This is a genomic window from Labedella endophytica (assembly GCF_003990045.1).
GTDB classification, from domain to species: domain Bacteria; phylum Actinomycetota; class Actinomycetes; order Actinomycetales; family Microbacteriaceae; genus Labedella; species Labedella endophytica.
In genome coordinates, this window is record NZ_RZGZ01000002.1 from 171675 (window position 1) to 229345 (window position 57671).

General features: G+C 68.8%; 52 protein-coding genes and 1 tRNA gene (2 of these 53 cut by a window edge). 22 read left to right on the top strand and 31 right to left on the bottom strand.

The genetic code is table 11. From position 1 onward, the window contains the following. The 5 genes from ELQ94_RS04330 to ELQ94_RS04350 all read left to right on the top strand — a co-directional run. Positions 1-258: the 3' portion of a dihydrofolate reductase gene (locus tag ELQ94_RS04330; protein WP_424976775.1), read on the top strand. The gene continues 240 nt to the left of window position 1, outside the view; 258 of the gene's 498 nt are visible here — the last part of the coding sequence; its start codon lies beyond the left edge, outside the window; it ends in the stop codon at positions 256-258. A gap of 91 nt (positions 259-349) precedes the next feature. Continuing rightward, a complete protein-coding gene (locus ELQ94_RS04335) occupies positions 350-1087 on the top strand; it encodes an MBL fold metallo-hydrolase (RefSeq protein WP_127047599.1) in 738 nt (245 codons plus the stop codon). A 50-nt stretch (positions 1088-1137) separates the two neighbouring features. Next, complete coding sequence (locus ELQ94_RS04340; RefSeq protein WP_208007539.1) at positions 1138-2466, top strand: MFS transporter; 1329 nt, start codon at positions 1138-1140, stop codon at positions 2464-2466. A gap of 336 nt (positions 2467-2802) precedes the next feature. Next, positions 2803-3183: a GIY-YIG nuclease family protein gene (locus ELQ94_RS04345; protein WP_341807721.1), complete on the top strand. Its 381-nt coding sequence runs from the start codon at positions 2803-2805 to the stop codon at positions 3181-3183. Positions 3184-3259: 76 nt separating this feature from the next. Then, entirely contained in the window at positions 3260-3460 is a 201-nt protein-coding gene (locus tag ELQ94_RS04350; protein ID WP_127047603.1) for a hypothetical protein, read from the top strand. A gap of 82 nt (positions 3461-3542) precedes the next feature. Here the strand turns inward: ELQ94_RS04350 and ELQ94_RS04355 are convergent, their stop codons facing one another. Beyond that, positions 3543-4448 (bottom strand): LysR family transcriptional regulator, encoded by a 906-nt coding sequence (locus ELQ94_RS04355; protein WP_127047605.1) that lies wholly within the window; start codon positions 4446-4448, stop codon positions 3543-3545. A 72-nt stretch (positions 4449-4520) separates the two neighbouring features. On the opposite strand from ELQ94_RS04355, the gene ELQ94_RS04360 reads away from it, so the two are divergent. Then, positions 4521-5471: an EamA family transporter gene (locus ELQ94_RS04360; protein ID WP_127047607.1), complete on the top strand. Its 951-nt coding sequence runs from the start codon at positions 4521-4523 to the stop codon at positions 5469-5471. Between the two features lie 76 nt (positions 5472-5547). Here the strand turns inward: ELQ94_RS04360 and ELQ94_RS04365 are convergent. Further along, positions 5548-5620 (bottom strand) — tRNA-Val (locus tag ELQ94_RS04365). Positions 5621-5779: 159 nt separating this feature from the next. Beyond that, positions 5780-6253, bottom strand: coding sequence for a peroxiredoxin (locus ELQ94_RS04370; protein WP_127047609.1), 474 nt, complete (start codon positions 6251-6253; stop codon positions 5780-5782). Positions 6254-6469: 216 nt separating this feature from the next. Between ELQ94_RS04370 and aceE the strand changes: the two genes are divergently transcribed. The 6 genes from aceE to ELQ94_RS04400 all read left to right on the top strand — a co-directional run bounded on the left by aceE (position 6470) and on the right by ELQ94_RS04400 (position 14170). Further along, positions 6470-9196, top strand: a complete 2727-nt coding sequence (gene aceE / locus ELQ94_RS04375) for a pyruvate dehydrogenase (acetyl-transferring), homodimeric type (RefSeq protein WP_127047611.1) — start codon at positions 6470-6472, stop codon at positions 9194-9196. Positions 9197-9213: 17 nt separating this feature from the next. After that, the gene (locus tag ELQ94_RS04380) at positions 9214-10413 is read left to right on the top strand and encodes a PucR family transcriptional regulator (protein WP_208007540.1); all 1200 of its coding nucleotides are present in this window, start codon (positions 9214-9216) and stop codon (positions 10411-10413) included. Between the two features lie 94 nt (positions 10414-10507). Then, positions 10508-11422, top strand: coding sequence for an ACP S-malonyltransferase (locus ELQ94_RS04385; protein ID WP_127047614.1), 915 nt, complete (start codon positions 10508-10510; stop codon positions 11420-11422). A gap of 11 nt (positions 11423-11433) precedes the next feature. Further along, complete coding sequence (locus tag ELQ94_RS04390) at positions 11434-12438, top strand: beta-ketoacyl-ACP synthase III (protein ID WP_127047616.1); 1005 nt, start codon at positions 11434-11436, stop codon at positions 12436-12438. A gap of 82 nt (positions 12439-12520) precedes the next feature. Continuing rightward, positions 12521-12769, top strand: a complete 249-nt coding sequence (locus ELQ94_RS04395) for an acyl carrier protein (protein ID WP_106564265.1) — start codon at positions 12521-12523, stop codon at positions 12767-12769. A 156-nt stretch (positions 12770-12925) separates the two neighbouring features. Beyond that, positions 12926-14170, top strand: a complete 1245-nt coding sequence (locus ELQ94_RS04400) for a beta-ketoacyl-[acyl-carrier-protein] synthase family protein (RefSeq protein WP_127047618.1) — start codon at positions 12926-12928, stop codon at positions 14168-14170. 148 nt (positions 14171-14318) lie between these two features. On the opposite strand, the gene ELQ94_RS04405 is transcribed toward ELQ94_RS04400, so the two are convergent. Then, complete coding sequence (locus ELQ94_RS04405; protein WP_166404653.1) at positions 14319-14822, bottom strand: DUF3145 domain-containing protein; 504 nt, start codon at positions 14820-14822, stop codon at positions 14319-14321. Between the two features lie 284 nt (positions 14823-15106). Here ELQ94_RS04405 and ELQ94_RS04410 point away from each other — a divergent pair, with 284 nt between their 5' ends. The 6 genes from ELQ94_RS04410 (at position 15107) to ELQ94_RS04435 (ending at position 19558) form a co-directional block, all read left to right on the top strand. Then, on the top strand, positions 15107-15949 hold the full coding sequence (locus tag ELQ94_RS04410) for an amino acid ABC transporter substrate-binding protein (protein ID WP_127047620.1): 843 nt from the start codon (positions 15107-15109) through the stop codon (positions 15947-15949). A 55-nt stretch (positions 15950-16004) separates the two neighbouring features. Further along, positions 16005-16661 (top strand): amino acid ABC transporter permease, encoded by a 657-nt coding sequence (locus ELQ94_RS04415; RefSeq protein ID WP_127047622.1) that lies wholly within the window; start codon positions 16005-16007, stop codon positions 16659-16661. Continuing rightward, a complete protein-coding gene (locus ELQ94_RS04420) occupies positions 16651-17454 on the top strand; it encodes an amino acid ABC transporter ATP-binding protein (RefSeq protein ID WP_127047624.1) in 804 nt (267 codons plus the stop codon). Before ELQ94_RS04415 ends, ELQ94_RS04420 begins: the two co-directional genes overlap by 11 nt. 258 nt (positions 17455-17712) lie before the next feature. Beyond that, positions 17713-18510, top strand: coding sequence for an ATP synthase subunit B family protein (locus ELQ94_RS04425; RefSeq protein ID WP_127047626.1), 798 nt, complete (start codon positions 17713-17715; stop codon positions 18508-18510). A gap of 2 nt (positions 18511-18512) precedes the next feature. After that, positions 18513-18932: a phage holin family protein gene (locus ELQ94_RS04430; RefSeq protein ID WP_127047628.1), complete on the top strand. Its 420-nt coding sequence runs from the start codon at positions 18513-18515 to the stop codon at positions 18930-18932. Beyond that, positions 18929-19558 (top strand): DUF3618 domain-containing protein, encoded by a 630-nt coding sequence (locus ELQ94_RS04435; RefSeq protein WP_127047630.1) that lies wholly within the window; start codon positions 18929-18931, stop codon positions 19556-19558. Before ELQ94_RS04430 ends, ELQ94_RS04435 begins: the two co-directional genes overlap by 4 nt. A 115-nt stretch (positions 19559-19673) precedes the next feature. On the opposite strand, the gene dnaE is transcribed toward ELQ94_RS04435, so the two are convergent. The 20 genes from dnaE to ELQ94_RS04535 form a co-directional block, all read right to left on the bottom strand. Next, positions 19674-23195 carry a DNA polymerase III subunit alpha gene (dnaE, locus tag ELQ94_RS04440; RefSeq protein WP_127047632.1) on the bottom strand — a complete coding sequence of 1174 codons (3522 nt, stop codon included), beginning with the start codon at positions 23193-23195 and terminating at the stop codon, positions 19674-19676. Positions 23196-23313: 118 nt separating this feature from the next. Further along, entirely contained in the window at positions 23314-24237 is a 924-nt protein-coding gene (locus ELQ94_RS04445; RefSeq protein WP_127047634.1) for an RluA family pseudouridine synthase, read from the bottom strand. 1 nt (position 24238) lies between these two features. Further along, positions 24239-24928, bottom strand: a complete 690-nt coding sequence (gene lspA, locus ELQ94_RS04450; RefSeq protein WP_243696858.1) for a signal peptidase II — start codon at positions 24926-24928, stop codon at positions 24239-24241. A 10-nt stretch (positions 24929-24938) separates the two neighbouring features. Further along, positions 24939-25550, bottom strand: a complete 612-nt coding sequence (locus tag ELQ94_RS04455) for a DivIVA domain-containing protein (protein ID WP_127047636.1) — start codon at positions 25548-25550, stop codon at positions 24939-24941. Positions 25551-25675: 125 nt separating this feature from the next. Next, a complete protein-coding gene (locus ELQ94_RS04460; protein ID WP_243696859.1) occupies positions 25676-25975 on the bottom strand; it encodes a YggT family protein in 300 nt (99 codons plus the stop codon). A gap of 5 nt (positions 25976-25980) precedes the next feature. Then, complete coding sequence (locus tag ELQ94_RS04465; RefSeq protein WP_127047638.1) at positions 25981-26463, bottom strand: cell division protein SepF; 483 nt, start codon at positions 26461-26463, stop codon at positions 25981-25983. Positions 26464-26499: 36 nt separating this feature from the next. Then, positions 26500-27174 carry a YggS family pyridoxal phosphate-dependent enzyme gene (locus ELQ94_RS04470; protein ID WP_127047640.1) on the bottom strand — a complete coding sequence of 225 codons (675 nt, stop codon included), beginning with the start codon at positions 27172-27174 and terminating at the stop codon, positions 26500-26502. A gap of 3 nt (positions 27175-27177) precedes the next feature. Beyond that, positions 27178-28362 carry a cell division protein FtsZ gene (ftsZ, locus tag ELQ94_RS04475; protein WP_127047642.1) on the bottom strand — a complete coding sequence of 395 codons (1185 nt, stop codon included), beginning with the start codon at positions 28360-28362 and terminating at the stop codon, positions 27178-27180. 165 nt (positions 28363-28527) lie between these two features. After that, positions 28528-29547, bottom strand: coding sequence for an FtsQ-type POTRA domain-containing protein (locus ELQ94_RS04480; protein WP_166404654.1), 1020 nt, complete (start codon positions 29545-29547; stop codon positions 28528-28530). Continuing rightward, positions 29544-30953 carry a UDP-N-acetylmuramate--L-alanine ligase gene (gene murC / locus ELQ94_RS04485; RefSeq protein ID WP_127047647.1) on the bottom strand — a complete coding sequence of 470 codons (1410 nt, stop codon included), beginning with the start codon at positions 30951-30953 and terminating at the stop codon, positions 29544-29546. The genes ELQ94_RS04480 and murC overlap by 4 nt, the downstream gene beginning before the upstream one ends. A gap of 31 nt (positions 30954-30984) precedes the next feature. Continuing rightward, positions 30985-32076, bottom strand: coding sequence for a UDP-N-acetylglucosamine--N-acetylmuramyl-(pentapeptide) pyrophosphoryl-undecaprenol N-acetylglucosamine transferase (locus ELQ94_RS04490; RefSeq protein ID WP_127047650.1), 1092 nt, complete (start codon positions 32074-32076; stop codon positions 30985-30987). Beyond that, the gene (gene ftsW / locus ELQ94_RS04495; RefSeq protein WP_127047652.1) at positions 32073-33293 is read right to left on the bottom strand and encodes a putative lipid II flippase FtsW; all 1221 of its coding nucleotides are present in this window, start codon (positions 33291-33293) and stop codon (positions 32073-32075) included. Before ftsW ends, ELQ94_RS04490 begins: the two co-directional genes overlap by 4 nt. Continuing rightward, a complete protein-coding gene (gene murD, locus ELQ94_RS04500) occupies positions 33256-34773 on the bottom strand; it encodes a UDP-N-acetylmuramoyl-L-alanine--D-glutamate ligase (protein WP_424976787.1) in 1518 nt (505 codons plus the stop codon). Before murD ends, ftsW begins: the two co-directional genes overlap by 38 nt. A gap of 17 nt (positions 34774-34790) precedes the next feature. Beyond that, complete coding sequence (gene mraY, locus ELQ94_RS04505) at positions 34791-35882, bottom strand: phospho-N-acetylmuramoyl-pentapeptide-transferase (RefSeq protein WP_127047656.1); 1092 nt, start codon at positions 35880-35882, stop codon at positions 34791-34793. Next, a complete protein-coding gene (locus ELQ94_RS04510; RefSeq protein WP_243696860.1) occupies positions 35876-37288 on the bottom strand; it encodes a UDP-N-acetylmuramoyl-tripeptide--D-alanyl-D-alanine ligase in 1413 nt (470 codons plus the stop codon). The genes mraY and ELQ94_RS04510 overlap by 7 nt, the downstream gene beginning before the upstream one ends. A gap of 46 nt (positions 37289-37334) precedes the next feature. After that, positions 37335-39113: a peptidoglycan D,D-transpeptidase FtsI family protein gene (locus ELQ94_RS04515; protein WP_127047658.1), complete on the bottom strand. Its 1779-nt coding sequence runs from the start codon at positions 39111-39113 to the stop codon at positions 37335-37337. A 29-nt stretch (positions 39114-39142) separates the two neighbouring features. Then, complete coding sequence (gene ftsL / locus ELQ94_RS04520; protein WP_127047660.1) at positions 39143-39715, bottom strand: cell division protein FtsL; 573 nt, start codon at positions 39713-39715, stop codon at positions 39143-39145. Next, entirely contained in the window at positions 39712-40668 is a 957-nt protein-coding gene (rsmH, locus tag ELQ94_RS04525; RefSeq protein WP_127047662.1) for a 16S rRNA (cytosine(1402)-N(4))-methyltransferase RsmH, read from the bottom strand. The genes ftsL and rsmH overlap by 4 nt, the downstream gene beginning before the upstream one ends. Positions 40669-40769: 101 nt before the next feature. Next, positions 40770-41201, bottom strand: a complete 432-nt coding sequence (gene mraZ / locus ELQ94_RS04530; RefSeq protein ID WP_127047664.1) for a division/cell wall cluster transcriptional repressor MraZ — start codon at positions 41199-41201, stop codon at positions 40770-40772. Positions 41202-41463: 262 nt separating this feature from the next. Further along, positions 41464-41880 (bottom strand): DUF3040 domain-containing protein, encoded by a 417-nt coding sequence (locus ELQ94_RS04535; RefSeq protein ID WP_127047666.1) that lies wholly within the window; start codon positions 41878-41880, stop codon positions 41464-41466. 78 nt (positions 41881-41958) lie between these two features. On the opposite strand from ELQ94_RS04535, the gene ELQ94_RS04540 reads away from it, so the two are divergent. Beyond that, positions 41959-43056 (top strand): polyprenyl synthetase family protein, encoded by a 1098-nt coding sequence (locus tag ELQ94_RS04540; RefSeq protein ID WP_127047668.1) that lies wholly within the window; start codon positions 41959-41961, stop codon positions 43054-43056. 106 nt (positions 43057-43162) lie between these two features. On the opposite strand, the gene ELQ94_RS04545 is transcribed toward ELQ94_RS04540, so the two are convergent. Further along, positions 43163-43504 carry an Rv2175c family DNA-binding protein gene (locus tag ELQ94_RS04545; RefSeq protein ID WP_127047670.1) on the bottom strand — a complete coding sequence of 114 codons (342 nt, stop codon included), beginning with the start codon at positions 43502-43504 and terminating at the stop codon, positions 43163-43165. 183 nt (positions 43505-43687) lie between these two features. On the opposite strand from ELQ94_RS04545, the gene ELQ94_RS04550 reads away from it, so the two are divergent. Next, positions 43688-44689, top strand: coding sequence for a LysM peptidoglycan-binding domain-containing protein (locus ELQ94_RS04550; RefSeq protein WP_127047672.1), 1002 nt, complete (start codon positions 43688-43690; stop codon positions 44687-44689). A 76-nt stretch (positions 44690-44765) separates the two neighbouring features. After that, positions 44766-46691 carry a Stk1 family PASTA domain-containing Ser/Thr kinase gene (pknB, locus tag ELQ94_RS04555; protein WP_243696861.1) on the top strand — a complete coding sequence of 642 codons (1926 nt, stop codon included), beginning with the start codon at positions 44766-44768 and terminating at the stop codon, positions 46689-46691. A 165-nt stretch (positions 46692-46856) separates the two neighbouring features. On the opposite strand, the gene ELQ94_RS04560 is transcribed toward pknB, so the two are convergent. The 3 genes from ELQ94_RS04560 to ELQ94_RS04570 form a co-directional block, all read right to left on the bottom strand. Continuing rightward, positions 46857-48185, bottom strand: a complete 1329-nt coding sequence (locus ELQ94_RS04560; protein ID WP_127050041.1) for a class II 3-deoxy-7-phosphoheptulonate synthase — start codon at positions 48183-48185, stop codon at positions 46857-46859. 167 nt (positions 48186-48352) lie between these two features. Next, a complete protein-coding gene (locus ELQ94_RS04565; RefSeq protein WP_127047674.1) occupies positions 48353-49039 on the bottom strand; it encodes a lysophospholipid acyltransferase family protein in 687 nt (228 codons plus the stop codon). 14 nt (positions 49040-49053) lie between these two features. Further along, the gene (locus tag ELQ94_RS04570) at positions 49054-50016 is read right to left on the bottom strand and encodes an ROK family glucokinase (protein WP_127047676.1); all 963 of its coding nucleotides are present in this window, start codon (positions 50014-50016) and stop codon (positions 49054-49056) included. A gap of 173 nt (positions 50017-50189) precedes the next feature. Here ELQ94_RS04570 and ELQ94_RS04575 point away from each other — a divergent pair, with 173 nt between their 5' ends. Beyond that, positions 50190-52016: an AMP-dependent synthetase/ligase gene (locus ELQ94_RS04575; RefSeq protein WP_127047678.1), complete on the top strand. Its 1827-nt coding sequence runs from the start codon at positions 50190-50192 to the stop codon at positions 52014-52016. Positions 52017-52104: 88 nt separating this feature from the next. Here ELQ94_RS04575 and def read toward each other — a convergent pair whose 3' ends face one another. The 3 genes from def to ELQ94_RS04590 form a co-directional block, all read right to left on the bottom strand. Beyond that, a complete protein-coding gene (gene def, locus ELQ94_RS04580) occupies positions 52105-52596 on the bottom strand; it encodes a peptide deformylase (RefSeq protein ID WP_127047680.1) in 492 nt (163 codons plus the stop codon). Further along, positions 52589-53938: a MinD/ParA family ATP-binding protein gene (locus tag ELQ94_RS04585; protein WP_127047682.1), complete on the bottom strand. Its 1350-nt coding sequence runs from the start codon at positions 53936-53938 to the stop codon at positions 52589-52591. The genes def and ELQ94_RS04585 overlap by 8 nt, the downstream gene beginning before the upstream one ends. A gap of 936 nt (positions 53939-54874) precedes the next feature. After that, positions 54875-57671, bottom strand: the 3' portion of a protein-coding gene (locus tag ELQ94_RS04590; protein ID WP_127047684.1) for a pyruvate carboxylase. It continues 611 nt past the right edge of the window; 2797 of the gene's 3408 nt are visible here — the last part of the coding sequence; its start codon lies beyond the right edge, outside the window; the stop codon is at positions 54875-54877.

The window sequence follows — 57671 nt, forward strand, 5'->3', positions numbered from 1 at the left end:
TCCCTGGACGACGCGCTCGCCCTCGTCGGAGATGCCGACGCGTGGGTGATCGGCGGCGGTTCCCTCTACGCGGAGGCGATCAGCCGGGCGGACGTCATCGAGCTGACGGATCTGGATCTCGCCGTCGATGGAGACACGATCGCTCCGCCGATCGGTGCCGACTGGAGCGAGACGCATCGCGAACCGGCCGATGGCTGGATCCTGTCCCGAACGGACGTTCCCTACCGCTTCCGCCGGTTCGAGCGACGCCCCCGCTGACCGTTTGCACGCGGATGAGCGGCTGACAAGCCCTTCTCGGCCCACGGTGCATCTCGCCTACCGTCGCGATGACGACCGATGAGGAGGCACCATGCTGGAACGCGACGTCGCTCCCGGGATACACCGACTGTGCATCGCGCACACGAACGTCTACCTGGTCGAGCACGAGGGGCGCGTCCTCGTCGTCGACGCGGGGTTGCCGTCCTTCTGGAAGCCGCTCCTCCGAGCGCTCGACGAACTCGGCCACGGGCCCGAGCAGGTGGACGCCGTCGTCCTGACCCACGCGCACTTCGATCATGTCGGAGTCGCCAGACGGGCCCGCACCGCGTGGCGCGTGCCCGTCTGGGTGCACGCCGACGATGCCCACCTCGCGGCCCATCCCTACTCCTATCGGCCGGAGCGTGCACGGTTGCTCTACCCGCTCGCACACCCCGGAGGCCTCAAGCCGCTCGCGGACATGGCCGTCGCGGGAGCCCTCGTCGTCCGAGGCGTCTCTGACACGTCGGTCCTCACCCCGTCGACGCTCATCACGGGCGAACCGATCGTCATTCCCACCCCTGGCCATACGGCAGGTCACATCGCTCTTCATTTCCCGGAGAGGGACGCGCTCATCGTCGGAGACGCGATCGTCACCCTCGACCCGTACACCGGAGGCACCGGCCCACAGATCGTCGCACGCGCCGCGACCGCCGACAGTCCGGAGGCGCTCCGGTCGCTCGAGGCCCTCGCAGCGACGAACGCGACGACCGTCCTGACCGGACACGGGGATCCGTGGCGGAAGGGCATCCGATCCGCCGTGGCTGCCGCACGCTCCCGAGGAGCCCATTGAGCGGCTCCGCGAGCGGCCGCGAGCGCCCGGCGGCGACGTAGACTCCTCTGGTGCCATCAGCTCCTCCGTCCTCGTCCCCGGCGAGGCGCGGGCACCTGATCGACATCAGCCCCCTCCGGCAGAGCCCCGCGTTCGCCCGACTCTGGGCGGGCAGCGCGATCGCCGGGATCGGCGGTCAGATGACGATCGTCGCCGTGGGACTCCACGTGTACGAGTTGACCGGTTCCACGTTCGCCGTGGCGATGGTCGGCACTCTCGCTCTCATCCCGATGATCGCGGCCGGCCTCTACGGCGGGATGCTCGCGGACGCCTTCGATCGCCGCCGCGTCGCCCTCGCCTCCTCGAGCGTCGCGTGGCTCGCGACGATCGGTCTCGCCCTCGTGGCGTGGGGCGGATCGGAGGTGCTGTGGCCGTTCTACGTGCTCACGACCCTGACGTCCGTGGCCGCGACCATCACGGGCACCGCCAGGCAGGCGATCGTGCCCCGACTGGTCTCCCGCGAACTCCTCCCGGCCGCATCGGCCCTCGGGGGCGTCAGCATGGGTGTGATGGTGACGGTCGGCCCGGCGCTCGCCGGCGTACTCGTCGCCTCGGTGGGCTTCGGGTGGACCTACACGATCGATGTGATCCTCTTCTCCGCGGCGTTCCTCGGCATCGTGACCCTGCCCTCGATCCGCCCAGAGGGCGAACGGCACCGGCCGGGACTCGAGTCCGTGCGCACCGGTCTGCGCTTCCTGAAGGGCGCTCCGAACATCCGGATGTCCTTCATCGTCGACATCATCGCGATGACCTTCGGGCGTCCGCACGCGCTGTTCCCCGCCGTCGGGGCGCTCGTCATCGGCGGCGGTGCCGTCACGGTCGGCATCCTCACGGCGGCGAGCGCCGTCGGCACCCTCGTGTGCAGCCTGTTCTCCGGACGCATCGGACTGGTTCGGAAGCACGGCATCGCTATCGGCTGGTCCATCGCCGTCTACGGGGCCTTCGTAGCGGGGTTCGGCGCCGTGCTCGCGTTCCTGGCTCTGACCGGCGGGACGCGGCCGACGACCGACATCGAGGGCGCGAGTATCGTCGCTCTCACCATCGCTGCGGTGATGATGGCCGGCACGGGTGCCGCCGACAACGTGAGCTCGATCTTCCGGAACACGATGCTGCAGTCCGCCGTGCCCGACAACATGCGGGGCCGCCTGCAGGGAATCTTCACCGTCGTCGTCACGGGCGGACCACGTGTGGGCGACTTCTACGTCGGCGTGCTCGCGCTCGTGGTGGCCGTGTGGGTCCCCCCGCTGCTCGGTGGAATCCTCATCATGGCGCTCATCGCCCTGTGCCTGCGCCTCACGCCGAGCTTCCGTCACTACAACGCGGACTCCCCCACCCCGTAGTCGGTTCTCCGGGGTCTCTCGCGCTCAGGAGAGCGCCCTCGACGTCGTGCCGCCGTCGGGTGCTGAGGCGTCCCCGCGGCCGCTCGGCCGTGCGGGCCACGGTGTGGACGCTTGCGCGGACGGCGTCCGGAGACGATGATCGAACGTATGTTCGAATCCGGCAGCGCAGCGTGTATCGCCTCGACGCGCTCGGGGCCATGCCCGCGACCGGCCGACCATGCTCCCGTCCCGCTCTGCACAGCACACCTCGGGGCGGTCGGCGACTGGATCGACGCCGAAGCGGGACACACCGACGCCCTTCCGACCCCGTGCCGCGCCTGCGGGTCGCGTCTCGGCGTGCGCTATCCGTCCGGGTGGCTCTGCGCCGCGTGCGAGTGGCGCGTCGGCGAGGTCCTCGACGGCGAACTCCCACCCCCGCGCGTCGACGTGGTCTACTACATCCGGTTCGACGACCGCATCAAGATCGGCACGACCGCGAACCCCCGTCAGCGGCTCCAACGGCTCTGGCACGACGACGTGCTGGCGTTCGAGCGCGGCGACCGCCTCGTGGAGCGTCGACGCCACACGCAGTTCGCGAATCTTCGCCAGGGCACCTCCGAGTGGTTCTCCCCCGGCCCCGCGCTCGACCGCCACATCACCGAACTCGCTGCCGGCATCGACGACCCCTGGGCCCGCCACGCGCGCTGGGTCGCGGATGCGGTCGCCCTCCGCGGGTGAATCGATCCGCTCTACGCGGTCGGACGCGTTACCGCCATCCCTCGACCACGGCCGCCGACGCCGGAAGAGTGGAGCCATGTCGAACATCCGATTGATCCTGCCCGATGAGAACGACGTCGAATTCGTCGGCGTCACCCCGCCCGAGACGTACACGACCAACAACGGGGAGTACGTCCTCGACCGCGTCGGCGAGGACGTCGATGCCGTCGACGACGCGACCGGACACCACGAAGACGACGTCCTCGTGGCCTGGTATACGAGGAAACCCTCGATCTGACGCGTGCGGCGCGCTCCGTGCACGCCAGCCGTGATGACGGTACCCCTCGTGATCGGTGCGGATGACCAGATCGACGGGAACGTCAGCCGCGGTCGGTGATGAGGGAGTCGAGCTCGCGGCGGACGAAGGCGAGGGCCGGGTTCTCGGCCGTCGAGCGGCGCCAGACGGCCGAGACCTCGCGGAACGGTATCTCGGCCTCGACGGGGACGGGCACAACGCCCGCCGGCAGCGCCGGTCGCCCGAGGCGCGGCAGGAGGGCTACAGCGATCCCCGCGTCGACCATGGCGATGTGGGAGCTGTAGTCGGCGTCGTAGTAGGCGATGTCGGCGTGGTGGCCGGCACCGGCGAGCAGCTGGCACAGACCCTGATGGCAGATCGTGCCGACGAGCGTACTCACCCAGGTCTCCTCGCCCAGTTCGGCCGGCGTCACGGACGTCCGACCCGCGAACGCGTGATCGACCGGCACGAGCACGTCGACACGATCGTCGAACAGACGCTCGGTCGCGAGCAGCGGGGGAACGTCGAGCGTGACGGTGTTCCAGTTGTGCACGAGCCCCATGTCGGCGCGGCCGCGCTCGAGCACCTCGAGTACGTCCCACGGGTCCATCTCGGTCGTCGTGACGCGCAGGCCCGGGGCGGAGGCGCGCAGCCGCGCGATGAGCGGTGCGACGAGACCCCGGTGGGCGGTCGAGAACGATGCGATGCGGAACGTGCCCGTGAGAGGCGCGTCCGGGGCGTGCGCGATGCTCTCGAGCGCCTCGAGATCCCCGAGGAGGGCGACCCCGCGATCGGCGACGAGGCGGCCGTGCTCGGTGAGCAGCACGCGGCGCCCCACTCGCTCGAGGAGCGCCGAGCCGGTCTGACGCTCCAGGCGCTTGATCTGCTGAGACACCGCGGAGGGCGTGAAGTCGAGGCTGGCGGCGGCCGACGCGACCGTACCGAGGTCGCGCACGGCGATGAGGGACCGGAGGGACGTCAGATCAATCATGTACGAACGCTACCGGTTTAAGGGTGTGGGTAGTCGCTGGTTTTGCATGATCACCACTGGCAGGCTGAACCCATGACCCCCCGCCACACCCTGCTCGCCCTGCTCGTCGTCGTCCTGTGGGGGTTCAACTTCGTGATCATCGACGAGGGGCTCGACGGCGTGCCTCCCCTGCTGTTCCTCGCCCTGCGGTTCGTCATCGTCGCCATCCCGGCGATCTTCCTCGTGCCCCGACCGAAGGCGCCGTGGCACATCGTGGTCCTCATCGGACTCTTCCTGAGCCTCGGACAGTTCTCCCTGCTGTACCTCTCGCTCGCTGCGGGCATGCCGCCAGGGCTCGCGTCGCTCCTCCTGCAGGTGCAGGTGGTCTTCACGCTCATCCTCGCGAGCGTCACCCTGCGCGAGAAGCCGAGACGCATGCAGATCGTCGGCACGATCGTCGGAATGATCGGCCTCGGCATCGTGATCTCGGGACAGGCCGCCATCGTGCCGTTGCTCGCGCTCCTCCTCATCTTCGCCGCCGCGCTCTCCTGGGCCACGGGCAACGTCATCACCCGCCACGCGAAGATCAGCTCGGGGCTGTCGCTCGTGGTGTGGTCGGCCCTCGTCGTTCCGATCCCGAGCTTCGCGCTCTCGCTCCTCGTCGACGGACCGACGGTCGTGGGCGACGCCCTCGCTCACTTGTCGCTCGCCGCGATCCTGAGCACCGTGTACACGGCGGTCGCCGCCTCTCTCGTGGGCTACGGCATCTGGAACTCCCTGATGGCCCGCTACCCGGCCGCGCGGGTGGCTCCGTTCACGCTCCTCGTCCCCGTCATCGGGATCGCCGCGGCCTGGGTCGTGCAGCACGAGCAGCCGAGCGTCACCGACATCATCGGTGGCGCCGTCATGCTCGCCGGGCTCGCAGCGGCCGTGATCGTGTTCGACGGCCGCCGGCGCGGGCCGGCTGCGGCCGATGGCCTCGCCGCCCCGCTCGATCTGCCCGCGCCGACGGCGCACGAGGTGGGGGCGACCACCGCGCGCTGACTCGGAAGAGCGCGCCAACACCGGAGGGCGGAACCCCGTGAGCGAATTCGGGACCACCGCGAGGATCAGGGAGGGGTGGGCCCTACCGGGCTCGAACCGATGACATCCACGGTGTAAACGTGGCGCTCTACCAACTGAGCTAAAGGCCCCTCACGCCTCTCGGCGCGCATCGATCCTAGCGGAGCACTCGCCCCTCGCGCATTCCGAGAGGCGGGAGACAGCGTCCGCTCCGATGGAGCCCGTTCGCGCGATTCCATTCCATCCGGGCGCATGAAAGCGCGCAGCTGGACGACTCTGTGGCAGCGGCCTCAGACGGGGATGCGTCGCAGCTCGTCGAGGGCCGTGCGGTAGGCGGCGATATCGCGCGCCTCGCCCGGAGCGGTGATGAAGCTCGCGCGGATGATGCCGTCGACGTCGATGAGGAAGGTGGCACGGTTGGCCTGGCCGCGCTCCGGCAGGAACACGCCGTACTCCTTGGCCACCTGGCCGTGGGGCCAGAAGTCGGCGAGGAGGCGGAACGGGAACTCCTCCTTCTCGCCCCACGCCCGGAGGGAGAAGGTCGAGTCGACGGAGATCGCGAGGAGCTCGACGCCCGCATCCGCGAACATCGAGAGATTGTCGCTCAATGCACACATCTCGTTCGTGCAGATGCCCGAGAAGGCGAGGGGCACGAAGACCACGGCGACGGGCCTCTTCCCGCGGAACGACGACAGACGCACCGCCTCGCCGTACTGATCCAGGAGTTCGAAGTCGGGAGCCCTCGTGTCGTTCTCGAGTGCCATGGACCTCTTCTTCCTCGTCACGCCGGTCGACGGGCGGGCGCACGTGGACTCGGTCAGCAATCCTAACCCCGCAACCCCCGGGCGGTGCGTGACGCGCGAGCATGCACTGATGGGTAGGCTGGTTGGGATGGGCGCGCCCCCACGATAAGGGCGGCGCCGTACGGCGGGGTCCCCCGCTCAACCCGGCACGATCTGCCCCACACAGAAAGGTCGACGGTGACTGTTCACGATCAGGACCCGTATTCGGTAGGCCACAGCGATTCCGATCCGGAAGAGACGGCCGAATGGCAGGAGTCGCTCGCAGCGCTCGTCGAGGCCCGCGGAAGCGGTCGCGCTCGCGAGATCATGCTGAGCCTCCTGAAGCAGTCGAAGGAGCTCCACCTCGGAGTTCCGATGGTGCCCACCACCGACTACATCAACACCATCGCCCCGGAGAACGAGGCACCCTTCCCGGGCGACGAGGAGCTCGAGCGCAAGTACCGCGCCTGGATCCGGTGGAACGCCGCGATCACGGTGCACCGTGCGCAGCGGCCCGGAATCGGCGTCGGCGGCCACATCTCCACCTACGCATCCTCCGCCGCGCTCTACGAGGTGGGCTTCAACCACTTCTTCCGCGGCCAGGACCACGCGGGCGGTGGAGACCAGATCTTCATCCAGGGCCACGCCTCCCCCGGCACCTACGCCCGGGCCTACCTCGAGGGTCGGCTCTCGACGGACCAGCTCGACGGGTTCCGCCAGGAGAAGTCGCACCAGGCCGGCGGACTCTCGTCCTACCCGCACCCGCGCCTCATGCCGTCGTTCTGGCAGTTCCCCACCGTGTCGATGGGCCTCGGCCCGATCAACGCGATCTACCAGGCTCACGCCAACAAGTACCTCACCAACCGCGGCATCAAGGACGCGTCCGACCAGCAGGTCTGGGCATTCCTCGGCGACGGCGAGATGGACGAGGTCGAGAGCCGCGGTCAACTCCAGGTGGCGGCGAACGAGGGACTCGACAACCTCAACTTCGTCATCAACTGCAACCTGCAGCGCCTCGACGGACCCGTCCGCGGAAACGGCAAGATCATCCAGGAGCTCGAGAGCTTCTTCCGCGGCGCCGGCTGGAACGTCATCAAGGTCGTCTGGGGCCGCGAATGGGACGACCTGCTCTCTCGCGACACCGAGGGCGCCCTGCTCAACGTCATGAACCAGACGCCCGACGGCGACTACCAGACCTACAAGGCGGAGAGCGGCGCGTTCATCCGCGAGCACTTCTTCGGGAAGGACGAGCGCGCGCTTAAGCTCGTCGAGGACTACTCCGACGACCAGATCTGGGGCCTGAAGCGCGGTGGCCACGACTACCGGAAGGTCTACGCGGCCTTCAAGGCGGCGGCCGAGCACAAGGGCCAGCCCACGGTCATCCTGGCGAAGACGGTCAAGGGCTATGGCCTCGGACCGAGCTTCGAGGGGCGTAATGCGACCCACCAGATGAAGAAGATGACGCTCGACAACCTCAAGACCTTCCGCGACGCGATGCACATCCCCATCACGGACGAGAAGCTCGAGGAGAACCCGTACCTCCCGCCGTACTTCCACCCGGGAGAGGGCGACGAGGCACTCGAGTACATGCACGAGCGTCGCCGCGAACTCGGCGGTTACCTGCCCGAGCGTCGCAGCAAGTACACGCAGCTGAGCCTGCCGGACGACTCGGCGTACGCCATCAGCAAGAAGGGCTCCGGAACGCAGGAGATCGCCACGACCATGGCGTTCGTCCGGCTCCTGAAGGACCTGTTGCGCTCGAAGGACTTCGGGCACCGCATCGTCCCGATCATCCCGGACGAGGCGCGCACCTTCGGTATGGACGCGTTCTTCCCGTCGGCGAAGATCTACAACCCGAACGGCCAGCACTACACCTCGGTCGACCGCGAGCTCCTCCTCGCGTACAAGGAGAGCCCGCAGGGCCAGATCGTGCACGTCGGCATCAACGAGGCCGGCGCCCTCGCGGCGTTCACGAACATCGGCACGACATACTCGACGCAGGGCGAGGCCCTCATCCCCGTGTACGTCTTCTACTCGATGTTCGGGTTCCAGCGCACGGGCGACGCCCTCTGGGCAGCGGGCGATCAGATGGCACGCGGTTTCGTCATCGGCGCCACCGCCGGCCGCACGACGCTCACAGGTGAGGGCCTTCAGCACGCTGACGGCCACTCGCCGCTCCTCGCGTCGACGAACCCGGCCGTGGTGAGCTACGACCCGGCGTACGGCTACGAGATCGGGCACATCGTGCGCGCCGGCCTCGAGCGCATGTACGGCGGGGAGCACTCCGACCCCAACGTCATGTACTACCTCACGGTGTACAACGAGCCGATCGTGCAGCCGGCCGAGCCGGAGAACGTGGACGTCGACGGCATCGTCCGCGGTATCCACCGGGTCAAGACCGCAGAGAACGATGGGCCGAAGGCCCAGATCTTCGCGGCGGGCGTCTCCGTGCCGTGGGCGATCGAGGCCCAGCACCTCCTCGCCGAGGACTGGGGCGTATCCGCCGATGTGTGGTCGGTGACCTCGTGGAACGAGCTGCGCCGCGACGGCCTCGCCGCCGACGAGCACAACTTCCTCTACCCCGATGCGGAGAAGCGGGTCCCCTACCTGCAGTCGAAGCTCGAGGGTGCCGAGGGCCCCGTCGTCGCCGTCACGGACTACATGCACGCGGTCGCCGACCAGGTGCGTCAGTTCGTGCCGAACGACTTCGCGACGCTCGGAGCCGACGGGTTCGGATTCTCCGACACCCGCGCGGCCGCTCGCCGGTTCTTCAAGATCGACGGCCCGTCCGTCGTCGTGAAGGTGCTCGAGCGCCTCGCCGCACAGGGAGTGGTCGACGCATCGCTGCCGACGCAGGCGATCGACAAGTACAACCTGCACGACGTCACGGCGGGAACCACCGGCAACGCCGGTGGCGACGCCTGACGAAGCGACACCCCTCCGTGGCCAGGACGAAGCCGGAGACTCTCGCGTGGTTGCGCAGGATCTCGGGTGAGCTCGCGACGGTGACCCTCGGTCGCCTCGAGGACACTCTGCCCTGGTACGCGGACATGCCCCCTGGGCGACGATCGGCCGTCGGCCTCGTCGCCCAGGCGGGCATCAGCTCCTTCATCGCGTGGTACGACGACCCGCGGGCCACCCCGTGGATCGCGGCGGACGTCTTCGGCGCCGCTCCGCGCGAGCTGTTGCGCTCGGTGAGCCTGCAGCAGACCCTGCAGCTCATCCGTGTGACCGTCGAGGTCGTGGAGGAACGGGTCGCCGGGGCCGGCGAAGACCTCCGCGAGGCGATCCTGCTGTACTCGCGCGAGATCGCGTTCGCCGCGGCGGACGTCTACGCCCGCGCCGCCGAGGCCCGCGGTCTCTGGGACGCGCGACTCGAGGCCCTCGTGGTCGACTCCATCCTCACGGGTGAGACCGACGACGAGCTCCCGAGCCGGATCGCGGCGCTGGGCTGGCACGGCCACGGCGAAGTCGCGGTGCTCGTCGGCACGACTCCGCCGTCGCTCGACGTCGACCAGTTGCGCCGCACCGCCCGGCACATGCTCGCCGACGTGCTCATCGGGGTGCAGGGCAAGCGGCTCGTCCTCGTCATCGGTCGCGCCGAACCGCGCTCAGAGGAGGCGGAGGACGGCTCCCAGCCCGAGGCTCTGTCGTTCCTCGAGATCGCCGCGGGACTCGAACCCGGGTTCGGCGCGGGCCACCTCGTCCTCGGCCACGAGGTCGCGAGCCTCGTGGACGCCTCGCGCAGCGCGCGGGCGGCCCTCGCGGGTTTCGCCGTCGCCCGGTCGTGGCGTCACGCCCCCCGCCCCGTCTCGGCCGACGATCTCCTCCCCGAACGCGCGCTCGCCGGTGATCCGCTCGCCCGCACGACACTCGTCGAACGCATCTACCGTCCACTCATGGCCCACTCCCCCGAACTCGCGACGACGCTGTGGAGCTACCTCGACAGCGGCCGGTCGCTCGAGGCGACGGCGCGTGAGCTGTTCGTGCACCCGAACACCGTTCGTTACCGCCTCAAGAGAGTGTCCGACGTGATCGGTTGGGACGCGACCGGTGCCCGCGAATCCCTCATCCTGCAATCCGCCCTGATCCTCGGATCGATCTCCGAGCAGGAGACCAGGCCGCACCGGAGGGGGCTGTGATGGGCCCCGGGTTGTGCGCCATCGCCAATGCTCGGCTCGAATGTTCGTGGCATGTCGACAGCGCGAGGCTCGATTCCCTTGGCAGACTGTCAAGGTGATCATCCTCGCGTGCCCGGGTCAGGGCTCTCAGACTCCCGGTTTCCTCACCCCCTGGCTCGACGTGGACGGAGTCCGCGAGCTCCTCGCCGGGTTCTCGGACGCCGCCGGGATCGACATCGTGGCCCACGGCACGACCTCGGACGCCGACACCATCCGTGATACGGCGATCGCGCAGCCCCTCATCGTGGCGGCCGGCCTCGTCACCGCGCACGCACTCGCCGCTCGCGGCGCCCTCGCGGGCGTCGGCGGTATCGCGGGGCACTCCGTCGGCGAGTTCACCGCGGCCGCCGTCGCGGGCGTCGTGGACGACGTCACCGCCCTTCGCCTCGTGCGCACGCGCGCCGACGCCATGGCCGGTGCCGCCTCCACCGAGAAGACCGGCATGAGCGCCGTGCTCGGCGGCGAGCCCGCAGCGGTCGTCGCGGCCGCGGAGGCCGCCGGCCTCTCCGCCGCGAACTACAACGGTGGCGGCCAGATCGTCGTCGCCGGCCGTGCCGAGGACCTCGCCTCCTTCTCCGCCGCACCGCCCGCCGGCACCCGCGTGATCGCCCTGCAGGTCGCCGGGGCCTTCCACACCCGCTTCATGGAGGACGCCCGCGCCGAGCTCGCCTCCGCGGTCTCCGGCGTCACCGCCAACTCCCCCACGCTCCCCCTCTGGACGAACAACGACGGTTCCCGGGTGGAGGACGGCTCCCGTTTCCTCGACCTCCTGGTCACCCAGGTCGCCGCCCCCGTGCGTTGGGACGCCTGCATGACGGCGTTCGCCGACGCCGGCGCGACGGGCCTCATCGAGGTCGCCCCGGCCGGTGCACTCACGGGCCTCGCCCGGCGCGGGCTCAAGGGCCTTCCCACCGTCGCCATCAAGACCCCCGACGACCTCCAGGCCGCCGTGGACCTCATCGCAGCCTGACAAGGACATCCATGACACGCCCAGAACTCCGTCAGTCGACGGGGCCCCGTTTCACCCGCATCCTCGCGCTCGGCGCCGCCCGCGGTGACCGCATCGTCCCGAACGACGATCTCATCGGGCCGATCAACTCCTCCGACGAGTGGATCAGGCAGCGCACCGGCATCATCACCCGCACCCGCGCCTCCGCCGACGTGTCCGCCGTCGACCTCGCGACAGCTGCGGCGACCGAGGCCATCGAACGCTCGGGCGTCGACCCGGCCGAGATCGACGTCGTGCTCGTCGCGACGATCAGCAACATCATGCAGTCCCCCTCGATCTCCGCGGTCGTCGCCGATCGGGTCGGAGCCAACCCGGCCGCCGCCTACGACGTGAACGCGGCGTGCGCGGGCTACACCTACGCCGTCGCCCAGGCGGACGCCCTCATCCGCGCCGGAAGCGCCCGCAACGCGCTCGTGATCGGGGCGGAGAAGCTCTCCGACATCGTCGATCCCGCGGACCGGAGCATCTCGTTCCTCCTCGGCGACGGTGCAGGAGCGGCCGTCATCGGGCCGAGCGAGACTCCCGGCATCTCCAGCACCGTCTGGGGATCCGACGGGTCCAAGGCCGACGCCGTGAGCATGAGCGGCACGCTCGTCGACTTCCGCGACGGCAAGGCCGTGTGGCCCACCCTCCGCCAGGAGGGCCAGACCGTCTTCCGTTGGGCCGTGTGGGAGATGGCGAAGGTCGCCCAGCAGGCGATCGACGAGGCCGGCATCACCGTCGACGACCTCGCCGCCTTCATCCCCCACCAGGCCAACATGCGCATCATCGACGAGTTCGCGAAGCAGCTGAAGCTGCCGGAGCACGTCGCGATCGCCCGCGACATCGCGACGACCGGCAACACCTCGGCCGCCTCGATCCCGCTCGCGACCCACCGCCTGCTCGAGGAGAATCCCGCTCTGAGCGGCGGATTGGCTCTCCAGATCGGCTTCGGCGCCGGGCTCGTGTTCGGCGCCCAGGTCGTCGTCCTCCCCTAGATCCCCGGCCCGGTCGGACGACGACCGGGCCACCTCCCCCATAGACTGTTCCGCGGTCATACGACACTCAAGGAGAAACACCATGGCACTGTCCACCGAAGAAGTCCTCGCCGGCCTGGCCGAGCTCGTCAACGACGAGACCGGAATCGCCACCGACACCGTCGAGCTGGACAAGTCGTTCACCGACGACCTGGACATCGACTCCATCTCGATGATGACGATCGTCGTCAACGCCGAGGAGAAGTTCGACGTGAAGATCCCGGACGAGGAAGTCAAGAACCTCAAGACGGTCGGAGATGCCGTCGACTTCATCGTCAAGGCGCAGGGCTGACCGGGACTCACCCTCCCGCATCACCCCGTGACGAGCGCGCGGTAGTCCGGGGCGCCGGTCGGTTCGTCCGACCGGCGCCCCGTCCTCCTCGCGGCGGAGCGGAGCGCACCCCGTCGCCGGCCGGCCGCGGGCAGTGATCCAGAAAGAGTTCTCGACATGACCACCAAGAGAATCGTCATCACCGGAATCGGTGCCACCTCGCCCCTCGGAGGGACCGCCACGGAGTCGTGGACGAACCTCCTGGCAGGCGCATCGGGCGCTCGCCCGCTCGAACAGCCCTGGGTCGAGGAACTGGCCCTCCCCATCACCTTCGCGGCCCAGGCGGCCGTCCCCGCCGCCGACATCCTGCTGCGTCAGGAGACCAAGCGCCTCGACCCTTCGAGCCAGTTCGCCCTCATCGCCGCACGCGAGGCCTGGGCGGACGCGGGAGACGTCGGCGTCGACCCCGAGCGGCTGCTCGTCGACTGGGCGACCGGGATCGGCGGCGTGTGGACCCTCCTCGACGCGTGGGACACGCTGCGCGAGCGCGGTCCCCGACGCGTCCTGCCCATGACCGTCCCCATGCTCATGCCCAATGGCCCGGCCGCGGCTATCGGCATGGATCTCGGAGCCCGCGGAGGCGAGCGGACCGTCGTGTCGGCGTGCGCCTCGAGCACCGAATCCATCGCGAACGCCTACGACCACCTGCAGGCCGGTCTCGCGGACGTCGTCGTCGCCGGCGGCTCCGAGGCGGCCATCCACCCGCTGCCCATCGCCTCGTTCGCGGCGATGCAGGCGCTGTCGAAGCGCAACGACGAGCCGGCGACGGCCTCGCGACCCTACGACGTGACGCGGGACGGCTTCGTCCTCGGCGAGGGCGCCGCAGCACTCGTCGTCGAGACGCTCGAGCACGCGCAGGCGCGCGGCGCACGCATCTACGCCGAACTGCTCGGCGGCGCGGTGACGAGCGACGCGTACCACATCACCGCACCGGACCCGGAGGGTTCGGCGGCCGCTCGAGCCATGCGCACGGCCGTCGAGAACAGCGGATACACGCTCGACGACGTCGCCCACATCAACGCCCACGCCACGTCGACCCCCGTCGGTGACATCGCGGAGTACAACGCCCTCAAGCGCGTCTTCGGCGATCGCCTCGGCGAGATCCCGGTCACGGCCACGAAGGCATCCACAGGCCACCTGCTCGGCGGAGCCGGGGCCATCGAGGCCCTCTTCGTCGTCAAGACCCTCCACGAGGCGCTCATCCCGCCGACGATCAATCTCACCGAGCCCGATCCCGAGATCCCGCTCGACGTCGTCACCGAGCCGCGGTCGCTCGGCGAGGGCGATCACATCGCCATCAGCAACTCGTTCGGCTTCGGCGGTCACAACGCCGTCGCCGCATTCCGGACGTTCTCCGGCTGACCCGCTCACGCGGAGAACCCCCGGCGGGAAGCCTTCCGCCGGGGGTTCTCTCGTTTCTCGGTCGTCGCCGTTTCGCCACTCGTGTCGCCGGGAAGCCCTCCGGCTGACACGGTCCGCGCCAGGGCGACGACCGGGTCTCTGGGGTGGGTCAGCCGACCTTGTGGAGCCAGATGACCGAGGAGTCATCGCTCGCGTGGCGGAACGCCTCGAGCTCGTCGTCCCACGCCTGACCGAGTGCCACGCGCAGTTCGCGCTGGAGCTCGGTCGCATCGGAGCCGGCGACCTCCATCGCGTAGCGGATACGGTCCTCCGGCACGACGACGTTCCCCGCGCTGTCGGTCTGCGCGTAGAAGATCCCGAGATCGGGCGTGTGCAACCAGCGGCCGCCATCCGCTCCGGGTCCGGCGTCCTCCGTGACCTCGAAGCGCAAGTGCTCCCACCCGCGCAGGGACGAGGCGATCGCGGCCCCCATGCCCTGCTGGCCGTCCCAGTAGAACTCGGCCCGCTGGCTGCCCGCGAGCACGGGCTGCTCGGTCCACGAGAAGTTCACGGCACGCCCGAGGGCGCGACCGGCAGCCCACTCGACGTGTGGGCAGAGCGCGCGCGGTGACGAGTGGATGAAGATCATCCCTCGTGCAGCTGGTGCCACCATTTCATCCTCCATCATCCTGGTACGTCTTCCCCTACGACCAAGACGGATGAGTGGTGCTATTCGATTTCGACGGACGTCTACACGAGACCACCGACATCGTTGATTATGCCGCAGGTTCCTGGGGAATACCAGCGGTGTCATCCGCTGTTCACACTGGGGTGTGCTGGTCGCTCCACGACCGCACGTCCACGCGGTCATCCGCCGTCACACGACGACGCGATCGGACCGATCGTCGCCTACGATTTCCAGGCCGCTCACCACGCTCGACACCCAGCAAGGAAACCATGTCCCCCTTCACCTCCTCTCCCGTCCGCCGCCGTCTCCTGGCCGGCATCGCCCTCGTCGGTGCCCTCGGTCTCACGGCGTGCTCCTCCTCCGCGAGCACACCCGGCGCGTCGGAGTCGGCGGAGGCGGCCGGACGCACCCTCGCACAGGTCCAGGACGCCGGTGTCCTCGTCGTCGGCACGGAGGGCACCTATCGCCCGTTCTCGTTCCACGAGGACGGGACGGGACCGCTCACCGGATACGACGTGGAGGTCGTGACGGCCGTCGCGGAGCAGCTCGGCGTCGAGGTCGAGTTCCAGGAGACCCAGTGGGACGGCATCTTCGGCGGACTCGACGCCGGTCGCTTCGATGTCATCGCGAACCAGGTGTCGATCAATCCCGAGCGGCTCGAGGACTACTCCTTCAGCACGCCGTACACGATCTCTCCCGGTGTGCTCGTCGTGGCCGAGGACAACACCGACATCACCTCGCTCGAGGATCTCTCCGGCAAGACCTCCGCGCAGTCGCTCACGAGCAACTGGTACGAGGTCGCGACCGGGTACGGCGCGAACGTCGAATCGGTCGAGGGCTGGGCGCAGGCCGTCGAGCTGCTCCGCCAGGGCCGCGTCGACGCGACCGTGAACGACGAGCTCACCTACCTCGACTACGAGCAGACCGAGGGTGGGGACACCGGCCTCAAGATCGTCGACGAGACCGATGACGCGTCCGAGAACGCCCTCGCCTTCCGACAGGGCAGCGACGACCTCGTGGCCGCGGTCGACGAGGCGCTCGAGGGGCTGCGCTCGAACGGTACGCTGGCCGAGATCTCCGAGAAGTACTTCGGGGAGGACGTCAGCCAGTAGGCGCGACCTCCGCCGCTCGGGCGGGCTGACGACGAGACGACGGAAGGGATGACGAGTGGACTGGGATCTCGTGCTCTCGTCGCTCGGACCCCTCGCGGTCGGTGCCATCACCGGCACGATCCCGCTTGCTCTCGCATCGTTCGCGATCGGGATCGTGATCGCCCTGCTCGCCGCCCTCGCCCGGCTGTCGCCCCGGTGGTGGCTCTCGGGTATCGCCCGGTTCTACATCTCCGTGATCCGGGGAACCCCGCTGATCGTCCAGTTGTACGTGATCTTCTTCGGACTCCCGTCGATCGACGTCATCATCGACCCGTGGCCGAGCGCGATCATCGCGCTCTCGCTCAACGTGGGAGGGTATGCAGCCGAGGTGATCCGCGCGGCGATCCTATCGATCCCGCGCGGCCAGTGGGAGGCCGCCTACATGATCGGGATGCCCCGCTGGCTCGCCCTCCGGCGAATCATCCTGCCGCAAGCGGCGCGTGTCTCCGTCCCGCCGCTGTCGAACACCTTCATCAGCCTCGTGAAGGACACGGCGCTCTGCTCTCTCATCCTGGTCACCGAGATGTTCCGGATCGCTCAGCAGATCGCAGCGTTCTCGAACGAGTTCCTCCTGCTGTACGTCGAGGCGGCCGTGCTGTACTGGGTCATCTGCCTCGTGCTCTCCGCCGGGCAGGACCGGCTCGAACGGAGGCTCGAACGCCATGTCGCCTGATCCCGACGAGCTCGTCGAGGCCACGGAGCCGCCGCCCGAACCGATGCTCGAGGTGCGGGGACTCGCGAAGTCGTTCGGCGACACAGCCGTCCTCCGGTCGGTCGACCTCGATCTGCTCCCCGGACGTGTCGTGTGCCTCATCGGGCCGTCCGGTTCCGGCAAGACCACGGTGCTGCGCTCGCTCAACGGGCTGGAGACACCCGACGGCGGCACCCTCCGCGCTCCCCTGACGGGCCTCGAGGTCGACTTCTCGGAGCCGCTCACGAACGCGACACGCAACCGTGTGCGCGACCTCTCCGCGATGGTGTTCCAGCAGCACAACCTCTTCCCCCACCTGACCGTGCTCGAGAACGTCACGGAGGGGCCGCTGCGGGTTCAGGGACGTCCCCGAGCGGAGGTCGAGGAGGAGGCGCACGCCCTGCTCGACCGGGTCGGACTCCACGGGAAGAGCGGCGCGTTCCCCGCCGAGCTCTCCGGCGGTCAGCAACAGCGCGTGGGGATCGTCCGAGCGCTCGCCCTCCGCCCGCAGCTGCTGCTCTTCGACGAGCCTACGTCGTCGCTCGACCCGGAGCTCGTGGGTGAAGTCCTGTCCGTCATGAAGGGTCTCGCCGACGACGGCTGGACGATGGTCGTCGTGACCCACGAACTCGCCTTCGCCCGCGACGTCGCGGACGACGTGCTCTTCCTGGACGGCGGGGTCGTCCTCGAGCGCGGTGCTCCGGCTGACATCTTCACCGCGCCGCGCGAGGAGCGCACGCGCCGGTTCCTCGATCGGCTCATGCGACCGTTCTGAGGGTCAGGCGACTCCGACGGCCACCTCGCCCGTCCCACGGCCCCGAGTGGACGGGCCGCTTCCGTGTGCCCGCGTCCGTCCGCTGCCTGCTGTAGCTGCAGCGAGCGTGCGCACGTCGTCGTCGCGCGCGCTTATAACCCGAGGAGAGGTGAAAAGGCGAGGACTTTCTCCAGATCGGTGGACCGCGAACACTCGAGGGAGGTCGTGAGGCGAACGCACACGACCCACACCAATCGGAGAATCGAGAGGGACCTGAGAATGACTGACACCTATCCGTCCGAGCCCCACCCCACGAGCGGCACGGGTTCGACGAGCGTCCCGCCCGTCCCGGCGGCACCGTCGGTCCACGGCGCGACCGCGACCCCGGCGACCCCCGCCACCCCGCCGACCGGCGGATCCACCCCGTCCGGCACGGCCGACACGGCGAAGGAGCAGGCGGCCAACGTCGCTTCCACGGCCAAGGAACAGGCGGCGAACGTCGGAGGAACTGCGGCCGACTCCGCGAAGGATGTCGCCTCCACGGCCAAGGACGAGGCCGGGAGGGTCGTGACGACCGCGAAGCGCGAGGCATCGGAGCTCTACGAGGAGACCCGCGCCCAGCTCACCGAACAGGCCGGTACGCAGCAGAAGAAGGTTGCGGCGGGACTGCACACCCTGAGCGACGAATTGCGCGACATGTCGGACGCCTCGTCCTCCTCGGGCGTGGCCACCGATCTCGTATCGCAGGCGGCGAGCCGCGCGGGTTCGGTCGCGACCTGGCTCGAGGACCGCGACCCGGGTTCGCTCCTCACCGAGGTGAAGGACTTCGCCCGGAAGAAGCCGGGTACCTTCATCGCCGTCGCCGCGATAGCCGGCGTCGTCGCCGGTCGGCTCACGCGGAGCCTCGTGAGCGAGGCCAAGGACTCCGCCGCCGATGAGGCGACGGACGCCGCCGCGACGGGCACCTCGTCGTCGACTCACGACGGAGCCGCCGAGACCGTTGTCGCACCGCCGGTGACGACCGTTCCCGTCTCGAGCGCACCGGGCTACCAGGCGCCCGCGACGGGAGCGTACTGATCATGACGGACCCGTCCGCCACCCCGTCGGAACAGAAGGCCGCGACGACCTCGCTCGGCGACCTCCTGTCCGAGGTATCGCGCGACCTCTCGACCCTGTTCCGGCAGGAGGTCGAACTCGCCAAGGCCGAGGCGAAGCAGTCCGCCACTCGCGCAGGGAAGGGAGCCGGTCTCCTCGGCGGGGCGGGCTACGCAGCCGGCATGGCCGTACTGTTCCTCTCCATCGCCCTCTGGTGGGGTCTCGGCCACCTGATCGGCAACGGCTGGTCGGCCGTCGTCGTCGCCGTGCTCTGGGCGATCATCGCCGCGATCCTGTTCGCGGCCGGCCGCTCGTCGATGAAGAAGGTGCAGGGAGTCCCCCGCACCGTCGACTCCCTGAAGAAGATCCCCGACACATTGAAGAAGAACGAGGAGAACCGATGACTGACACCTCCGCTCAGAACCCCGACGCCATCCGCGCCGACATCGAGCACACCCGCCAGGCGCTCGGCAGCGACGTCGACGCGTTGGCCGACAAGGTCACCCCGTCGAAGATCGTCGACCGCGAGAAGGCGAAGGCCAAGGACGCGATCGGATCGGTCAAGGACAAGATCTTCGGGGTCGCCTCCGATGTGAAGGGCTCCGTGGGCGACGCCGCATCGTCCGCCGGCGGAACCGCCTCCGACCTCCCCCACCGCGCATCCTCGGCGGCCCAGGGCAATGCCATGGCCGTCGGCCTGATCGCCTTCGGCGTCGGCCTGCTCGTGTCCTCCCTCGTACCGGCGAGCTCGAAGGAGAAGGAGCTGGCGGCGGACGTCAAGGAAGCGGCACAGCCGCTCCTCGACGGCGCTCAGTCCCTCGGCAAGGAGATGGCCGGCAATCTCAAGGAGCCCGCGACCGATGCCGCCAACGCGGTGAAGGACGAGGCGACGGGCGCCGCCGCCTCGGTGAAGGAGGAGGCCACGGGAGCTGCCCAGTCCGTCAAGGACGAAGCAGCCGGGGCTCGCCAGAGCGTCGCGGACGAGACGTCGAACGCCAAGCACGCCGTCCAGGACCAGTCCACGAACTGACCTCGACGACGGCCATAAAGAGGTGCCCCGGCGGAATTCCGCCGGGGCACCTCTGTCGTTCCCCGACCGAGAGCGCGGGGTCCGTCGCCTCCCGCAGGATGCGACGGAGCCCGCCTCAGTTGAGGCAGTTCGGACCGAGGAGGGACTTGAGCTCACCATAGAGATCCGCTGTGACCGAGACGGGGTACGGGATCTCGAAGAGCCGGGCGACGTCACCCTTGATGAGCTTGAGGCGCACCTCGGTGTCGCCACGATGCCGTGCGAGGATCGTGCCGAGCTCTGTGATGGTCTCCGTCGTGGCACGGAAGTCGGGGACGCTGAGTCCCAGGGGGCCCGACGCGTCCGCCTGCCCGAGGTCGGGCACCATGAGGCTGTAGGCGTGCAGGTTCATCCCGTCGTCACGCATGCTCACGCGGCCGCGCACGACGACGATGGAGTCGCCGACGAGCGATGGTGAGAACTCCTGGTATGCCTTGCCCATGAACATGACCGAGATCTCGCCGCTGAAGTCCTCGACGGTGATGATGCCGTACTGGTTGCCCGAGGCCTTCGCGACGCGGTGCTGCACGCTCGTGACGAGACCCGCGACGGTGACCTGCTCGCCGTCCTCGGTGTTGTCCGACGAGGTGAGGTCGGTGATCGTCGTGGAGTAGTGCTTGGCGAGCTGCGCCTCGAGCCCGGCGAGGGGGTGGTCGGACACGTACAGGCCGAGCATCTCGCGTTCGAAGGCGAGCTTGTCCCGCTTCGACCACTCGGGGCGCTCCGGCACGTGGGACTCGGGCGCGACCCCCGCCTCCTCGAAGAGCGAGTCGAAGTCGAAGCCGATGTTGCCGTTCTCCTCGTCCCGTTTGATCTTCACCGCGGACTCGACGGCGGATTCGTGCACCTCCACGAGGGCACGCCGTGTCGCGCCGAGAGTGTCGAACGCCCCAGCCTTGACGAGCGACTCGATCGTGCGCTTGTTCGCGACCTGGAGGGGCACCTTGCGGAGGAAGTCGTGGAACGACTCGAACCGGCCCTTGGCCTCGCGCGCCTGGCGGATGCCGTCGACCACGTTGCTGCCCACGTTCCTCACGGCGCCGAGCCCGAAGCGGATGTCCTCGCCGACGGCCGCGAAGAAGCCGATCGACTCGTTGACGTCGGGCGGGAGCACCTTGATGCCCATCCGGCGGCACTCGTTGAGGTACATCGCCATCTTGTCCTTCGAGTCGCCGACGGACGTGAGCAGGGCCGCCATGTACTCGGCCCGGTAGTGCGCCTTGAGATAGGCCGTCCAGTAGCTGAGGATGCCGTAGGCGGCCGAGTGCGCCTTGTTGAAGGCGTAGTCCGAAAACGGCAGCAGGATGTCCCAGAGCATCTTGACGGCCTCGTCGCCGTAACCGTTGGCGTGCATGCCCTCGGAGAAGCCGGCGAACTGCTTGTCCAGCTCCGACTTCTTCTTCTTGCCCATGGCCCGCCGGAGGATGTCCGCCTGGCCGAGGGAGAAGCCGGCGACCTTCTGCGCGATCGCCATCACCTGCTCCTGGTAGATGATGAGGCCGTACGACGTGGAGAGGATCTCCTCGAGGGGCTCCGCGAGCTGCGGGTGGATCGGCGTGATGGGCTGCTGGCCGTTCTTCCGCAGCGCGTAGTTGATGTGGGAGTTCGCGCCCATGGGCCCCGGACGATAGAGGGCGATGACGGCGGAGATGTCCTCGAAGTTGTCCGGCTTCATGAGGCGGAGGAGCGATCGCATCGGCCCGCCGTCGAGCTGGAAGACCCCGAGAGTATCGCCGCGCGAGAGCAGCGCGTACGCCTCGGGGTCGTCGAGCTCGAGATCCTCGAGGACCGGCCGGAAGCCCCGGTTGGTTTCGATGTTGTCGAGGGCGTCGTCGATGATCGTGAGGTTGCGGAGCCCCAGGAAGTCCATCTTGATGAGGCCGAGGGACTCGCACGCCGGGTAGTCGAACTGCGTGACGATCTGGCCGTCCTGCTCCCGCTTCATGATCGGGATGATGTCGATGAGCGGGTCGGAGGACATGATGACGCCCGCCGCGTGCACGCCCCACTGACGCTTGAGGTTCTCGAGTCCGAGGGCGGTGTCGAAGACCGTCTTCGCCTCCGCGTCCGTCTCCACGACGGCGCGGATGTCCGCGGCCTCCTTGTAACGCGGGTGGTCACGATCGAAGATGCCGGTGAGCGGGATGTCCTTGCCCATGACGGCCGGGGGCATCGCCTTGGTGAGCTTCTCGCCCATACCGAAGGGGAAGCCGAGGACGCGGGAAGAGTCCTTGAGCGCCTGCTTGGCCTTGATCGTGCCGTACGTGACGATCTGGGCCACGCGTTCGTCACCGTACTTGTCCGTGACGTACCGGATCACCTCGCCGCGACGGCGCTCGTCGAAGTCGACGTCGAAGTCGGGCATGGAGACGCGGTCGGGGTTGAGGAATCGCTCGAAGATGAGTCCGTGGCGCAGCGGGTCGAGGTCCGTGATCCGCATCGCGTACGCGGCCATCGAGCCGGCTCCGGAACCGCGGCCGGGCCCCACCCGGATGCCGTTGTTCTTCGACCAGTTGATGAAGTCGGCGACGACGAGGAAGTAGCCGGGGAAGCCCATCTGCGTGATGACTCCGACCTCGTAGTCGGCCTGCGCCCGCACCTCGCTCGGAACGCCGCTCGGGTAGCGCACGTCGAGGCCGCGGTCGACCTCCTTCACGAACCAGGACTCCTCCGTCTCCCCCTCCGGGACGGGGAAGCGGGGCATGTAGTTCGCGCTCGTGTTGAACTTCACGTCGCAGCGCTCGGCGATCGCGAGCGTGTTGTCGCACGCATCCGGGTGGTCGCGGAAGATCTGCCGCATCTCGGCGGCCGACTTCAGGTAGAACTCGTCCGCGTCGAACTTGAACCGGTTGGGGTCGTCGAGCGTCGAGCCCGACTGCACGCAGAGGAGGGCGGCGTGGGACGTGGCGTCGTGCGCATGGGTGTAGTGGAGGTCGTTGGTGGCGACGAGCGGGAGCGACAGGTCCTTCGCGAGGCGGAGCAGGTCCGTCATGATTCGTCGCTCGATACCGAGGCCGTGGTCCATGATCTCGCAGAAGAAGTTCTCCGCACCGAAGATGTCGCGGAAGTCCGCTGCCGCCTGGACGGCCGCGTCGTACTGGCCGAGGCGGAGTCTCGTCTGCACCTCGCCGCTCGGGCAGCCGGTCGTGGCGATGAGCCCGGACGAGTAGGTCGAGAGCAGTTCGCGGTCCATGCGCGGCTTGAAGTAGTAGCCCTCGATCGACGCCTTCGACGACAGCCGGAAGAGGTTGTGCATGCCCTCCGTCGACTGGGCGAGCAACGTCATGTGGGTGTAGGAGCCGGCGCCCGAGACGTCGTCTCCGCCCCCGTCGCCCCACCGAACGCGCGTGCGGTCCGAGCGGTGGGTACCGGGGGTGAGGTAGGCCTCGGTGCCGATGATGGGCTTGATCCCGGCATCGGTCGCGGTCTTCCAGAAATCGAACGCACCGAAGACGTTGCCGTGGTCCGTGATGGCGACGGCCGGCATGCCCTCGGTGACGGCCGCCTCGATGAGCGGTTTCACCCGAGCGGCACCGTCGAGCATCGAGTACTCGCTATGCACGTGGAGGTGCACGAAGGAATCAGAAGTCCGAGTCATGAGGTCTCCGAACGTGTCGCGGGTGGATCGAGAACGAGGTGTCGAGAACGAGGGTGTCGAGAACGAGGTGTCGCGGGAGGTCGACGCAGTTGAAGCGGGACGACGACGTGGGGTCAGGCTAGTCGGAACCCACGACATCGAGGGCGTGACGGAGATCCGCCGGGTACGCCGAGGCGAACTCGACCGGTTCGCGGGTTCCCGGGTGCACGAACCCCAGACGGACGGCATGCAGCCACTGGCGCGTGAGACCGAGGCGCTGAGAGATCATCGGGTCGGCGCCGTAGAGCGGGTCGCCGACGCACGGGTGCCGTTGGGCCGCCATGTGCACGCGGATCTGATGGGTCCGCCCCGTCTCGAGATGGATCTCGAGCAGCGTCGCAGCGCGCCAGGCCTCGATCGTCTCGTAGTGCGTCACCGACGGCTTCCCACCGGCGGTCACCGCGAACTTCCAGTCGGACTTCGGGTGTCGTCCGATCGGCGCGTCGATCGTGCCGGCGAAGGGATCCGGGTGGCCCTGGACGAGGGCGTGGTAGACCTTCTCGACCTCGCGGTCGTGGAAGGCCCTCTTGAGTTTGGTGTAGGCGTGCTCCGACTTCGCGACGACCATGAGGCCGCTCGTTCCCACGTCGAGTCGGTGCACGACCCCGGCACGCTCGGCGGCCCCCGACGTGGAGATGCGGAAACCGGCCGCGGCGAGGGCACCGAGAACGGTCGGTCCGTTCCACCCGACGGACGGGTGCGCGGCCACGCCGGCCGGCTTGTCGACCACGACGATGTCGTCGTCGTCGTGCACGATTCCGAGGTCGTCGACCGCGATCGGCACGATGACCGCTTCTGCCCGCGGCTGCCATTCGACCTCGATCCAGGCACCGCCGGACAGACGATCGGACTTCGAGGCGGGGCGGCCGTCGACCGTCACTCCCCCGGCCTCGAGGATCTCGGCGGCGAAACTGCGCGAGAATCCGAGCATCTTCGCGAGGGCGGCATCGACCCGGGAGCCTTCGAGGCCGTCGGGGACGAAGAGAGAGCGTGACTCGGCCACGTCAGTCCGCCACGGTTCGATCGGCACGACTGTCGGGATCTGCGTGACGCGGGGATGTGCCGGAGGCGGTTCCCGTGTGCGGAGCGGGATCCGCCACCGCGTCCGGATCGGCCGCACCGGTGGTGTCGTCGCCGGCTCGCTCGGAAACGACCGACGAGTCGTCGACGCCCTCGTCGCCCCGGCCTCGTGTGCCGTCGATTCCGACGCCGAGGATCGTGAGGAGGATGAAGATCCCCATGCTCACGACGATGCAGATGTCCGCGATGTTGTAGATCGCCGGCATCATCCACGGTGTCGAGATGAAGTCGATGACGTGGCCGAGCCCGAAGGACGGTTCGCGGAAGAGACGATCGGTGAGGTTACCCAGCACCCCGCCGAGGAGCAGCCCGAACACGAGCGCCCACAACCGGGAGCGGATGCGTCGCGCCAGGACGATGATCGTCACGCTGACGGCGGCGGCGAGGATCGAGAAGATCCAGGTCGCTCCTTCGGCGAAGGAGAAAGCGGCCCCGGGGTTACGGACGAAGTACAGGACGAAGAAGTCGCCGAGGACGCGGATCCGTTCGCCCTCCGACATCGACGAGACGACGAGGAATTTCGTGACCTGATCGACCACGAGAGCCGACACAGCCACGGCGATCAGGACGAGGAGCGTCCTGGCCGTGGCTGTGTCGGTCGATCGAGTGGTCAAGCGCTGAGCGTCAGTGGTTGTCGCCCACGGAGGCGGCGATGCCACCGGTGGACGCTGCGGTCCCGGTGTCGAGATCACGCAGGTGGCTCTCGATGTAGCTGCGGAGCTGCTGACGGTACTCGCGCTCGAAGACGCGGAGCTCGTCGATCTCCTTCTCGAGGACCGTGCGCTGCTCGTCGAGCTTCGCGAGCTCCTCGCGCTGCTTGGCCTCGGCCTCGGCGACGACACGGGCGGCGGTCGCGTTGCCCTCGGCGATGAGCTGATCGCGCTTCTCGGCGCCCTCGCGGACGTGCTCGTCGTGCAGACGACGGGCGAGGACGAGCAGGCTGTTGGAGCTCTCCGACTCGTCCTGGACGGGAGCGGCCTGGACCGGCACCGCCGGAACGGGCTCGGGCGTGGCGACGGGCTCGGGAGCAGGCGTCTCCTCCGCGGGAGCCGACGGGGCGGAACCTGCGTCGGAGGACGACAGGCGCTCCTGCAGGTCCTGGTTCTCCTGGATCAGGCGGCGCAACTCGACGACGACCTCATCGAGGAAGTCGTCGACCTCGTCCTGGTCGTAGCCCTCGCGGAACTTGGTCTGCTGGAACTGCTTGTTGACGACGTCTTCGGGCGTGAGCGCCATGGCGTACCACCTTCACTTATTTCGATCGGAATGACCTTGCAACGGTAGCAAACCCTGAGGGCCGGCGACGCCGCGTCGGAGTCGCGGTGGCGCGACCCGGTCAAGAATACAGCGGGAGGAGTGGGTCAGCGGATGAAACCGACGAGAATCATGGCCACGAGGACGCACAGCATCGTCAGGGTCCAACCGAAGTCCAGGGCGGCACGACCCACCCGGACCGGCGGAAGCACGCGCCGGAAGAACTTGATGGGCGGGTCGGTCACCGAGTAGACGAACTCGGCTGCGACCAGTCCGATGCCGGACGGCCGCCACGCTCGGTTGAACGTCTGCACGAGATCGAGGATGAACCGAGCCCACATGGCGAGCAGATAGATCAGCAACGCCGCGTAGAGGAGGTTCCCGATGACGGAGAAGATCGAGCCCACCCCGCCTAGCGCTGAGCGAAGAAGGTGGCCTCGGTCTCGACGACCTGAGCGTCCTGCTCTCCGGAGATGGAGACGTGCGACGGCGACAGCAGGAAGACCTTGTTGGTCACGCGCTCGATCTTGCCGTAGAGGCCCTGCGACAGACCGCTTGCGAAGTCGATGAGACGGCGCGCGTCGGCATCGCTCATCTGCGAGAGGTTGATGATGACGGGAACACCGTCACGGAACGACTCGGCGATGACCTGGGCGTCCTTGTACTGCTTGGGGTGGACCGTGAGGATCTCGTTGAGCTCCGTGGGCGCCGGCTGCCGCACAGGCGCCGGGGCCTTGCGCAGCGGGGTCACGGGCGCGGGCTTCGCCTCGGGCGCCTGGTGCTGCTGGCGGGGGGTCTCGTTCGCGGGCTTCTGCTCGGCGGCGGGCTCGTCGTAGTCGAGCTCCTCGTCGGCGAGTCCGAGATAGACCATGGTCTTCTTCAGCGGGTTGGACATCAGTACCTCCGTCGTGCGGTTGCTTCCTCTTCGAGGTTAGGGTGTCGCCGGACGTTTGCCCGTGATTGCGGTTCCGATTCGCAGGTGTGTCGCGCCCTCGAGGATCGCGTCCTCGAAGTCGTCGCTCATACCGGCCGAGATCGCGGTGGCGAGCGGGTCGATGGCGCGGATGCGATCCGAGACGGACCGGAGGCGGGCGAACGCCGGACGCGGCTCCGCCCCGAGGGGCGCGACCGCCATGACCCCGGCGAGAGACAGCCCATCGCTCGCGACGATGCGTTCGGCCAGTCGCTCGACGTCGGCGATGGGGGCACCACCCCGATGGTCGTCGTCGCTCAGCGCCACCTGCACGAAGCAGCTCACGGGGCGGTCGGCCCCCGCGAGAGCGTCGATCACGGAGTCGCGATCGACCGAGTGGATGACGCCGGCGAACCGGGCGACGCGACGCGCTTTCTTCGACTGGAGCTGACCGACGAAATGCCACGTGAGGTCGTCGAGCCCGACGAGTTCGGCGGCCTTCGCCTCTGCCTCCTGCTGGCGGTTCTCCCCCACGTCTCGGATCCCCGCCTCGTAGAGCTGCGACACGAGCGCGGCCGGATGGAACTTGGTCACGGCGATCGTCGTGATCCCGAGCGGATCCCGCCCCGCGCGAACGGCCGCCCGGGAGATGGACTCCCGGACGGCCGCGACGCGTTCTTCGAGCTCCGACATCTCCTACTTCAGGAAATCGGGGATGTCGAGCTCGTCCTCGTCGGAGAAGCCGGCGTCGTGCGCGGGCGTCGTCGCATGGACGCGAGCGTCCGAGCTCTTCCATGCGGGCTCGGCCGGCTTCTCGGGCGCCTGCGCGACGGGGACCGGCGGCGCCGGGGGCACCTCCGGCTCGGCCGCGGTCATGACGCCACCGGTCGTGACGATACCCGCCGCAGCGCCGTCGAGCGCCCGCGTCGGGGGCTCGCCGCCGTCGAACCCGGCAGCGATGACGGTGACCCGCACCTCGTCGCCGAGGGTGTCGTCGATGACGGCACCGAAGATGATGTTCGCCTCGGGGTGGACGGCCTCCTGCACGAGGCGAGCGGCGTCGTTGATCTCGAAGATACCGAGGTTCGAGCCGCCCTGGATGGACAGCAGGACACCGTGAGCACCCTCGATGCTGGCCTCGAGGAGGGGGGAGGCCACGGCGAGCTCCGCGGCCTTGATGGCGCGGTCGGCTCCCCGAGAGGAACCGATCCCCATGAGGGCCGATCCGGCACCCTGCATGACGGACTTGACGTCCGCGAAGTCGAGGTTGATGAGACCGGGGGTCGTGATGAGGTCCGTGATTCCCTGCACACCTGCGAGGAGCACCTGGTCGGCCGTGGCGAATGCCTCGAGCATGCTGATACCGCGGTCGCTGATCTCGAGGAGGCGATCGTTCGGTACCACGATGAGGGTGTCGACCTCTTCCTTCAGCTTGGCGACGCCGGCCTCGGCCTGGCCCTGACGACGGCGGCCCTCGAAGCCGAACGGCTTCGTGACGACACCGATGGTGAGGGCGCCGATCGACTTGGCGATCCGCGCGACCACGGGGGCTCCACCCGTTCCGGTGCCACCGCCCTCGCCGGCTGTGACGAAGACCATGTCGGCGCCCGCGAGCGCCTCCTCGATCTCCTCGGCATGGTCCTCGGCTGCGCGACGGCCCACCTCCGGATCGGCACCCGCTCCGAGACCTCTCGTGAGGTCTCGGCCGACGTCGAGCTTGACGTCGGCATCGCTCATGAGCAACGCCTGGGCGTCGGTATTGATCGCGATGAATTCGACTCCGCGGAGTCCGATCTCGATCATGCGGTTGACGGCGTTGACGCCGCCGCCGCCGATACCGACGACCTTGATCACTGCAAGGTAGTTCTGGTTTGTCGTCACGTCAGCCTCCGGTGAGAACTTTCAACCTCAGGTTTAGGTTTAAAGTTATGCTCAGTATGCATTTCCTGATTCAGACGTTAGGGCCGCACGGCACGCGAACACGCCGTCTGGACAGCGTGTCGCGAGATGCGCCCTCGGATTGGCCTCCGTCGAGACCCGACGGAGTCAGCGTGGGTCGATGACGGCCGATTCGGGACTCGACACGTCGTATCGCTGCACCGAGTCGGGCGGGTAGTTCGCCATCAGTCCTTCGAGCACGACCGCCTTCCTCGCGGAGTCCTCGCCGCTCCCCCACGTCACGACCGCACCGTTGCCCGCGAGGGTGAGCGTGACGTCGTCGACGGTCGTGGCGCTCACCTCGTCGACGGTCGACAACAGATCATCGGGGAGGGACCGCAGGACGGACGCGGCCGCCGTGAACCCCGAGGAGGCCGAGTCACCCTCGAAGACCATGAGCGGATAGCCGGTCGGTCTCTCCGGCGTCGTGGACAGCACCACGCCGGCGACGTCCACGAGGTCGAAGGCATCGCCCGACGCGATCACCCCGACCGGCCGTCGCTCGACGATCCGGATGACGAGGGTGTCGGGCGGGCGTGACTCCACCGAGTAGCTCTGCACGAGCGGATACTTCACGAGCGCCGCCTTGATCGCGCTCTGATCGACGAGCGGGAGCGGGGTGCCGCGCTGACTGTCGAGGTCGCGCACGATGAGGTCGGAACTCACCAGTCGGGCACCCTCCACCTGGATGTCGCGAACGGCCATGAGCGGCGTGTAGGCCAGGCCGACGCACGTGGCCGCGAGGAGCAGCACTCCCCCGATGGCGGACGCCCAGATGATCCGACGACGACGCGTGGTGGCCGTGAAACGACGGACCTCCTCGCGCTCGCGTCGACGGCGCGCGCGTGCCGCCTTCCACGGGCTCGACGTCGCTCCCGTGGTCCGGGCCGTGTCGTCACCGGATTCGCCATCGCGGGTGTCTGTCGCCGAGTTCCCGCCCTGCTGCAGCGGGATCGGAGCCGTGAACGTCTCCTCGGCATCGCCCCCTCCGGATCGGAACCGGCCGAGCAGGCGTCGCGCGCCGTGGCGCTCGTCCGAGTCGGACGTGCCTCTCGCGTCCTCCGGCTCGTCCCGAACCGGAGGACGCGTCGCGGCCGTCGGTCTCGGGATGCCGGAGGGCCGCTTCACCGGGAGGTCTCCGGGCGGACCCTCTCGAGGGACTCGAGCAGCTGCGGGACGATGCGGTAGACGTCGCCGCATCCGAGCGTCACGACGTAGTCGCCCGGTCGGGCGATCTCCGCCACGCGATCCGCAGCGGCCTGCCAGTCGGCGATGAAGTCGACGTGGCTCTCGTCACCGAACTTCTCCGAGACGAGCGCTCCGGTGACCCCCGGCTCCGGGTCTTCGCGTGCGCCGTACACGTCGAGCACGATCGTGTGGTCGGCGCGCGATTCGAGCACGTCCGCGAACTCACGGGCGAACAGTCGCGTGCGGCTGTAGAGATGCGGCTGGTGTACGGCGATGATGCGCCCGTCCCCCACGACCGTCCGAGCGGCGGACAGCGCCGCGTCGACCTCGGTGGGGTGGTGCGCATAGTCGTCGAAGACGCTCACGCCGTCGACGGTGCCGTGCAGCTCGAACCGTCGCTTCGTGCCGCCGAAGCCGGCGATGGCGTCGAGGACCGCCTGCGGTTCGAATCCGAGACCGGTCAGGACGGCGAAGGCGCCGGCTGCATTGATGGCGTTGTGGCGTCCGGGCACGGCGAGGGTTCCGCTGTAGCTCGAACCTCCGGCGTCGATCGTGAACCGGACGGGACCGTCGGTGACGATGTCGCGCACACGCACCTCCGCGTCCTCCGCGACACCGAAGGTCACCACGCGCGCGTGCGTCAGGCGCTCGGTCACCGCGACGGCACCCGGGTCGTCCGACGAGATGGCGACGAATTCGGTCGACGCGTCGGCGAAGTCGACGAAGGCCTGCTGGAAGGCCTCGAGCGATCCGTAGTGGTCGAGGTGGTCGGGGTCGACGTTCGTCACGAGGGCCACGGCCGTGTCGTAGAGAAGGAAGGACCCGTCCGATTCGTCGGCCTCGACCACGAAGAGCTCACCCGAGCCCCACGCCGAGCTCGTTCCGAGAGTCTCGATCACTCCGCCGTTGACGAAACTCGGGTCGGCGTCGAGGGCGAGCAGCGCCGTGACGATCATGCCCGTGGAGGTCGTCTTGCCGTGGGCGCCGGCGACCGAGACGAGCCGACGCGAGCGCGTCAGCCAGGCGAGCGCCTGAGACCGGTGCAGCACGGGGATCCCGCGCTCGCGGGCGAGCAGGTACTCGGGATTGTCCGGCCACAGCGCACCGGTGACGACGAGGGTGTCCGCGTCGCCCACATTGGCGGCGGCGTGACCGATCGTCACGATCGCTCCCATCGCCCGGAGGGCCTCCGTCGCCGCCGACTCGCGCGAGTCGGAGCCCGACACGGTCGCGCCGGACTCGATGAAGAGCTTCGCGATGCCGCTCATCCCGGACCCGCCGATCCCCACGAAGTGCACGGATCCGAGGTCCTCGGGGATCTCGAGCGAGAAGTCTGGCTTGATCACGACGTTCTTCTTTCTGGTTCGGGAGACGGTGTCAGCGACGACGGCCGCGGACGGCCCTCGACGCCTCGTCGATGAGCTCGAGCATGCGGACGTTCCCGTCGAGGGTGCCCGCGTGGCGGGACTGCACGGCCATGTCGTGGACGCGGACCTCGTCGCCGAGCAGCGGGAGCAGCACAGAGCTTACCCACGCCGGCTGGAAGTCGGCGTCGGCGACGAGCACCGCTCCGCCCGCGTGCACCGAGTCGCTCGCGTTGTACCGCTGCTCCCCGTTGCCGACGGGGTAGGGGACGTAGACGGCGGGAATGCCGAGCGCGCTCAGCTCGCTCACCGTCGCGGCCCCGGCGCGCGACACCGCGAAGTCGGCGACCGCGAGGGCCAGATCCATCCGGTCGCAGTAGTCGACGACGTGGTAGTGGTCGTGCCCCGGGTCCGTGAACTCGCTCGAACGTCCGACGATGTGCACGATCTGCCATCCGGCTTCCACCACGGACGGCGCGGACTCGGCGATCGTCGTGTTGAGCCGGCGCGCGCCGAGCGATCCCCCTGTGACGAGCAGGGTCTTGCGCTCCGGATCGAGGCCGAAGAACTCCCTGCCCTCGCGCCGGGCGGCATCGCGGTCGATCGTCTCGATCTCACGGCGCAGCGGCATCCCGACGAACCGCGAGTGCCGCAGGCGCGTTCCGTGGAAGGCGACCCCGACGTACCGGGTGTAGAGCACGCCCAGGCGGTTCGCGAGCCCCGGACGGGCGTTCGCCTCGTGGATGATGAGCGGCACGCGTGCCCGGCGGGCGGCGACGTACGCCGGGGCCGATGCGTAGCCGCCGAAGCCGACCACGACATCGACCCCCCGGCGGGTCATGATCTCGGTCGTCGTCGCGACGGCCTTGCGGAAACGGCCGCCGAAGCCGAAGCTCGCTCCGTTGAGCCGGCGAGGGAACGGCAGCTTCGGGATCGTCTCGAGCTCGTAGCCCCGCGCCGGGACGAGTCGTGCCTCGAGTCCCTCGGCGGTGCCGAGCACGATGACGGTCGCGTCGGGGTCGCGGGCGGTGAGCGCGTCGGCGACCGCGAGCAGCGGATTGACGTGGCCGGCGGTACCGCCACCGGCGAAGAGATAGGTGGTCATCGGAGTGTTCCTCTTCCTTGCAGGACGAGCGACGCCTGCCGAGCCTCGTGGCGGGCGAACGACAGGACGATACCCACCGCCATGAGGGATGTGATGAGCGCCGTGCCACCGGCGGAGATGAAGGGCAGGGGGACGCCGAGCACCGGGAAGACCCGGAGGACGACGCCGATGTTGACGAACGCCTGTCCGATGAGCCACATGAGTACGGCCCCCGTGGCCGTGCGGATGAACGGGTCGGACGACGAACGGATGACGCGCAGGAGGGCGACGGCGAGGAGGACGAACATCAGCAGGAGCACGACGGCCCCGACGAGACCGAGCTCCTCCCCCACGATCGCGAAGATGTAGTCGTTCGACGCAGCGGGCAGCCAATCCCACTTCTCGACCGAGTTGCCCAGACCGACCCCGAAGAAGCCGCCGTTCGCGAGAGCCCAGGTGCCGTGGAGCGGCTGCCAACAGACTCCCTCGTAGTCGGCGCACGTGGCGTCCGTGAAACTCATGAGCCGACGCATCCGGTTGGGGCTCGTTGCAACCGCGGCGGCGGCCCCGACACCGGAGACGAGCATGAGCGGTATCAGGATCCGCCAACGAACGCCGGCGAAGTAGAGCGCCGCGAAGACGATCGACGCCAGGATCAAGACCGTTCCGAGGTCCCTTCCGAGGAACACGAGACCGATTGCAAGCCCGCCGATCGGGACGACCGGGATGAGGGCATGCTTCCAGCTCGTGAGGAGTTCCCTCTTCCGGGCGAGGACGAACGCAAGCCAGACGACGAGGGCGAGCTTGACGAATTCGGATGGTTGTCCGTTGATCGGACCGATCCGGATCCAGTTCCGGTTTCCGTAGACATCGTCGCCGAGCGGTGTGAAGACGAGCGCCTGAAGCGCGATGGCGAGGAAGATCGCCGGCCAGGCCATCCTCTTCCAGAACGTGAGCGGCATGCGCGACATCACGAGCATGAGCGGGACACCGAGGACGGCGTACGTCGCTTGCTTCCAGAAGCCGCCGAAGAAGCCGTTGTTGTCGATCCACGACTCGATCGTCGACGACGACAACACCATGACGAGGCCGAAGGCGACCAGGAAGAGCGTCGTACCGAGCAGCAGCAGGTAGTTCGACGAGTCGGCGAGAGCGAGCTTGCCGAGCGAGATCCGAGCCGACGCCGGCCGGTCGTCGGACTCAGTCCGAGCCCGGCCGGGATGGGGTGGGGCGCTCATCCGCGTCTCCTCCCACGAGATCGGCGACGGCGGAGGCGAAGAGGCGTCCGCGCTGCGCGTAGTCGGTGAATTGGTCCATCGAGGCCGCCGCCGGAGCGAGGAGGACGGTGTCCCCCGCGGCCGCGATACCGCTCGCCGCCTCGACGGCCTGCGGCATCACCTCTCCAGTGTCGGCTGGCGACACCTCGATCACGGGGACGCCCGGCGCGTGTCGCTCGAACGCGGCCGTCACCGCCTCACGGTCCCGCCCGATCACGACGGCGGCACGCACCCGGTCGGCGTGCTTCGCCACGAGCGCGGCGATGTCGATACCTTTCAGAAGTCCTCCCACGATCCAGACGACCGAGGGGTAGGCGGAGAGCGAGGCGTCGGCGGCGTGGGCGTTGGTCGCCTTCGAGTCGTCGACCCACGTGATGCCGTCCGCGACGGCGATCGTCTCGATCCGGTGGTGATCGAGCGAGAAGGCGGCGAGGGTGTCCCGGATCTGTTCCGGCGTGACCCCGACGGCCCGCACGAGCGCACTCGCCGCGAGGATATTGGCGACGACATGGGGGGCCGCGAGACCCTGTTCGGCGAGGGCGTCGATCGTCGTGATCTCGAGCGCGCTCGAGAAGCGGTCGTCGAGGAAGGCCCGGTCGCACAGGATGCCGTCCACGATGCCGAGGTCGCTCGGACCCGGGACGTCGAGGCCGAAGCCGATGGCTCTGGCGCCGGCCACGACCTCGGCCTCCTCCACCATCCGTCGCGTGGCGGGGTCTGCCCGGTTGTAGACGCACGCGACCCGGGTGTTCGCGTAGACGCCGGCCTTCGCGTCGCGATAGGCCTCGGCCGAACCGTGCCACTCGAGGTGGTCGTCGGACAGGTTGAGGCAGACGCTCGCGAGCGGGGAGACCGGCTCCGGGGTGCTCTGGCGGGCGAGGTAGTGCAGCTGGTGGCTCGAGAGCTCGACGACGAAGACGTCGAACCCGCCCGGATCACGCACGGCGTCGAGCACCGGCACGCCGATGTTCCCGCAGGGCGCTGCGCGCAGGCCGGCGGTCACGAGCATCGACGCCGTCATCTGCACGGTCGTCGTCTTCCCGTTCGTGCCCGTCACGAGCAGCCACTCCGCGGGAGTACCCGCCTTGTCGCGGACGCGCCAGGCGAGTTCGATGTCGCCCCACAGCGGAAGTCCCGCCTCCGATGCCCAGGTGACGAGCGCGTGGTGCGGCGGGTATCCGGGTGAGACGACGACGAGGTCGGCTGAGAACGCGAGGAGCTCCTCCGGCGGGCCGCCTGCTCCGCCGAGGACGAAGCGCGCACCGATGACATCGAGCAACCGGCCCCGGTCGGGGTCGGCCGTCTCCGCGACCACCAGGACCTCCGCGCCGAGCTCGACGAGCGTGTCGGCGACCGAGAATCCCGTGGCACCGAGGCCGAACACCGCGACACGCAGCCCCCGCCAGTCGGCGTGCCAGCTCGTGAGACCCGCGAGTCGCACGTTTCTCTCCTCGGAGGTCACGCCAGGGCCCACTCGAGGTAGAAGGTCCCGACGCCGGCGGCGACGAGCAGACCGCCGATGATCCAGAAGCGCGCGACGACCGTCACCTCCGCCCAGCCCTTCAACTCGAAGTGGTGGTGGATCGGGGACATCAGGAAGATGCGCTTGCCGTGGGTGATCTTGAAGTAGGCGCGCTGAACGATGACCGAACCGGTCTCCATCACGAACAGACCGCCGATGAAGACGAGGAGGAGCTCGGTGTGGGTGAGGATCGCGAACGCTCCGATGGCTCCACCGAGTGCGAGCGAACCCGTGTCACCGAGGAAGATCTGCGCGGGCGTCGTGTTCCACCACAGGAAGCCCACGAGGGCGCCGACGATCGCCGCGGCGACGATCGCGAGACCGAGCGGGTCCACCACGTCGTAGCACTTGTACGCGACCTCGTCCCCGACCGCACCGAAGCAGGACTGGTTGTACTGCCAGAACCCGATGATGACGTAGGAGCCGATCGCGAAGATCGACGCGCCGGTCGCGAGGCCGTCGAGACCGTCCGTCACATTCACGGCGTTGGACGTCGCCGTCACGATGAGCGCCGTCCAGAGGAGGTAGAGCGCGATCCCGATCACGCTGCCGAAGATCAGGAAGTCGATCGGGAGGTCGCGCACGAAGGAGATGGACGTGGACCCCGGGGTGACGCCCTCGGGATTCGGGAAGCTGATCGCGAGCACCGCGAATGCGACCGCGACGATGAGCTGTCCCACGACCTTCGCCCAGCCGCGCAGGCCGAGGGAACGCTGCTTACGGGTCTTGAGGAAGTCGTCGACGAACCCCACGAGGCCGAGCCCCACCATCATGAACAGCACGAGGAGCGCGGCCGTGCTGATGCGGTCCCCGGTGATCAGCATCGCCGTGAAGTAGCCGAACAGCACCCCGATGATGATGATGATCCCGCCCATGGTGGCGGTGCCCTTCTTCGCGTGATGCGATTGGGGGCCGTCGTCGCGGATGAACTGCCCCCAGCCCAGCCGCTTGAACAAGCGGATGAACAGCGGGGTGAGGAAGAGCGAGAAGGCGAGCGAGAGTGCGCCGGCCGTGAGGAGTGCTACCACGAGAACAATTCTCCCAGTCGATCGCCGAGATGACGGAGACCCGCCGAGTTGGAGGACTTCACGAGCACGGTGTCGCCGGCCCGCAGTTCGTCCGAGAGGTACGCGTAGGCCTCGTCCGCCGTCTCCACGAAGACGGATTCACCGTCCCACGACCCCTCGTTGATGGCGGAGATGTGCAGCCGACGGGCGTCGGTGCCGACCACCACGAGTCGGTCGACGCGCAAGCGCACGGCGAGGAGGCCGATGCGGTCGTGCTCGTCTCCGGCGAACTCGCCGAGCTCGGCCATGGTGCCGAGTACCGCGACGCGGCGACCCTCTGGCGGGGTGATGACCGCGAGGGTCTTGAGGGCCGCGGCCATCGAATCGGGGCTCGCGTTGTAGGCGTCGTTGATGATCGTGACGTCGTCCCGGCCGCCGAGCACCTCCATCCGCCAGCGCTCCGCGCGCGTCACGGTCTCGAGACCGGCGACGATGTCGTCGAGGGGCACACCGAGCTCGGTGGCCACGGCGGCAGCAGCGAGGGCGTTCGAGATGTGGTGCTCCCCGAGGACGCGGAATCGGACCGGTCGCGCCTCGCCCGACGGCAGGACGAGCGTGAAGCGCGTGCCGGTGCGGTCGGAGTCGACGTCGGTCGCTCGCACGTGGGCGGCGTCGGCCAGACCGAAGAAGACGACACGGGCCGCCGTGAGGTCGGCCATGGCCGCGACGCGGTCGTCGTCCAGGTTGAGCACGGCGACGGCCGTGTCGGGCAGGGAGGTCACCATGGCCGACTTCTCGGCGAACGTCTCCTCGAGGCCGCCGAATCCGCCGGCGTGAGCGAGGCCCACCTTGAGGACGACGCCGATGTCCGGAGTGACCATGCGGACCAGTCGGGCGATCTGACCCGGACCGGATGCGCCCATCTCGGAGACGAGGAACTCGGAGTCCCCCGTCACCCGCAGCATCGTGGTGGGGGCGCCGACGGCGTTGTTGAACGAGTTCTTGGGCGCCACCGTCGCAGCGCGCGGCGACAGGACAGCGTCGAGCAGGTTCTTGGTGGTCGTCTTCCCATTCGATCCCGTGATCCCGACGACCCGCAGCCTCCCCGAGGAACGCACCGCCGCCACGACGTGGGACGCGAGAGCCCCGAGTGCCTCGACGGCGTCGGGGACGACGATCTGGGTGATGTCGTCGTCGACGGGGTGCTCGACGATCGCGAGGCGCGCGCCCCGCTCCCGGGCGACGCCGACGAAGGCGTGGCCGTCGGTCGTCTCCCCTGGCTTGGCGACGAAGATCCCCCCGGGGACGATCTCACGCGAGTCGGTCTCGACGAATCCGTCGACCGTGTCGTCGGTCGTCTCCCCGTCCCGCAGGACGAGTAGCCCCGAGAGGACGGTGGCGACATCGCCGAAGGTCATGGTGATCACCGGTCGGTCCTCCTCGATCGGATCCGGGCGGGCGTCGCGCGGAGCATCAGTAGGTCGTCGGCAGGTCGGGCGACGGTTCGGTGGACGGCTCGACCCGGTAGGTCTTGAGGACCTGGGTCATGATCTGTTGGAACGTCGGCGCCGCGGCTGCCGAAGATCTGATCTTAGTCGGGTTCGAGATGTGTACCGAGACGACGTACTGCGGGTCCTCCGCCGGAGCCATGCCCGTCATCGAGACGACGTACGTGTCCTTCAGGCCGCCCGCGCCGTCGCCCTGTTCCGCCGTGCCCGACTTGGCCGCGACACGGTAGCCGGGGATCTGGAGGGAATCACCGAAGTGCCCGTCCGTCACGACGCTCTCGAGCATCTGTACGACCTGATCCGCGGCGCTCTCGGACACGACCCGCTCGCTCTCCGGCGCGGCGGCCTCCGTGACCGTCCCGTCGGCGTTCTGGCACCCTTCGATGAGAGTCGGTTCCACCGTGACACCGCCGTTCGCGAGCGTCTGGTAGGCCCTCGCGATCTGGATCGGTGTCGCCGAGAGGCCCTGCCCGAACATCGTCGCGTAGTAGGTCTGGTTGTCCCAGTCGCCCGGCTGGGCGAGGAGACCGGAGGACTCGGCGTCGAAGCCGATGGAGGTCGCGTCGCCGATGCCGAACTTCTTCAGGTAGTCGTAGCGCTCCTGCGGCGAGAGGGCCTCTCCGAGCTGAGAGATGCCGGTGTTGGAGGACTCGGCGAGAACACCCGTGAGGGTCAGCTTGAGGGGCCCGTGCGATGAGGAGTCCTTGATCCGCGCGCCGTTGGTCGGGTAGTACCAACCGTCGGCGACGACCTTCGTCGACGGGGTCGCCTTCCCGGAATCGAGCAGCATCGCCGCGGTGAGCGCTTTGAAGGTCGATCCCGGCTCGAACGGCGCGGTGAACGACAGCGCCTGCCGGAAATACTCCTCGGTCCCGCCGACGTTCCCCGGATCGACCGACGGGTACTGCGCGACCGCGCGGAGCTTGCCGGTCCCGACCTCCTCGATCGTCACCGTTCCCGAATCGGCCCCCATCGCGTCGACCTGCTCGGCGAGGCGCTGCTGGGCGAACCACTGCAGATCGCGATCGATCGTGAGTTTGAGGGTGCCGCCGTCTTTCGCGTCGACGACCGTCTCGGTGGATCCGGGCAGGATCACCCCGTCCTTGCCGCGATTGAAGGTCTGCGTCCCGTCGATGGATCCGAGGCAGTCGTTCTGGGACTGCTCGAGTCCCTGGAGCGGCGTCCCGTCGGACCCGACGAAGCCGAGGAGATTACCGGCGACGGCGCCGTTGGGGTAGATGCGCCCCGGGTGCTTCTGCGAATAGAGCCACGGGATCTTCAGCGCACGCAGTTCCTGATAGGCGTCGACGTCGACGTAACGCTGGACGTAGGCGAACGTCGAGTCCGGGTTGTCCTCGAGCGCCGACGCGACGAGAGCGAGGATCTCCTCGGACGTCTGGCCCGTGATCGCACCGATGTCGCCGGCGGCCTGCTCGACGGTGACGTCCATCTTCTCGCCGTCCGCCGTCGTGCGCTCGAAGTCGGCGACGTTGCTCGGGTCCATCGTGATGTCGTAGCGCATCACGCTGCCGGCGAGTACGTTGCCGTTCGTGTCGACGATCTCGCCGCGCGTGCCGTAGACCGTCGACTGACTCGCCGTCTTGGAGGACGCCACGAGGCGGAGCTGGTCGGCCTGGACGACCTGGATGTCCACGAGCCTCACGACGAAGGCCCCGACGACGGCGAGGATACAGACGATCGCGAGCGCCATGCGGCGGCGACTCGACCGGGTGTGGTGGGGCATTGGAGATCCTTCCCGATCCGTCTCGCCGGTCAGTGGGTCGTGGGCGAGGGCAGTCCGTCTTCGAAGGTTACGGGCGGGACCACGGCTTCCTCGGCAGGCGCGCCTTCCTCGGTCGGCTCGGGTGCGGCGCCCGGCAGGGCGTCGGTCGCCGCGTTCCCGACGTACTCCGTCGACGCGAGGGGGACCGATGACGCGCCCCCGGCCTCCCCGGGCTCGCCGAGCACGGCGCCGTCCGAGAGGCGCAGATAGGCCGGCGTCGAGTTGACTACCATTCCGAGGCCCTGAGCCGCCGACGCGACGTACTGCGGGGATGACAGGGTCTCGAGCTGCTCGCCGAGCGATTCCTTCTGCCAGCCGAGTTCCGTGATCTGTGATCGGAGGCTCGAGACCTCGTAGGCGCCGTGGCTGAGAGCGACACTCAGGAGGAGTTGCGCGATGAAGATCGCGCCGACGCCACCGACGGTCCACAGGGCGTACGAGAGCTTGGGGCGTGCCGCGCGGACGTCCTTGGCTTTCGCGGGAACGGCGCGGAGGGGCGGCGCGGACGGCGGACGGCGGGCGGGAGAGGTCGACGGGCGAGTGACGATGGCCGGTGTGCTCATGTGGTGGTCCCCCTGGTTCGTTCGGCTGCGCGCAGTCGAACGGACGTCGCTCGCGGATTCATCGCCCGTTCGTCATCGCCCGCTATTTCGGCGCCCCGCGTCAGGAGGCGGAACTCCGGTCGGTGCTCGGGGAGCTCGACGGGGAGCCCTGCTGGTGCCGTCGATCGTGTGACGGCCTGCAGCGCGTGCTTGACGATCCGGTCCTCGAGCGATTGGTAGGCCATGACGACGATCCGTCCCCCGAGCCGGATGCGTCCGAGCGCTTCGGGCACGGCGTCCTCCAGGACGCTGAGCTCACGGTTCACCTCGATGCGCAGGGCCTGGAACACCCTCTTCGCCGGGTGGCCCGCGCGCGACAGGGCCGCCGGGGTCGCCTCCTGAAGGATCGCCACGAGCCGCTCGGAGGTCTCGATGGGTGACTCCTCGCGCGCCCGGACGATGCGCTGCGCATAGCGGGCGGCCAAGCGCTCCTCGCCGTACTGGTGGAAGATGCGGCGGAGGTCGCGTTCGTCGTACGTCGCGATGACGTCGGCGGCGGTCGCTCCCGTGGTCTGATCCATCCGCATGTCGAGCGGCGCCTCCCGCGAGTAGGCGAAGCCGCGCTCCGCACGGTCGAGCTGCACGGACGAGACGCCGAGATCGAACAGGGCTCCGTCGATCTCCTCGATCCCGAGGGAGTCGAGGGCCTCGCCGATGCCGTCGTAGACGGTGTGGACGAGATCGACACGGTCGCCGAAGCGGCTGAGCCTCTCCCCCGCGATGGCGAGGGCGTCGGTGTCGCGGTCGAGCCCGACGAGGTGCAGCTCGGGGAAACGCTCGAGCATCGCCTCGGCGTGTCCGCCCATGCCGAGAGTCGCGTCGACGACGACCCTCGGGCCGGAGTCGATCGCCGGTGCGAGGAGATCGATGCAGCGCTCGAGGAGGACGGGAGTGTGGAGGGGCTGGGCGTCCATGGGTCCGTGGCCGACAGCTCCTGGGATCTGATCCCCATCCGTTTGACCTGGCTCCGGGGAAGTGGAGTCAGGGCCGACGGGTGGGAGTCGGACCGCAGGTGCTAGAAGAGGCCGGGGATCACCTCCTCGGCGGTGTCGGAGAACACGGCTTCCTGCTCGGCGAGGTAGGTCTCCCACGCCTCGGCGTCCCAGATCTCCGCTCGTGTGCCCGCACCGATCACGACGAGGTCGCGATCGAGCGATGCATAGGAGCGCAGCGGGGACGGGACGGTCACCCGGTGCTGCTTGTCCGGCGTCTCCGCCGATGCTCCCGAGAGGAACACGCGCAGGTAGTCGCGAGCCTGCTTGCTCGTGACGGGCGCCTGGCGGATCTTCTCGTGCAGCGCCTCGAACTCGCGGGTGCTGAACACGTAGATGCAGTTCTCCTGCCCTCGTGTCATGACCACTCCCCCCGCGAGTTCGTCTCGGAACTTGGCCGGAAGGATGATGCGCCCTTTGTCGTCGAGCTTGGGGGCGTAGGTGCCGAGGAACATGCGCACCCCCTGTCAAGATCCGGCCGATCTTCGAATACCTCCACTTTACTCCACAATCATCCACTTATCTACGTAAACCGGCTCCCCGGCCCCGGTTGGGGCACACTAAGCCCCATAAACACGCGGATCTCAAGGGGTGGAGGGGTGTGGAGGAAAGTTCACGATCCCGAGCCGAATCCGGGCATGAAAAAAGGGGCCGATCCGAAGATCGACCCCTGTGGGGAGGGAGGTGGAGGGGCGACGGCCTCAGGCCGCCCGGCGCCTACCCGTTGCCGTCGTCCTGACGACGCTCCCATCGCGAATTGAGCTTGTCCATGAATCCGCCTGACGACGCCTTGTTTCCGCCGGGTCGCTGGCCGGTGGATCGCGACGGAGCGGTGAAGATGTCACGGGCATCACGCGGCGCAGCCTTCGACCCGCCCTTCGACGGCGAGATCGCGACCATCACGCCGGCGAGCATGACGGCGAAGGCCAGGACACCGACGAGCGGCATCTGCAGGACGACGCCGAGCACGAGCCCGGCGACTCCGAGAAGGGCGACGAGAGCCCCGATGGCGATCCCCCGATAGCTCGGCTTCCCTCGACGACCGGCGACGGTCGAGACGAAATCCGCGTCATTGCGGTAGAGGTTTCGCTCCATCTCGTCGAGGAGGCGTTGCTCCTGTTCAGACAGTGGCATGGTGTTCCCCTTTTGAGCTGCGGCGAAGCCGAGATGATCCTCAGATTCTAACCGCCGCGCGGTGGCTAGGCTAGGTGCGTGATCGAGAGTGGACGTCTTCCTGAACTTGTGCAAGACCGGATCGATGCCTTCCTCGACTCCCGCACATCGATTCTCGCGCCGCTGGGCTCCGACGCCCTCGATTTCGCCGCGGTTTCCCGGGAGTTTCTCAGGGGTGGCAAGCGATTCCGGGCGCTGTTCTGTTGGTGGGGGTGGCGGGCGTTCGCCCCATCGGGTTCACCGAGCCCCGAGACCGTCCGCGTCGTCGTCTCGGCCGCGGCATCCCTCGAGATCTTCCACGCCGCCGCCCTCGTGCACGACGACATCATCGACAACTCCGACACGCGGCGCGGGGCGCCGGCCGCGCACGTCCGGTTCGCCTCGACCCACGCCGAGTCCGATTGGCGGGGTGATGCCGGAGCCTTCGGCCGCTCGTCCGGCATCCTCCTCGGCGATCTCCTGCTCGGGTGGAGCGACGAACTCCTCGACGAGGCGCTCGAATCCCTGCCCGATCGCCGGGTGGCGCGCGCCGCGCGACTCGAATTCAACCGGATGCGCAGCGAGGTCACGGCCGGTCAGTACCTCGACATCCTGGAGGAGCAGGCCTGGGGCGCCCGCACGGAGGCCGAGCAATTCGAGGCGGCCTGGCGTGTGATCCGTTTCAAGTCCGCCGGCTACAGCATCGAGTCCCCGCTCGTGCTGGGGGCGGCTCTGGCCGGCGCAGACCCGGCGACGCTCGACGCCCTCCGCGCCTTCGGCCTCCCGCTCGGGATCGCCTTCCAGCTGCGCGACGACGTCCTCGGGGTATTCGGCGACGCGTCCGTCACGGGTAAGCCGTCGGGAGACGACCTGCGTGAGGGGAAGAGGACGGTCCTGATCGCCTTGACGAGGGCCGCGCTCCCCGCGCCCCACGTCCGCATCGTCGACGAACTCCTCGGCGACGCCGAGCTCGACGACGCCGGCGTCGCGTCACTCCAGGCCACGATCCGCGAGTGCGGCGCCCTCGACCGCGTGGAGGATCTCATCCGTTCCCACACGGACGATTCCCTCGCGGCCCTCGCAGCGCTCGACATCGACGACGAGGCGCGGTCATCGCTCGCTCGGCTCGCACACGCGGTCACCGACCGGAAATCCTGACGCCACGCCGGCGTATGCGTCGGCGGGCCACCGGGTCACGGCCGAGCAGGCGAGAGCGTCGATCCCGGGTCCGCGGGCGAGGCTCGCTCAGGCGAGCGGCGCTCGTTCAGGCGAGCGACTGGGCGACGCGACGGACCTCGGCCTTGCGCCCGGCGATGAGCGCGTCGATCGGCGCGGCGCCCAGGATGTCATCCACGCCGAGCAGCCACGTCATCGCCTCCTCGTCGGCGAAACCGTTGTCGGAGAGCACGATGATCGTGCCGCGCAGCGAGCTCAGCGGCTCCTGCCCGTCGAGGAAGACAGCGGGCACCTTGAGCACCCCGTCGATCCGGGACGCGAGGAGATGGCGGTCCTCGATAAAGCGGCGGACCCGACTCGGGGTCGTGTCCAGGCGTTCGGCGAGGTCCGGGACCGTCAGCCATTCGCGAGCGGAGTACACATCGTTCACCCCCAGAGTCTGACACGGCGCCCCGACGTATCCAACCCGCGACCTCGTCTCCTCGGCAGGAATCATGTCCCTCCCGGTGTCTATACCGCGCAAACCACATCCGTCACGGGAGCCACGCTGGTTGACTCGACAATCCATCTGTGACAACGTGACAACCGATTTGACCTACTTTTGGGGGACACGATGACCGTCATCCGCACCGCAGCCAAGGGCCTTCCCTTCGCCCTCGTCGCTGCTCTCGCCTCGGCGCTCCACCCGGGCTCCCCGGCCGCTGCGAACGCGCCGACGTCGCCGGCTCCGCTCGAGCCCCTGCCGATGAGGTCCCTCCCGCCGCAAGCAGCGGCGGCGCCCGTGACGGTCGTCGCGACCGCGGCCGCGCCGAGCTCGTACACCGTCGTCTCGGGCGACACGGTCTCCGGGATCGCGGCCCGTTTCGGACTCGGAGTGAAGACGGTCCTCGCCGCCAACGGACTCGGGTGGTCCTCTGTGATCTACCCCGGCCAGAAGCTCGTGCTGTCGAAGGCGCCGTCGACACCGGCACCCGCTCCCGCTCCGGCTCCGGCTCCGACGCAGGAGTCGGAGGCAGACCGCGCACACACGGTCGTCGGCGGCGACACCCTCATCGGCATCGCGACTACGCACGGCGTGAGCCTCGACGCGATCCTCTCGGCCAACGGCCTGAGCCGCGCGAGCATCATCTATCCCGGTCAGACCCTCGTCATCCCCGGCGCGAAAAGCTCGACACCGGCACCGGCACCGGAGCCAGCTCCGGCCCCTACGACCTCGACCACCCCGATGAACGCCGAGATGCGCAGCAACGCCGCGGCGATCGTCTCCGTCGGACGATCGATCGGCGTGGGGGACGAGGCCCTCGTCATCGCTCTCGCCGCCGCGATGCAGGAATCCGGCCTCCGCAACCTCGACTACGGCCACGCCGACTCCATCGGTCTCTTCCAGCAGCGCCCGAGCCAGGGCTGGGGCAGTGTCGAGCAGATCTCGGACCCCACCTACTCGGCGACGGCGTTCTTCGTCGGCGTGCAGGGCAAGACCCTCGGCCTCCTCGACGTCCGAGGGTGGGAATCGATGTCCGTCGCCGAGGCCGCGCAGGCCGTGCAGATCTCGGCCTACCCGGACGCCTACGCGAAGTGGGAGCAGTCCGCTCGCTCCTGGCTCGCCGAACTCTGACCCGATCCGGGGTCGGATGCGCGGTTTCGCCGTGTTCATTCCCGCCCGGGTCGACCTCGCTCCCTAGAATTCAGATGTGACGACTGGCCAGCAGACCGACCCGATGATCGGCCGTCTCATCGACGGTCGGTACCTCGTGCGTTCTCGCATCGCCCGCGGCGGAATGGCCACCGTCTATCTCGCCACGGACCAGCGGCTCGAGCGCCGCGTCGCGATCAAGGTCATGCACGGCCACCTCTCCGACGACTCGACGTTCAAGAACCGATTCATCCAGGAGGCGCGCTCGGCGGCCCGACTCGCGAACCCTCACGTCGTGAGCGTCTTCGACCAGGGCCAGGACAGCGACATGGCCTACCTGGTGATGGAGTACCTGCCGGGCATCACGCTGCGGGAGCTCCTCGCCGAGCGGGGTATCCTCTCCGCACAGCAGGTCGTGGACATCATGGACGCCGTGCTCACCGGTCTCGCCGCAGCGCACCGCGCCGGAATCGTCCACCGCGACGTCAAGCCGGAGAACGTACTCCTCGCGGACGACGGCCGCATCAAGATCAGCGACTTCGGGCTCGCCCGAGCCGCGAGCGCGAACACCGCGACGGGACAGGCGCTCCTCGGAACGATCGCGTACCTCTCCCCCGAGCTCGTCACGCGCGGAATCGCGGACACCCGGAGCGACATCTACGCCCTCGGCATCATGATGTACGAGATGCTCACCGGCGAGCAGCCGTACAAGGGCGAGCAGCCGATGCAGATCGCCTACCAGCACGCGAACGACTCCGTTCCCCGCCCGAGCGCGCGGAACCCCGAGGTCCCGGACGAGCTCGACGACCTCGTCCTCTGGGCCACCGAGCGTGATCCCGAGCAGCGACCCTCCACGGCCGGTGAACTCCTCGAACGGCTCCACGAGATCGAACGGCAACTCGGCCTCAACGTCTCGGTGAGCAGTCAGTCGACCACGTTCCTCCCCCCTCTGCCTCTGCCCGGCGGCTCCGAACTCACCTCCGTGCTCACCGGGCCGACCACGTCCACGGCGACCGCGGACGGTCCGTCCGACGATGCGAGCCGTCTCACGACGCGTACGGCGAGGCGACGTAAGAAGGGCTTCGCGCTCTTCCTCGTCGTCCTTCTGCTCGCCGGGCTCGCCGGCGGGACCGGCTGGTACTTCGGCTCGGGCCCCGGCTCGCGCGTCCAGGTGCCGAGCGTTTCGGAGATGGATCCTGCCGCCGCATCGGCACGCCTCACGGCGTTGGGTTTCAACGTGGCCGAGGCCCAGGAGTACAGCTTCGACATCGACGAGGGGCTCGTGACGCGCACGGATCCCGAACCCGGGACCTTCGTCGACAAGGACGGCACCGTCACGCTCTACGTCTCGCAGGGGCGCCAGCCCGTCTCGATCGGGATGTTCCAGGGCGCGACCCTCGCCGAGGTGCAGGAGTTCGCGGAGGCGAACAGACTCACCGTGAACGAGGCCACGCAGCAGTATTCCGGGGACGTGCCCAAGGACGTGGTGATCAGCGTCACCGACGCCGCCGGGACCGACTTCGTGAAGGAGGCCGGCACGGTGCTGCAGGGAGCCGCCCTCGATGCGATCGTCTCCGTGGGAGGCATCCCCGACGTCGTCGGTCAGGGTCAGAGCACGGCGCGGAACGACCTCGAGTCCGTCGGCCTCACCGTCGCCGAGACGAACCAGCAGGAGTTCAGCGACGACTTCGAGAAGGGTCAGGTCATCCGAGTGATCCTCCCGGAGGGCTCACTGCATCCCGGAGACACGGCGACCCTCGTCGTCTCCAAGGGGCAGGACCTCGTCGAGGTGCCCGACGTCATCGGTCAGACGATCACCGACGCGAAGGCGACGCTCGAGGGACTCGGATTCGTGGTCGAGATCCAGACCGCGGTCCCGGAGGATCTCTGGGGTGAGGCGCTGTTCTCCATCGTCTCCCAGGACCCCGCGGGCGGTACATCCGTCCGGCGCTACGCGACCGTGACGATCGCCGCGAACCTCTAGGGCCGGATCGATTCCACCGTGAGGTCGGCCTCACAAGCCAGATCGACGTCAGTCGCCAGGTCGACGGTGCGGTGAGATCCGAGGACGACACCGAAGCCGATCGGTGAGACGACGACGGAGCCCCGGGAGGATCTCCCGGGGCGCCGTCATTGCGTCTCTTCTGCGTCAGGCCTGAGCGAGCTCCTCCGCCACGAGGAAGGCGAGCTCGAGCGACTGCATGTGGTTGAGCCGCGGATCGCACAGGGACTCGTACCGCGTTGCGAGCGATGCCTCGTCGATGTGCTCCGAGCCGCCGAGGCACTCGGTGACGTCGTCCCCCGTGAGCTCGACATGGATCCCGCCGGGGTGCGTGCCGGCCGCGCGGTGCGCCTCGAAGAAGCCCTTGACCTCATCGACGACGTCGTCGAAACGACGCGTCTTGTATCCGGTGGGGGTCGTGAGGCCGTTGCCGTGCATCGGGTCCGTCACCCAGAGCGGGGTCGCGTCCGACGCCTTGATCGCCTCGAGGAGGGGCGGGAGCGCGTCGCGGATCTTGCCGGCACCCATGCGGGTGATGAAGGTCAGACGACCCGGCTCGCGGTTCGGGTCGAGCTTGTCGATGAGCGCGAGCATGTCGTCTGCCGTCGTGGACGGACCGAGCTTCACGCCGATCGGATTGCGGACCCGCGACAGGAAGTCGACGTGCGCACCGTCGAGGTCGCGTGTACGTTCCCCGATCCAGACGAAGTGCGCCGAGGTGTTGTACGGCGTACCGGTGCGGGAGTCGATGCGCGTCATGGGCCGTTCGTAGTCCATGAGCAGACCCTCGTGGGCCGTGTAGAACTCGACACGCTTGAGCGAGTCGAAGTCCGCCCCGGCCGCCTCCATGAAGCGGATCGCCTTGTCGATGTCCTTGGCGAGCTGCTCGTACCGCTGGTTCGCGGGATTCCGAGCGAAGCCCTGGTTCCAGGAGTGCACCTCGCGGAGGTCGGCGAAACCACCCTGCGTGAACGCGCGGATGAGATTCAGGGTCGACGCAGCGGTGTGGTACCCCTGCACGAGGCGGGAGGGATCGGCGCGGCGGGACTCGGGTGTGAAGTCGTAGCCGTTCACGATGTCGCCACGGTACGCGGGAAGCGTGACTCCCCCACGGGTCTCGGTGTCGCTCGACCGCGGCTTCGCGAACTGCCCGGCCATCCGGCCCATCTTGACGACGGGCATCGAGGCGCCGTAGGTCAGGACGACGGCCATCTGCAGGATCGTCTTGACCCGATTGCGGATCTGCTCGGCCGTCGCTCCCGCGAAGGTCTCCGCGCAGTCGCCGCCCTGGAGGAGGAAGGCTTGTCCGCTCGCCGCGCGAGCGAGGCGCTCGCGCAGGATGTCGACCTCGCCGGCGAAGACGAGCGGCGGGAGGCCGGCGATCTCGGCCGACGCAGCGGCCGCCCCGGTGGATGAGTCCCACTCGGGCTGCTGCTTGATCGGCAGCTGACGCCAATAATCGAGACCCGCGATCACAGAATCGTCAGGCTTCACGATTTGTTCCGTCGGCTGGGTCACGAGAGTTGTTTCCTGATCGTCGAGCGGGCATGAGTATGCCCGGAATCGGGTGGGTGTCAAGGAGTCAGCCTATCCCGAAACACTCCCCGTCCCGGCGTTCGTGACGCCCGTCGAGGCCCACGGCGTCAGCGCGTCGGGGCTGGCTTGTTCTTCATGGTCGTCGCGTAGACGTCGACGTACTCCTGGCCGCTCAACCGGTTCAATTCGTACATGAGCTCGTCGGTCACAGAGCGGAGCACGAAGCGATCCCCCTCGAGCCCCTCGAAGCGCGAGAAATCGAGAGGAGCCCCGATGACGATGCCCGGGCGTCGGAGCTTCGGAAGGCGTCGGCCGATCGGCATGACCTTCTCCGTGTCGATCATCGCGACGGGCACGATCGGCACGCCGGCCTCGAGGACCATCCGGGCGACGCCCGTACGGCCGCGGTACATGCGGGCATCCGGGCTCCGGGTCCCCTCCGGATAGATGCCGAGGAGCTCCCCGCGACCGAGCACGCCGAGCCCGGTGTTGAGCGAGGCCTCCGAGGCCTTGCCGCCCGAACGGTCGATCGGGAGCTGACCCGTCGCGCGCATGAACATGCGCGTCGTCCACCCGCCGATGCCCCGCCCCGTGAAGTATTCGCTCTTGGCGAGGAAAGAGATACGCCGATCGAGGTAGAGCGGCAGGAAGACGGAGTCGATGACCGACAGGTGATTGCTCGCGAGGATCACACCACCGGTGCGTGGGATGTTCTCGACCCCCACCACCCACGGGCGGAAGAGCGCCTTGAGAAGCGGACCTGCGACGATGTTCTTCATGAACCAGTAGAACACGATGCTCCTTCGTTCTACGGGCGCACGCCGTGATGGCGGCGCTCGGCGCTGATGCGGGCGAGATCGGCCGCTCCGACGACGCCGGCGTCGTTGACGAGCTCGGCGATGGTGAATTCCGGCACGGGGTGGTAACCGCGGGCCGGGACGTGGTCGATGTAGGCCTGCCGGATGGGCTCGAGGAGGAGATCGCCGGACTGGGCGACGCCCCCTCCGATCACGAAGAGCTGGGGGTCGAGGATCGCCCCGAGGCTCGCGGTCGCCTGCCCGATCCAGCTCCCCACCTGTCGGAGAGCCGCGAGAGCCCCGCCGTCTCCGGCCGTGATCAGCTCGGCGAGCACATGGCCGTCGAGGGGGGCGAGCGCGCGGCGGTCGGCGAGGGCCTGTCCCACTCCACCGGCGTCGGCGAGCTCGTTGGCGTAGCGCAACAGCGCGCGACCCGACGCATACTGCTCGATGCACCCGCGTTCGCCGCATCCGCACGGCAGGCCACCGGGCACGACGCGCATGTGGCCGATCTCGGCTCCCACGCCGAAGCCGCCGCGGAAGAGCGCGTCCCCCGTGACGATCGCGCCTCCCACCCCGGTCCCGATCGTCAGCATGACCATGTCGCTCACGAGCCGTCCCGCTCCGAATCGGAACTCGGCCCAGCCCGCGGCGTTGGCGTCGTTCTCGATCACGACGGGCAGGTTGAGGCGCGCGGTGAGCTTCGCCTCGAAGGGTTCGTTCCGCCAGCTGAGATTCGGCGCGTAGTAGACGGTCGATTGCGCGGCGTCGATGAAACCGGCCGCGGCGACACCCACGCCGGCGACGTCGTGTCCGGCGGCGAGCTGCTGGACCATCGCGACGACCGCGTCCTCGATGGCGGTGGACGACGAGGCGGGAGAGGGCACTCGCGACTCCGAGAGGATGGTGCCGTCGTCATCGACGAGTGCTCCGGCGATCTTGGTCCCACCGATGTCGATTCCGATCGCGAGCACGCGCGTGTACCTCCTAGACGTCCGACGTCGGCGTGCCCGACCGGGACGCACGACCTCACCGAGTGTATGCGGAGCGTCGCGACGATGCCATCGACGGGCCGTCCGCTCCGCCGGACGGCCTCCGTGCAGCCTAAGATGGGGGGACATTCTCTCGCGCCATCAAAGGAGTTGACGTGGAACAGTTCGTCGTACCGGCCGTCGTCCCAGCCGATCCCGAAGCAAACGCCACCGACCTGCTGGTCGACCGCGTCGCCGCGACACCGAACGGCGCCCTCTTCGCCCTCCCGCGCGGAGGCGAGTGGGTGGACGTCACGGCGGCCGAGTTCCATCGTCAGGTCATCGCGCTCGCGAAGGGCCTCGTCGCCGCGGGCATCGAACCCGGCGACAAGATCGGGTTCATGTGCAAGACCCGCTACGAGTGGACGCTCGTCGACTTCGCGACCTGGTTCGCCGGCGCGATCCTCGTCCCCGTCTACGAGACGAGCGCGCCGAGCCAGGTGCACTGGAACCTCACGGACTCCGAAGCCATCGCGATGATCGTCGAGACAGCCGACCACTTCTCGCGGTTCGACGAGGTCCACGGCGACCTGCCGCTCATCCGGTCGGTCTGGCAGGTCGATCTCGGCGACCTCGACAAGCTCGCCGCCTCCGGCACAGGCGTCTCCGACGAGGAGATCGAGCGCCGACGCTCGCTCGCCAAGGGTTCCGACGTCGCGACCCTCATCTACACGTCGGGCTCGACCGGCAAGCCCAAGGGCTGCGTGCTCACACACTCCAACTTCGTCGAACTCTGCCGCAACGCCGCCGTCTCGATGAGCGCGATCGTCCACCCGGCCGCCTCGACGCTCCTCTTCATCACCACGGCGCACATCTTCGCTCGGTTCATCTCGATCCTCGCGGTGACCGGAGGCGTGAAGACCGGACACCAGCCGGACACGCGCCAACTCCTCCCCTCCCTCGGCTCGTTCAAGCCCACGTTCCTGCTCGCCGTCCCGCGCGTCTTCGAGAAGGTCTACAACTCGGCGGAGCAGAAGGCCGAGGCCGGCGGCAAGGGGAAGATCTTCCGCGCGGCGGCCGACGTCGCCGTCGCGTACAGCAAGGCGCAGGAGACGGGCTCGGTACCGCTCGGTCTGAAGCTGAAGTTCCGGCTCTTCGACAAGCTCGTCTACAGCAAGCTGCGAGCGGCCATGGGCGGCCGCGTCGAGTACGCGGTGTCCGGATCCGCGCCGCTCGGCCCGCGCCTCGGCCACTTCTTCCACAGCCTCGGCATCGTGATCCTCGAGGGCTACGGCCTCACGGAGACGACCGCCCCGGCGAGCGTGAACCTCGCGGATCGATCCAAGATCGGCACCGTCGGTCCGGCGCTGCCCGGTGTGGGGATCCGCATCCAGGACGACGGCGAGGTCGAGGTCTCCGGGATCAACGTCTTCCGGGAGTACTGGAAGAACCCTGCGGCGACGGCGGAGGCCTTCGACGGCGAATGGTTCAAGACCGGCGACATCGGTTCGTTCGACGCCGACGGCTTCCTCACCATCACAGGACGGAAGAAGGAGATCATCGTCACCGCGGGTGGCAAGAACGTCGCTCCCGCAGCGCTCGAGGACCCGATCCGGTCGAACCCCGTCGTCGGCCAGGTCGTCGTCGTCGGCGACCAGAAACCGTTCATCGCCGCGCTCATCACGCTCGACCCCGAGATGCTCCCGGCCTGGCTCGACAACAACGGCCAGGACAAGTCGATGACACTCGAGCAGGCCGCGAAGAACCCGGCGGTGCTCGCGGAGATCCAGCGAGCGATCGACACGGCCAACACCAAGGTGTCGCGCGCCGAGTCCATCCGCAAGTTCGTGATCCTCCCGACGGAGTTCACCGAGGGTTCCGGTCACCTCACGCCGAAGATGAGCATCAAGCGCAACGTCATCATGACGGACTTCGCCGATGACATCGAGGGCATCTACACCATGACTCCCCCGCCGACGCAGGGCTTCTCGACCGTCGGCTGATCCCCTCAGCCCCCTCAGCCCCCTGGAAATCCCCTCTGTGCCCGGGTCTTCGGGCACAGAGGGGATTTTTCAGGGTGGACAGAGTAGGTCAGAACCAGCTGGACTCGCGGACCTGCTTCATGGCGGCACGGCGGTTGTCCTTGTCCAGCCGATCGAGGTAGAGCATCCCGTCGAGGTGGTCCGTCTCGTGCTGCAGAGCTTGCGCGAGCACCCCGGTGCCCGAGACCTCCACGGGTTCCCCGTCCACGTCGATCCCGGTCACGCGGGCGAACGGGTACCGCTTCGTGGGATACCACAGGCCCGGCACCGACAGGCATCCCTCGTCGACGAGTTCGGGCTCTCCCGAGACCTCGACGAGCACGGGGTTGATGACATACCCGATCTGGCCGTCGACGTTGTAGCTGAACGCGCGGAGCCCCACGCCGATCTGGTTCGCGGCCACCCCGGCACGGCCCGGGAGGGCGACGGAGTCGAGGAGGTCCTCCACGAGGCCCCTCACCTTGTCGGTGACCTCGGCCACGGGATCGCATGCCGTCTTGAGGACGGGGTCGCCGAACAATCGGATCTCGCGCTCAGCCACGGGAGCCAGCCTTTCTGTTGCGTGCACCAGGGAGTCCTTCGACCACGGCGGCGGCGAGCTCTCGCACGGCCTGGCGCGTCTCCTGGCGGAGGTCGGTGAACGTGATGGCAGCCCCCGTCGCGAGATGGGTGTCGAAGGGGACGCGCACGATGCTCCGCACGCGCGACTCGAAGTGCTTCTCGATCTCGTCGAGACGCACGGGCGGTGTACCGGGCGTGGTCGAGTTGATCACGACCACCGCCTCGGCGGCGAGCTCGGGATACCCGTTCGCCTCGAGCCACGAGAGGGTCTCGGATGCGCTGCGCGCCTCGTCGATGCTCGTCCCTGAGACGACCACGAGGGTGTCGGCGTGGCGCAGGGTCGCCCCCATGACGGAGTGCACGATGCCCGTGCCGCAGTCCGTGAGGATCAGCGAGTAGTACTGCGACGCCAGGCGCGCGACGACGTCGTAGTCCTCCTCGGCGAAGGCCTGGGAGATGTGCGGATCCGAGTCCGACGAGAGCACGTCGAGCCGGGTGGCGTCGCGAGAGACGAGGGCCGAGAACTCGGCGTAGCCCGCCACGTCGTCCGCCCCGCGGACGAGATCACGCACCGTGTGCTCGCTGCGCCGGGTCAGACGCTCGGCGAGCGTGCCCCGATCCGGGTTGGCATCGACGGCGATCACCCGGTCGTCGCGTGCGTCGGCCAGCGCCATCCCCATGAGCGTCGTGACCGTGGTCTTGCCGACGCCGCCCTTGCGCGTGAGGACGGGCACGAAGCGCGCGCCGCCGGTCAAGGGTGTCGCGATGCGCTCGGTCAGCGCCGTTCGCGCGCGAGCGGCTTTCGAGTCCGACAAGCGGATCCGGCGACCCGAGAGGTCGAAGAGGAGCTTCTGCCAGAATCCCTCGGGAACCCGACGCGCGTCGCGGCCCTGGTCGAGGAGACGTTCGGCTGTGAGCATCGAGGCCGACTCCGGCGCCCCCGCGAGGGCGCGGGCGACGCTCATCCCCGTGTAGGCCGGGGAGGTGGGTGTCTCGTCGACGCGGTCGTCCTCCTCGGTCGGCCTCGCTCCCTCGGGGACGGCGACCGAACTCGTCGTCGTCCGCGCACGCTCGTCCGAGGTCACCGGGATCTCGTCGATCGCGAGAGCGCGTTCGTCGTCCGGCACGTCGGGCTCCTCCGCCGGCGGGAGGTCCACGACGATAGTCGCCGAGGCGAGGTGCACCGGCGGAACGACGGTCCCATCGACCGGGTGCTCGGCCACGCCGAAACCCGGCTCCGCCGGAGTAGCAGGCGCGTCCGCCGTCGTCACACCGGGACCGGAGGCGGCCGCCTCCGGGGCCGGAGAATTCGAGACGGACATGCCCGGCGCTGCCGTCCGGGAGACGGGCGAGGACCTTCCCGCGGGCCCATCGTCCGTCGTGGTCGCCGACTGGGGCGCCGTCGGCGCGGACGCGTTCTTCGCGGACGTCTTCGCAGCAGCACGTTTCGCGGCAGCGGGCTTCGTCGCCTTCGAGGTCGCGGCCGGCGGCTTCTCGGAGGAGGACGCGGTCACGACGGACTCTGCTCTCCTCGCGTTCGCCTCCGTGGTTCTCGCGGCCGATGGTCTCGGGGCAGTGCGCTTCGCGGCCGTCTGCTTCGCGTCCGCCGGCTTCGTGGCGTTCTTCTGTGAAGCGGCGTTCTTCTCTGAAGCGGCGTTCTTCTGGGCGGTGGCGGACTCCTCCACCGGTGACGTCGAGGCCGCGGGTTTCCGGGCGGCGGTCGTCGCAGTGGGGGCCGCGCCGGCGGATGGCGTCGGCCCGACGGGCTTCGACGCCGGCTTCGACGTCGGCTTCACCCCCGAGACGGACGCCGCGGAATTCCGCGGGGCGTCGTCGGGTACGGTCCGGGTCGCCACTGGAGGATCCGTGATCGGCGGACGCACGTCGTCGAGAGTCACGTCGTCCACCGACGCCGGGTCGATCTCGGAGGCCACGACCTCGTCGTCCTCCAGGAGGTCCTCGTCGATGCTCGCGGGCAGTGGCTGCGGCACGATCGAGAACGTCGAGGTCGAGATCGACGCGACGTCGATCGAGGACCCGTCGACGAGGTCGGGGAGCTCGCGGGCCTCCCCGTGGTCGGCGATGTGGTCGACGGCGCTCCGTCGAGCGCGGACGCCGGTCGGGCGGCGCGGGGGTGTGTCGGACATGCGAGGTGCCCCCTTTCGAGAAAAGCGTTCGGGCGCCAACAAGTGTACTGATCCCCCGTTCGGGGGATCAGTACACGGTGATGCCGGCTGTGCGCAGACGCGTCAGGCCCGTCAGGAGGACGACCGGACGACGACGATCAGGTCGCCGGCCTCCACCTGCTGGGTCGTGTTGATGGCGATGCGTTCGACCACCCCGGCGACGGAGGCGGTGATCGCCGCCTCCATCTTCATGGCCTCGATGGAGGCGACGGGCTGACCGGCCGACACCGTCGCGCCCTCCTCCACCTTGACGGTGACGACCCCCGAGAAAGGCGCTGCCACATGACCGGACTGGGACGCGTCGGCCTTCTCCGCCGCCTTGGTCTCGACGGCGATGGAGCGGTCACGCACGCTGAGGGGCCGCAGCTGGCCGTTGAGCGTCGTCATGACCATGCGCATGCCCTTGTCGTCCGCGTCCCCGATGGCCTCGAGGCCGAGGTACAGGCGGACGCCCTTGGCGATCTCGACGACGTGCTCACGCCCGCTCTCGAGACCGTAGAGGTAGTCGGACGTCGACAGTACGGACAGGTCGCCGAACTGCTCGCGGGTTTCGAGGAATGCCTTCGTCGGAGCGGGGAAGAGCAGTCGGTTGAGGGTCGAGCGACGGTCGTCACCCGGCTCGCGCAGGGTCTGGAGGTCGTCGTCGCCCACCGGGGTGACGGAGATGTCGACGTGACGCCCGGCGAGCACCTTCGAGCGGAACGGCTCCGGCCAGCCGCCCGGCAGGTCGCCGAGCTCCCCGGCCATGAAGCCCACGACCGAATCCGGGATGTCGTACGACCCCGGGTTCTCCTCGAAGTCGGCCGGATCGGCCTTGACCGCGGCGAGGTGGAGGGCGAGGTCGCCGACGACCTTGGAGGACGGCGTCACCTTGGGCACACGACCCAGGATGCGGTTCGCCGCGGCGTACATGTCCTCGATGAGCTCGAAGTCGTTCGCGAGCCCCAGAGCGATCGCTTGCTGACGGAGGTTCGACAGCTGACCACCGGGGATCTCGTGGCGGTAGACGCGACCCGTCGGTCCCGGGAGGCCCGACTCGAACGGCTTGTACAGGGCACGAACGGCCTCCCAGTACGGCTCGAGGTCGCTCACGGCGCGCAGGGAGAGCCCGGTGTCGCGCTCGGTGTGTGCGAGGGCCGCCACGAGAGCGGACGCGGACGGCTGGCTCGTGGTGCCCGCCATCGCCGCCGAGGCGACGTCCACGGCGTCGGCCCCGGCCTGGCTCGCCGCCAGGAGGGTCGCCAGCTGGCCGCCGGCCGTGTCGTGCGTGTGTACGTGCACGGGGACGTCGAACCGGCTCCGCAGAGCGGAGACGAGCGTCGCCGCGGCGGCCGGGCGCAACAGCCCTGCCATGTCCTTGATCGCGAGGACGTGGGCCCCGGCCGAGACGATCTCGTCCGCGAGGCGGAGGTAGTAGTCGAGGGTGTAGAGGTCTTCCGCCGGATCGAGGAGGTCACCGGTGTAGCACACGGCGACCTCGGCGACGGATGTGCCCGTCTCGAGGACCGCGTCGATGGCGGGACGCATCTGCGCGACGTCGTTGAGAGCGTCGAAGATGCGGAAGATGTCGATCCCCGATCGGGCGGCCTCGTCGACGAACGCCGACGTGACCTCCGTGGGGTACGGCGTGTAGCCCACGGTGTTGCGGCCGCGGAGCAGCATCTGGATCGCGACATTCGGCAGCGCCGAACGCAGCGAGTCGAGGCGCTCCCACGGGTCCTCGCCGAGGAACCGGAGAGCCACGTCGTACGTCGCCCCGCCCCACGCCTCGACCGACAGGAGCTCGGGGGTCATCCGGGCCACGTACGGTGCGGCGGCGAGGAGCTCCTTCGTCCGGACCCGCGTGGCGAGGAGCGACTGGTGCGCGTCGCGGAAGGTCGTGTCGGTGACCGCGAGCGCCGTCTGCGCACGCAGGGCCTCGGCGAAACCGCGCGGTCCGAGTTCCTGCAGGCGCTGGCGGGAGCCGCTCGGCGGGGTGGCCTGGAGATCGATGTCCGGGAGCTTCGTCGAGGGCTCGGCGACGGAGGGACGGTCCCCGTTCGGGCGGTTCACCGTGACGTCGGCGAGCCAGGACATGATCTTCGTGCCCCGGTCCTTCGAGACGCGACCGCGCAGGAGCTCCGGCCGCTCTTCGATGAAGGAGGTCGAGAGGTCGCCCGCGACGAACGAGGCGTCGTCGAGCACAGCCTGGAGGAAGGGAATGTTGGTCGACACGCCGCGGATGCGGAACTCGGCGAGGGCGCGACGGGCACGGCTCACGGCGGCGGGGAAGTCGCGTCCGCGGCACGTGAGCTTCGCGAGCATGGAGTCGAAGTGCGGGCTGATCTGAGCACCGGAGGCGACCGTTCCGCCGTCGAGGCGGATGCCGCCGCCACCCGGCGAGCGGTAGGTCGAGATCTTGCCGGTGTCGGGTCGGAAGCCCTGCGTCGGGTCCTCCGTGGTGATCCGGCACTGGAGTGCGGCGCCCCGAAGGTGGATGTTCTCCTGGTGCAGCTCGAGGTCGGCGAGGGTCTCCCCCGCCGCGATGCGCATCTGGGACTGCACGAGGTCGACGTCGGTGACCTCCTCGGTCACCGTGTGCTCCACCTGGATGCGCGGGTTCATCTCGATGAACACGTGCTCGCCGGCCCGCTCGCCCACCGTGTCGACGAGGAACTCGACGGTGCCGGCGTTGACGTAGCCGATCGACCGGGCGAACGCGACGGCGTCGCGGTGGAGGGCCTCGCGCAGCTCGTCCGAGATGTTGGGGGCCGGAGCGATCTCGACGACCTTCTGATTGCGCCGCTGCACGGAGCAGTCGCGCTCGAAGAGGTGCACGGTCTCGCCCGTGGCGTCCGCGAGGATCTGGACCTCGATGTGGCGGGGACGG

Bases quoted from the DNA above. Each gene is read 5' to 3' on its own strand.
- ELQ94_RS04405 (WP_166404653.1), bottom strand. From the start codon at position 14,822: ATGGTGGCACCAGCTGCACGAGGGATGATCTTCATCCACTCGTCACCG.
- mraZ (WP_127047664.1), bottom strand. From the start codon at position 41,201: ATGTTCCTCGGCACCTACGCCCCCAAGCTCGACGACAAAGGGCGCATC.
- ELQ94_RS04410 (WP_127047620.1), top strand. From the start codon at position 15,107: ATGTCCCCCTTCACCTCCTCTCCCGTCCGCCGCCGTCTCCTGGCCGGC.
- ELQ94_RS04585 (WP_127047682.1), bottom strand. From the start codon at position 53,938: ATGTCCGTCTCGAATTCTCCGGCCCCGGAGGCGGCCGCCTCCGGTCCC.
- ELQ94_RS04420 (WP_127047624.1), top strand. From the start codon at position 16,651: ATGTCGCCTGATCCCGACGAGCTCGTCGAGGCCACGGAGCCGCCGCCC.
- ELQ94_RS04455 (WP_127047636.1), bottom strand. From the start codon at position 25,550: ATGGCGCTCACGCCCGAAGACGTCGTCAACAAGCAGTTCCAGCAGACC.
- ELQ94_RS04550 (WP_127047672.1), top strand. From the start codon at position 43,688: ATGACCGTCATCCGCACCGCAGCCAAGGGCCTTCCCTTCGCCCTCGTC.
- rsmH (WP_127047662.1), bottom strand. From the start codon at position 40,668: ATGGACGCCCAGCCCCTCCACACTCCCGTCCTCCTCGAGCGCTGCATC.
- ELQ94_RS04465 (WP_127047638.1), bottom strand. From the start codon at position 26,463: ATGTCCAACCCGCTGAAGAAGACCATGGTCTATCTCGGACTCGCCGAC.
- ELQ94_RS04490 (WP_127047650.1), bottom strand. From the start codon at position 32,076: ATGACCACCTATCTCTTCGCCGGTGGCGGTACCGCCGGCCACGTCAAT.
- ELQ94_RS04435 (WP_127047630.1), top strand. From the start codon at position 18,929: ATGACTGACACCTCCGCTCAGAACCCCGACGCCATCCGCGCCGACATC.
- ELQ94_RS04355 (WP_127047605.1), bottom strand. From the start codon at position 4,448: ATGATTGATCTGACGTCCCTCCGGTCCCTCATCGCCGTGCGCGACCTC.
- ELQ94_RS04350 (WP_127047603.1), top strand. From the start codon at position 3,260: ATGTCGAACATCCGATTGATCCTGCCCGATGAGAACGACGTCGAATTC.
- ELQ94_RS04370 (WP_127047609.1), bottom strand. From the start codon at position 6,253: ATGGCACTCGAGAACGACACGAGGGCTCCCGACTTCGAACTCCTGGAT.
- ELQ94_RS04535 (WP_127047666.1), bottom strand. From the start codon at position 41,880: ATGCCACTGTCTGAACAGGAGCAACGCCTCCTCGACGAGATGGAGCGA.
- ftsW (WP_127047652.1), bottom strand. From the start codon at position 33,293: ATGAGCGCCCCACCCCATCCCGGCCGGGCTCGGACTGAGTCCGACGAC.
- ELQ94_RS04400 (WP_127047618.1), top strand. From the start codon at position 12,926: ATGACCACCAAGAGAATCGTCATCACCGGAATCGGTGCCACCTCGCCC.
- ELQ94_RS04425 (WP_127047626.1), top strand. From the start codon at position 17,713: ATGACTGACACCTATCCGTCCGAGCCCCACCCCACGAGCGGCACGGGT.
- ELQ94_RS04395 (WP_106564265.1), top strand. From the start codon at position 12,521: ATGGCACTGTCCACCGAAGAAGTCCTCGCCGGCCTGGCCGAGCTCGTC.
- ftsL (WP_127047660.1), bottom strand. From the start codon at position 39,715: ATGAGCACACCGGCCATCGTCACTCGCCCGTCGACCTCTCCCGCCCGC.
- ELQ94_RS04390 (WP_127047616.1), top strand. From the start codon at position 11,434: ATGACACGCCCAGAACTCCGTCAGTCGACGGGGCCCCGTTTCACCCGC.
- ELQ94_RS04335 (WP_127047599.1), top strand. From the start codon at position 350: ATGCTGGAACGCGACGTCGCTCCCGGGATACACCGACTGTGCATCGCG.
- ELQ94_RS04470 (WP_127047640.1), bottom strand. From the start codon at position 27,174: ATGTCGGAGCTCGAAGAACGCGTCGCGGCCGTCCGGGAGTCCATCTCC.
- ELQ94_RS04360 (WP_127047607.1), top strand. From the start codon at position 4,521: ATGACCCCCCGCCACACCCTGCTCGCCCTGCTCGTCGTCGTCCTGTGG.
- dnaE (WP_127047632.1), bottom strand. From the start codon at position 23,195: ATGACTCGGACTTCTGATTCCTTCGTGCACCTCCACGTGCATAGCGAG.
- ELQ94_RS04430 (WP_127047628.1), top strand. From the start codon at position 18,513: ATGACGGACCCGTCCGCCACCCCGTCGGAACAGAAGGCCGCGACGACC.
- ELQ94_RS04515 (WP_127047658.1), bottom strand. From the start codon at position 39,113: ATGCCCCACCACACCCGGTCGAGTCGCCGCCGCATGGCGCTCGCGATC.